41 protein-coding genes and 2 pseudogenes (2 of these 43 running past the window's edge) are annotated in these 57,671 nt (G+C 66.5%); 24 read left to right on the top strand and 19 right to left on the bottom strand.

The annotated features are described in order from the left end of the window. From CWT10_RS18065 to CWT10_RS13750, 4 genes and pseudogenes are all read left to right on the top strand, one after another. Window positions 1–113, top strand: partial view of a transposase gene (locus CWT10_RS18065; RefSeq protein WP_128683509.1) — the 3' portion only. The gene continues 58 nt to the left of window position 1, outside the view; 113 of the gene's 171 nt are visible here — the last part of the coding sequence; the start codon falls outside the window, past its left edge; it ends in the stop codon at window positions 111–113. Window positions 114–118: 5 nt separating this feature from the next. Continuing rightward, the gene (locus CWT10_RS18060) at window positions 119–424 is read left to right on the top strand and encodes a transposase (protein WP_128683672.1); all 306 of its coding nucleotides are present in this window, start codon (window positions 119–121) and stop codon (window positions 422–424) included. Between the two features lie 777 nt (window positions 425–1,201). Continuing rightward, complete coding sequence (locus CWT10_RS13755) at window positions 1,202–1,588, top strand: hypothetical protein (protein ID WP_128683507.1); 387 nt, start codon at window positions 1,202–1,204, stop codon at window positions 1,586–1,588. 288 nt (window positions 1,589–1,876) lie between these two features. Next, window positions 1,877–2,506 (top strand): annotated as a pseudogene (locus CWT10_RS13750) (transposase family protein); the annotation flags it as partial. Between the two features lie 62 nt (window positions 2,507–2,568). On the opposite strand, the gene CWT10_RS13745 reads toward CWT10_RS13750, so the two are convergent. After that, a complete protein-coding gene (locus CWT10_RS13745; protein ID WP_233188298.1) occupies window positions 2,569–4,974 on the bottom strand; it encodes a prolyl oligopeptidase family serine peptidase in 2,406 nt (801 codons plus the stop codon). 1,021 nt (window positions 4,975–5,995) lie between these two features. Between CWT10_RS13745 and CWT10_RS13740 the strand changes: the two genes are divergently transcribed. Continuing rightward, the gene (locus CWT10_RS13740; RefSeq protein ID WP_103063955.1) at window positions 5,996–7,555 is read left to right on the top strand and encodes a DUF1593 domain-containing protein; all 1,560 of its coding nucleotides are present in this window, start codon (window positions 5,996–5,998) and stop codon (window positions 7,553–7,555) included. Between the two features lie 55 nt (window positions 7,556–7,610). Here CWT10_RS13740 and CWT10_RS13735 read toward each other — a convergent pair whose 3' ends face one another. The 4 genes from CWT10_RS13735 to CWT10_RS13720 all read right to left on the bottom strand — a co-directional run bounded on the left by CWT10_RS13735 (window position 7,611) and on the right by CWT10_RS13720 (window position 14,504). Next, window positions 7,611–10,160 (bottom strand): glycoside hydrolase family 2 TIM barrel-domain containing protein, encoded by a 2,550-nt coding sequence (locus CWT10_RS13735; protein WP_103063954.1) that lies wholly within the window; start codon window positions 10,158–10,160, stop codon window positions 7,611–7,613. 57 nt (window positions 10,161–10,217) lie between these two features. Further along, entirely contained in the window at window positions 10,218–11,441 is a 1,224-nt protein-coding gene (locus tag CWT10_RS13730; protein ID WP_103063953.1) for a glycoside hydrolase family 1 protein, read from the bottom strand. A 64-nt stretch (window positions 11,442–11,505) separates the two neighbouring features. Next, the gene (locus CWT10_RS13725) at window positions 11,506–13,761 is read right to left on the bottom strand and encodes a hypothetical protein (protein ID WP_103063952.1); all 2,256 of its coding nucleotides are present in this window, start codon (window positions 13,759–13,761) and stop codon (window positions 11,506–11,508) included. 65 nt (window positions 13,762–13,826) lie between these two features. Then, on the bottom strand, window positions 13,827–14,504 hold the full coding sequence (locus tag CWT10_RS13720) for a TetR family transcriptional regulator (protein ID WP_103063951.1): 678 nt from the start codon (window positions 14,502–14,504) through the stop codon (window positions 13,827–13,829). Window positions 14,505–14,648: 144 nt separating this feature from the next. Here CWT10_RS13720 and CWT10_RS13715 point away from each other — a divergent pair, with 144 nt between their 5' ends. From CWT10_RS13715 to CWT10_RS13695, 5 genes are all read left to right on the top strand, one after another. Then, window positions 14,649–16,142, top strand: coding sequence for an MFS transporter (locus tag CWT10_RS13715; RefSeq protein ID WP_103063950.1), 1,494 nt, complete (start codon window positions 14,649–14,651; stop codon window positions 16,140–16,142). 13 nt (window positions 16,143–16,155) lie between these two features. After that, window positions 16,156–18,492 (top strand): glycoside hydrolase family 3 N-terminal domain-containing protein, encoded by a 2,337-nt coding sequence (locus tag CWT10_RS13710; protein WP_103063949.1) that lies wholly within the window; start codon window positions 16,156–16,158, stop codon window positions 18,490–18,492. Between the two features lie 617 nt (window positions 18,493–19,109). Further along, the gene (locus tag CWT10_RS13705; RefSeq protein WP_103063948.1) at window positions 19,110–19,613 is read left to right on the top strand and encodes an ATP-binding cassette domain-containing protein; all 504 of its coding nucleotides are present in this window, start codon (window positions 19,110–19,112) and stop codon (window positions 19,611–19,613) included. Next, a complete protein-coding gene (locus CWT10_RS13700; RefSeq protein ID WP_103063947.1) occupies window positions 19,610–19,897 on the top strand; it encodes a hypothetical protein in 288 nt (95 codons plus the stop codon). The genes CWT10_RS13705 and CWT10_RS13700 overlap by 4 nt, the downstream gene beginning before the upstream one ends. Window positions 19,898–19,905: 8 nt before the next feature. Beyond that, window positions 19,906–20,130, top strand: coding sequence for a hypothetical protein (locus tag CWT10_RS13695; RefSeq protein WP_128683505.1), 225 nt, complete (start codon window positions 19,906–19,908; stop codon window positions 20,128–20,130). 59 nt (window positions 20,131–20,189) lie between these two features. On the opposite strand, the gene CWT10_RS13690 is transcribed toward CWT10_RS13695, so the two are convergent. Beyond that, window positions 20,190–20,987 (bottom strand): hypothetical protein, encoded by a 798-nt coding sequence (locus tag CWT10_RS13690; protein WP_128683503.1) that lies wholly within the window; start codon window positions 20,985–20,987, stop codon window positions 20,190–20,192. Window positions 20,988–21,628: 641 nt separating this feature from the next. Here CWT10_RS13690 and CWT10_RS13685 point away from each other — a divergent pair. The 5 genes from CWT10_RS13685 to CWT10_RS13670 are packed head-to-tail and all read left to right on the top strand — an operon-like array spanning window position 21,629 to window position 26,549. Then, entirely contained in the window at window positions 21,629–22,270 is a 642-nt protein-coding gene (locus tag CWT10_RS13685) for an ATP-binding cassette domain-containing protein (RefSeq protein ID WP_158247599.1), read from the top strand. Window positions 22,271–22,309: 39 nt separating this feature from the next. Then, window positions 22,310–23,206, top strand: coding sequence for an ATP-binding cassette domain-containing protein (locus CWT10_RS13680; protein WP_103062345.1), 897 nt, complete (start codon window positions 22,310–22,312; stop codon window positions 23,204–23,206). Beyond that, entirely contained in the window at window positions 23,203–23,964 is a 762-nt protein-coding gene (locus CWT10_RS13675) for a hypothetical protein (RefSeq protein ID WP_103062346.1), read from the top strand. Before CWT10_RS13680 ends, CWT10_RS13675 begins: the two co-directional genes overlap by 4 nt. After that, entirely contained in the window at window positions 23,965–24,135 is a 171-nt protein-coding gene (locus CWT10_RS16860; RefSeq protein ID WP_168190772.1) for a hypothetical protein, read from the top strand. Beyond that, a complete protein-coding gene (locus CWT10_RS13670; RefSeq protein WP_128683501.1) occupies window positions 24,135–26,549 on the top strand; it encodes a family 78 glycoside hydrolase catalytic domain in 2,415 nt (804 codons plus the stop codon). Before CWT10_RS16860 ends, CWT10_RS13670 begins: the two co-directional genes overlap by 1 nt. Window positions 26,550–27,489: 940 nt before the next feature. Here the strand turns inward: CWT10_RS13670 and CWT10_RS18055 are convergent. The 12 genes and pseudogenes from CWT10_RS18055 to CWT10_RS13610 all read right to left on the bottom strand — a co-directional run. Further along, window positions 27,490–27,746, bottom strand: a pseudogene (locus tag CWT10_RS18055) (IS1634 family transposase); the annotation flags it as partial. Window positions 27,747–27,790: 44 nt separating this feature from the next. Next, window positions 27,791–28,177, bottom strand: a complete 387-nt coding sequence (locus CWT10_RS18050; RefSeq protein ID WP_158247645.1) for a thiol-disulfide oxidoreductase DCC family protein — start codon at window positions 28,175–28,177, stop codon at window positions 27,791–27,793. Next, the gene (locus CWT10_RS13655) at window positions 28,174–28,524 is read right to left on the bottom strand and encodes an SdpI family protein (protein ID WP_103063042.1); all 351 of its coding nucleotides are present in this window, start codon (window positions 28,522–28,524) and stop codon (window positions 28,174–28,176) included. The genes CWT10_RS18050 and CWT10_RS13655 overlap by 4 nt, the downstream gene beginning before the upstream one ends. Continuing rightward, entirely contained in the window at window positions 28,500–29,303 is an 804-nt protein-coding gene (locus CWT10_RS13650) for a hypothetical protein (protein WP_128683499.1), read from the bottom strand. Before CWT10_RS13650 ends, CWT10_RS13655 begins: the two co-directional genes overlap by 25 nt. Before the next feature lie 208 nt (window positions 29,304–29,511). After that, a complete protein-coding gene (locus CWT10_RS18045; protein WP_103063043.1) occupies window positions 29,512–30,087 on the bottom strand; it encodes an SdpA family antimicrobial peptide system protein in 576 nt (191 codons plus the stop codon). A 1-nt stretch (window position 30,088) separates the two neighbouring features. Beyond that, the gene (locus CWT10_RS13640) at window positions 30,089–30,718 is read right to left on the bottom strand and encodes a sporulation delaying protein family toxin (RefSeq protein ID WP_103063044.1); all 630 of its coding nucleotides are present in this window, start codon (window positions 30,716–30,718) and stop codon (window positions 30,089–30,091) included. Window positions 30,719–31,028: 310 nt separating this feature from the next. Continuing rightward, entirely contained in the window at window positions 31,029–32,996 is a 1,968-nt protein-coding gene (locus tag CWT10_RS13635; protein WP_103063045.1) for a CocE/NonD family hydrolase, read from the bottom strand. A 41-nt stretch (window positions 32,997–33,037) separates the two neighbouring features. After that, window positions 33,038–34,753, bottom strand: coding sequence for a carboxylesterase/lipase family protein (locus CWT10_RS13630; protein ID WP_103063046.1), 1,716 nt, complete (start codon window positions 34,751–34,753; stop codon window positions 33,038–33,040). 1 nt (window position 34,754) lies between these two features. Next, a complete protein-coding gene (locus CWT10_RS13625) occupies window positions 34,755–36,188 on the bottom strand; it encodes an MFS transporter (RefSeq protein WP_103063047.1) in 1,434 nt (477 codons plus the stop codon). A 112-nt stretch (window positions 36,189–36,300) separates the two neighbouring features. Continuing rightward, complete coding sequence (locus CWT10_RS13620; RefSeq protein ID WP_269843771.1) at window positions 36,301–39,288, bottom strand: alpha-L-rhamnosidase; 2,988 nt, start codon at window positions 39,286–39,288, stop codon at window positions 36,301–36,303. A 233-nt stretch (window positions 39,289–39,521) separates the two neighbouring features. Then, on the bottom strand, window positions 39,522–39,917 hold the full coding sequence (locus CWT10_RS13615; RefSeq protein WP_103063048.1) for a hypothetical protein: 396 nt from the start codon (window positions 39,915–39,917) through the stop codon (window positions 39,522–39,524). Between the two features lie 101 nt (window positions 39,918–40,018). Continuing rightward, complete coding sequence (locus CWT10_RS13610; protein ID WP_103063049.1) at window positions 40,019–40,441, bottom strand: hypothetical protein; 423 nt, start codon at window positions 40,439–40,441, stop codon at window positions 40,019–40,021. 536 nt (window positions 40,442–40,977) lie between these two features. Here CWT10_RS13610 and CWT10_RS13605 point away from each other — a divergent pair. After that, on the top strand, window positions 40,978–43,221 hold the full coding sequence (locus CWT10_RS13605; RefSeq protein WP_103063050.1) for a PKD domain-containing protein: 2,244 nt from the start codon (window positions 40,978–40,980) through the stop codon (window positions 43,219–43,221). A gap of 135 nt (window positions 43,222–43,356) precedes the next feature. Here the strand turns inward: CWT10_RS13605 and CWT10_RS13600 are convergent, their stop codons facing one another. Beyond that, window positions 43,357–44,415, bottom strand: coding sequence for a LacI family DNA-binding transcriptional regulator (locus tag CWT10_RS13600; RefSeq protein ID WP_103063051.1), 1,059 nt, complete (start codon window positions 44,413–44,415; stop codon window positions 43,357–43,359). 278 nt (window positions 44,416–44,693) lie between these two features. On the opposite strand from CWT10_RS13600, the gene CWT10_RS13595 reads away from it, so the two are divergent. The 8 genes from CWT10_RS13595 to CWT10_RS13560 all read left to right on the top strand — a co-directional run. Then, on the top strand, window positions 44,694–46,229 hold the full coding sequence (locus CWT10_RS13595) for an ABC transporter substrate-binding protein (RefSeq protein WP_103063052.1): 1,536 nt from the start codon (window positions 44,694–44,696) through the stop codon (window positions 46,227–46,229). A 40-nt stretch (window positions 46,230–46,269) separates the two neighbouring features. Continuing rightward, entirely contained in the window at window positions 46,270–47,217 is a 948-nt protein-coding gene (locus CWT10_RS13590) for an ABC transporter permease (protein ID WP_103063053.1), read from the top strand. Continuing rightward, complete coding sequence (locus CWT10_RS13585; RefSeq protein ID WP_103063054.1) at window positions 47,214–49,016, top strand: dipeptide/oligopeptide/nickel ABC transporter permease/ATP-binding protein; 1,803 nt, start codon at window positions 47,214–47,216, stop codon at window positions 49,014–49,016. The genes CWT10_RS13590 and CWT10_RS13585 overlap by 4 nt, the downstream gene beginning before the upstream one ends. Further along, window positions 49,013–49,864, top strand: coding sequence for an ABC transporter ATP-binding protein (locus CWT10_RS13580; protein ID WP_103063055.1), 852 nt, complete (start codon window positions 49,013–49,015; stop codon window positions 49,862–49,864). Before CWT10_RS13585 ends, CWT10_RS13580 begins: the two co-directional genes overlap by 4 nt. 100 nt (window positions 49,865–49,964) lie before the next feature. Then, a complete protein-coding gene (locus CWT10_RS13575; protein ID WP_103063056.1) occupies window positions 49,965–52,913 on the top strand; it encodes an alpha-L-rhamnosidase in 2,949 nt (982 codons plus the stop codon). Between the two features lie 2 nt (window positions 52,914–52,915). Next, window positions 52,916–54,118 carry a family 43 glycosylhydrolase gene (locus tag CWT10_RS13570; RefSeq protein ID WP_103063098.1) on the top strand — a complete coding sequence of 401 codons (1,203 nt, stop codon included), beginning with the start codon at window positions 52,916–52,918 and terminating at the stop codon, window positions 54,116–54,118. 61 nt (window positions 54,119–54,179) lie between these two features. Next, a complete protein-coding gene (locus CWT10_RS13565) occupies window positions 54,180–56,624 on the top strand; it encodes a glycoside hydrolase family 3 N-terminal domain-containing protein (RefSeq protein ID WP_103063057.1) in 2,445 nt (814 codons plus the stop codon). A gap of 45 nt (window positions 56,625–56,669) precedes the next feature. Continuing rightward, window positions 56,670–57,671: the 5' portion of a DUF5605 domain-containing protein gene (locus CWT10_RS13560; RefSeq protein WP_103063058.1), read on the top strand. Its footprint extends 804 nt past the window's final position; only the first 1,002 of its 1,806 coding nucleotides appear in the window; its start codon is at window positions 56,670–56,672; the stop codon falls past the right edge of the window.

Below are 57,671 nucleotides of genomic sequence, written 5' to 3'. Positions count from 1 at the left end.
CCTGGCGCAGCCGGATCGAGGTGGTCGCTATGGACGGTTTCACCGGTTCCCAGGACCGCCGCCACCCAGGCCCTACCCGGCGCGACGGAGGTGATGGACCCCTACCCGCGTAGTAGCACTGGCCCCAGACAAGCTGGACCAGTGCCGTCGCCGCACCCAGCGCGAGACCACCGGGCGGCCGGGGTGCGTAAGGACGATCCCCTGCACCAAGGCCAGGCGCCTGCTACGCACCGGGGCGGGGCTAGTGAACGACAAGGGCTGGGAGCGTCTCGAGCAACTGTTCGCCGACCCCCACAACACACCGGAACAGACCACCTGGGCGGTGTACCAGAAGATTATGTCCGCCTACCGCGCCAAGACCCCCTTCCGAAGGCAAGACCCGGATGGACAAGGTGATGCAGACCCTCACCACCGGCGTGCCTGACGCCCTCGAAGAGCTGAAGTCTTTGGGCAAGACCCTCAACCGAGCGGCGCGACGACATCCTGGCCCACTACCGATCACCGCGGCACATCCAACAGACCCACCCAAGCAGTCAACACCCCGCCCGGAACACCTACACGGCATCGCCCTGGGCTACAGGAATCTAACCAACAACCACCATCCGCAGCCTCATCCACGCCGGCGACTCCCGCAACCAACTACTACACCCCTAAACACGAAGAGCCGCGTTTCTCATAGTCCGCCCTGGGAATTCGCATATGCCCATCCTCTTGAACCTCTGGAGGGCTGATCGTATCCATCAGCAGTGTCGTTGCACCCCCAAGGGTTGTACAGTGCTACCGATAGCGACTACCGTGCAGGCATGAGCCACCCGCGTGTCTGGCCTCCGATAACTTTCTGCCGACGATGCGGTATTGACCTTCTTCGTCCGGCTCACTGCCCCGCTCCTTGTCCGGGGCAAAGTCGTACCCTCAACCCTGCAGCCCTCGCCGCTCGAAAGGGAATCTGTCAGCGACGGCCGTAGCAGTCTTTGCGCATATGCCGCCAGAAAGACAGACGTCGCAGAAGGCAACAGACGTGCTATCATCGCATCGTAAGATTTAGCGTAACCCTATTAGCCGGAGGTCCTCGATGGGGAGAAGGCTCACGATCTCCAAGTCCAAGAAACGCCTTCTTGTAAGCATGACGGCGATACTGGTACTGACCGCCGCCGCGCTGTCAGGTGGATGGATCTGGTGGACCAGACCCACGGAACGCTGGGTGCCCATTCCTGATGGACTCGAGAAGGACGAGCACATGACAGTTGGGTCCTCCCTGTCACGAAAATTCACAACTGCCGGGGCAATCGCACCGGCTGGAATACGTTCCGAAAATCACGAATGGATCGCAGGCCTGCGCTGGACGGATTTGGAACGCAAAGAACACATTTACGAGCTACGACTCGGAGAATCGGTTAACGTGGAAGGCTTGGGGCGCATGACACTCGTTGGGGTAGACCCAGGACCACTTATTGATCCGAACAAGTTCTCATGGCTGCCAGGCATCGAGGGAAAGGATGGCGGCGGAAGCGCGATCCATTTCGTGCTTGAATTTGAAGACGGAGTCAAAGCATGTCGCCCCCAGGACGGAGACTGCCCGCGTTTCTGAACTACTACTTCGCACGCCGCGACTACTCTCCGTCGTCCTCTATCGTTGTTTTGTCGAAGTATTTCTCATAGTCCGCCCTGGGGATTCGTATATACCCATCCTCTAGGTCATTTTGAGGTCTATCGAGCCTTTCTCACCGGGGTTGAGGGCGGGGGTTGAGGGCGGGGGTTGGGATCGTTGGGGTGGTGCGGGAAGGTGGGTGTGTCGTTGGTGGGTGCACGCGGGGGGGCTCCGGCAGCATGTGTTTCGACAAAGAATAACCAAGCCCGGAAAGAGGCTCCCGCGCGGGTGTCCTATCGTGCCACCCATGGGCGTCCCCGTGGCTACTGCCCGGACTGTGTCCCGGTGGATCGCCGCCCACCACCGCCGTCATGATGTGCGTCCCTGGCGGCGGGCCGCCACCAGCCGGGTACAGGCTGTCATGCTGCTGCGCTGGCTGATCCACGCAGCCGACGTGGACGGCACCTTGATCCGCACCGACCGGGTCGCCGAGCGTGACCCCGACACCGGATACCACCTGTGATACTCCGGCAAGCACAAGGCGCCTCACGCGGGAACATCCAAGTGCTTACCGACTCAACCGGCTATCCGGTGTGGACCTCACCAGTCGAACCCGGCTCGGTCCACGACATCAAGGCCGCCCGTACCCATGTGCTGCCAGCCCTGTACCCTGTAGCCGCCGACGGGACGCCCACACTGGCGGACAAAGGCTACGTAGGCGCAGGCATCGGCATCAAGGTGCCCATCAAGGGCTCCAAACCCGACACCGGGACACGCTCCTACAACCAAGTCAAAGCCCACCTGCAAGCCCCCGCCGAAACAGCCAACGCCCTCCTCAAGGGCTACAAGGCCCTCAAGCGAGTCACCCTCGACCCATCCACCATCACCAAAATCACCGCCACCGCCCAAGTCATCCTCAGAACAACAACCTCCCCTGATGAGAAAGGCTCAATGCGCACTTCCGCCAGTCGGTACGATAATTACTTCGTCTCGCACGAGTTCGGCTGATCCTTAACTCCATGTATCGCGCCCGCGGGCGACAGCCGGAGGCCAGCCGCCGCCTGCCAAGCGAAGGCGTGGATGAGCGCGCTGGTGGCGGCGCGCTGGGCGGATACCGCCGTGTCGGCGTGCCCGCCCTCGGTCTGCTCCACATAGCCGACCGTGAGCCCCAGTTCGCGCATCCGGTAGGCCATGGTGCGGGCGTGCGCCGGGTGCACGCGGTCGTCGGCGGTGGAGGTGAGCAACAGCAGCGGCGGATACTCCCGGCCCGGCACCAGGGAGTGGAAGGGCGACAGGGACCGCATGGTCTCCCATTCGTCGGGATCCTCCGGGTTCCCGAACTCAGAGCGCCACATGGCGCCGGTCAGCAGACGTGTGTACCGCTCCAGGTCCAGCAGTGGCGCCTCCGCGATTGCCCCGCCGATCAGCTCGGGGTGGCAGGTGAGCAGCTCACCGGCAAGCAGCCCGCCCGCGCTGGAACCGTGCACCACCAGCTGCTTCGCGGTGGTCACCCCGCGGTCGATCAGGGAGCGCGCCACCGCCGCGAAGTCCTCCACCACCAGCCTCCGGCCCCGGCCGGTGCCCGCCAGGTGCCAGCCGGGACCGTACTCGCCGCCGCCACGGGTGCAGGCCACCACGTAGGTGCCGCCCCGTTCCAGCCACGCCTTCCCGGTCAGTGGCTGGTAGCAGGGGGTCTGACTGGTGCCGAAGGCGCCATAGCCGTACAGCAGGGTCGGGCCGGATACGGGACCTTCCCGGCTCGAGCCGCTGCACGGCCGTCCGATCTGGAAGTAGGGCACACGAGTACCGTCCGCGCTGACCGCCACATGCTGGCTGACTCGCACTCCGCGGGCGTCGAAGCGGGCAGGTGCCTGCCGCAGCACCGACATGCCGGTCACCTCGCCCGCCTCGGTCAGGCGGGCGAGTGCGAGCGTGGGCGGGGTGGTCCACCCCGAGGCAGAGATGAACAGGTAGTCGGTGTCCCGCTGCCGCACCGCCTGGGTGCTGACCTCCAACAGGGGCCGGCCCGGCCGCAGCTCGGTGGGATCGCTGGCCGCGGCCGCGTCGGCTTCACTCGAGCGGTAGGCGGCGCCGGTCAGATCGATCCAGTGATGGCGCCACTGCCCCCGTTCGACGGCGTGCTCGCCCGCCTCCGACTCCCACCGCGACGGCGGGGTGCACACCTCCAGCCGGCCGGCGACGTCGTCCAGCACCGTGAGCACCAGGTGATTCGCAGTCCAGGTGGCGGCGGAGATGAAGGAGGACGGCGTCGGGGCGAACAGCACCTCCAGCCCGTCGCGCTCCCCGCGCAGCCACTGCGTCAATGGCGCGGCCAGCAGCATGCCCGCCTCATAGCGTTCCCCGGAAACCTCCCAGGGTTCACGCAGCTGGATCGTCACCCAGTCGCGTCCCACCCCCACGGAGGCCGACGGCGGTGCCTCGATCCGGATCGCACCCGCTGGCACCGTCTCATCCCCGGCCGCGAGCGCCTGCCGCGCCTCCGCCTCGCCGACGGGCACGACGGCGTCGTCGGGCAGCCACCACACGCGGGTGTCACCCATGCCGTCCATGCTCATGAGCCAGGTGCGGCCCCAAACATCGCAGCTGGCCCGAGTGACGACGGCGTCCGCGGCGCCGGTGATCAGCACCTCGGCGTCCCGGGGTGCCTGCCCGCGGCGCAGGCGGAGCGCCTGGCGCGGCATGCCCGCCGGCGACAGGGACCCGGGTCCGAAGTCTGCGGCTAGCAGGCAGGTGTCTCCGCCGGCGCCCCACGTCAGTGTGCCCTTGGACAGGGGCTTGTTGAACCCGCCCTCGGCCGCATCCAGGAAGCGCCGCTCCTCCAGGTCGAACTCCTGGGTGGTGGTGGCGTCCGTCCCGCCGTCGGACAGGCTCACCAGGGCGCGGCGCCCTGCCAGCGGGCCGGTGTCAAGCACCTGCGCCCCCGCCCAGGCCAGGTCGCGGCCGCGCCGACGGCGCTCGGCGTCCAGGTCGAGCAGCACCTCCCACTCGGTGGCGGAGGCGTCGTCGGGGCGCGGCGGGCGGGAGGGTGCGCCGGCCGCGTATGACGCCCAGGTCGTGCGCCGCCACACTCCGCGCGGGTGCTCCGGGGAGGTCCAGAAGTTGTAGACCATGCCGACCGCCTCGGTGACGGCGGGAATGCGGTCCGGGGAGTCGAGTATCTCCTGAAGGTCCTGGGTCAGGCGCAGGTAGTCGACGTCGTCGGTGAAGGTGGAGACCGTCTCATCCGTCCGTGCTGCCGCCCAGGCCAGGGCGCGCTCGCCGGTGGGCTCGTCCAACCAGGCGGGCACCGGCGGCAGCTCGGGCGCCTCGGTGGGCTCCGGCGGCGCGGAGTCGTCTGCACGGGGCGGGGCGTCGTTGCGATCCACCGGCCCATTGCAGCACATTCCGGGCTGGTGGCGTAGCCTGCCCGCTGCCCGGGTGGGGCCATCGACGACGCGGGGCGAACCTCCAGGGCACCGGTCAACTGTTAAGGACGCCCTGCCGGGCAGCGCTCTGGAGGGCCGGGCCGCCTCGTCATGGGCTAACCCGCGTCTTCGAACTGAGATGAGTCTCGTCGTTTGCTTGTTAGGCGAGCCCGCGAGCGGGCACATTAACAACAGAGGGGAGCCACTCGGAGGCAACCGGATGACTCCCCGATGCGGGCGGTTCAGTTGAGCCACCTGCTGAGGGCATCCACAAGGACACCAATGGCCCGGACCAGACGAGCGATGTCGTTAATTGTCTCGCTCACCTGCCGGGCCATTCCCCTGCCCTTGCGGACTTTGGCATGTCGACCTTTCGGGTTGTCGGCGTGAACGTGGTGTTTTTGACCGGCGTGGTGTGGGGTGTTGCGGGTGTCCGCCGGTGGCGTGCCCTGCTCGGCCCGTTAGCCTCCAATTGGGCCGCTTTGCTCTGTTTGGACCGTCACTCTCCGTTTGGACCGTCACTCTCCGTTTGGACCGTCACTCTCCGTTTGGACCGTCACTCTCCGTTTGGACCGCTTCGCTCTGTTTGGACCGCCGTAGTGTGCTACTGGGGCGGTCCAAACAGACTTATGGGGTCCAAACCGACGTATGGGGTCCAAACAGAGGTGTGCGGTCCAGACTCGGGGCGTGCCTGGCATAAGGGTGAGGTGGCGGCGAAGCGCCTTGATCTTAAGCACCACGCCCAAGCCGACAACTCGAACTTTCGGACTTTGGCACCTTTCGGCTTGGACATGGCCCTCACCTCCTTCCTGGCTCCTAACCTTCTCGGCCAAGGACATTGAGTGATCCGAGAGGAGGTGCCGGAGAAGGCGGGTTCCGTGTAACTGCGGGCACAGACGCATATCGGTGCCGACAACGGTCGGGCGCGGCCGTTCAGACGCCGTCGCGCACCACGCCCGCCCGCATGTGGCACGCTGGGGCTATGCGCAAGGAAGCCTTCCCACGGACCGACTGGCCCCGCGTCGTGGTCACCACCGACCCCGAGCTGGACGACCTGAACTCCATGATCCGCCTGCTCACCCACGCCGCCGAGATCGACCTGTGCGGCCTGGTGTACGCGGGCAGCAAGTTCCACTACACCGGCGACCCCGCCCGCGGTATCGCGCCCCACCGCTGGCCCGCCCCCGGCACCAGGCTCCACATCGACGAGGCCATCGACGCCTACGCCCAGGTGGAGGACACCCTGCGCGTGCACGACCCCCGCTTCCCCACCGCCGCCCACCTGCGCTCCCTGGTGTGCCTGGGCAACATCACCGCTGAAGGGGAGATGGACGAGGTCACCCCCGGATCAACCCTCATCGCCGACCTGCTGCGAGACATTGCGCTGACCCCGGACGGCGCCACCGGCGAGGGCGGCGCCCTGCTGGACGCCGCCCGCCCCCTGTTCATCCAGGCCTGGGGCGGCATCTCCACCTTCGCCCGCGCCCTGCGCACCGTTGAGGAGGAACTCGGCGGCCGGGAGGACTGGCCCGTGCTCAAACAGCGGGTACTGGACCGGGTGGTGCTGTCCTCCTTCGGGGAGCAGGACTCCACCCTGAGTGAATACATCCGCCCCCACTGGCCGGGCCTGGAGCACCGCGAGGTCGCCACCCGCGCCTGGGGATACACCACCCGGGACGTGCTGCTACCGGCCGACCTGGAACTTGTCGGCCCGCAGTGGACGCGTGAGAATGTCAGCGCCCGCGGGCCCCTGGGGGCCGCCTACCGGGTGTGGGGCGACGGGCGGCGCATGGCCGCCGACTTCGACCCCGAGGACTACTTTGGCGAGGTCGGCAAGACCGAGGCGCAGCTGCGCGAGGAGGGCTACCAGGTGTGGTGCCCGGTGCAGGAGGCGGGGTCCTTCATCTCCGAGGGCGACACCTCCAACTTCACCCTGCTGATCCCGAGCGGCCTGCACTCCTGGGAGGACGCCACCTTCGGCGGCTGGGGCGGCCGTCAGGTCCCCCACCCGCAGCTGCCCGACACGCTCACCTCCGACATGCGCTTCGACCTGCCCGGCCTGCCGCAGCCCGACTACCCCCAGCAGGTGGTTGACCACGCCGCCGACGGCTCCGCCCCGCCCGAGTACCACATGACCCGCTGGTGGCGGGCCCTGCAGCATGAGTTCGCCGCCCGCCTGGCCTGGTCCGTCACGCCCCGTTATGAGGACGCCAACCACCCGCCGGCCGTCGTCGTCGAGCACCCCGACGGCGGCAGCGGACTCGTGCGGCGCGTGCGTCCCGGTGAGGTGGTCACCCTGACCGCCACGGCCACCGATCCCGACGGCGACCTGGTGCTGCTGCGCTGGTGGGCCTACCCGGAGGCCGGGCCTAACCCGTGCCCGACGCCGCCGCGTATCCAGGACGACGGCGCCGGCACGGCCGTGGTCACCGTCCCCACCCAGGCGCGCCCCGGTCAGGCCATCCACCTGATCGTGGAGGGCACCGACACCGGCACCCCGCCGCTGACCCGCTACCAGCGCGTGGTGCTGGAGGTCGCCTGAGACCGGTGCGCGCCTCGACGCCCCAACCCGGCCGACGGCGCGGGCGTCCCGGCGCTCAGCGCCCGGCCGGCTCGACCGCGAGCGTCAGGTGCTGCTCACCCAGCTGCCCGGCGCGGACACTGACCTGCACGATCCCCGGCTCGGCGCCTGCGCGCACAACCGCCAGGGCCCGGCCGCGGTACAGCGGGGTGGTGGTCTCGTTATAGGAGGAGGCGGGTCGGGGGTTGGCTGAGCCCAGGGCCGCCAGTGTTCCGGCGCCCGAAACCTCTACGCTCACCGGCGTGCCGCCGACCATGGCGAGGTTCCCGCGCTCATCCACTGCCTCCAGTTCCAGGAAGGCCAGGTCCTGCCCGCCGGCGTGGAGCCGACGGCGGTCGGCCCTCACCCGCAGGCGCGGCGCGCCGTGCTGGGCGGGCAGTGTGGTGCGGCCGACCTCGCGTTCCCCGACCCTGGCGACTGCGGTCAGGTCACCGGTCCCGTAGGGGACGGTGAAGCGGGCCACGCAGCCGTGGGCGAGGCCCGCCGGCCGCGTGCCCAGGGAGCGGTCGCCCACTATCAGCTCCACCTGCGGCGCGTAGGAGTACACCTCCACCTGCGCCCGCGTTCCGGCGGGAACCTCGGGCCACACCCACGACGGCACGGCGTCGGTTCCACGCCAGGCCGCCTTGTGCACGCGTCGGCCCGCCTTATCCGGGGGCCGCACGGCGATCTGCGGGTTCTTGGCCCGGGTCCATACGGTGCGTGCCAGTGCCATCGACCCGTCCGGGTGTCCGGTGATGTCGATGGCGCCGACGCCGGCCGTCACATACGGGTAGGGCTTGTCGAATCCGCCGGGTTCCTCGCCGTAGGTCCACAGCCCGATGCCGACCTCACCCAGATAGTCCCAGCCGGTCCACATGAAGTCGCCGATCACATGGTCCAGCTCCTCCACCAGGCGCCAGTTGCGTACGATCTCATGCGGCATGGTCTCGCTGCCCACGATCACCCGCCCCGGATGCAGGACGGCGTCCTTGCGGTAGCGGGAGGCGGCGTAGTTGTAGCCGGCAACGTCCAGGGCGTCGAGCACGCCCGCGCTGGCACGGTCGGCCGCGCGGGTGGCCGCCGCCCGGGACATCAGCCAGCCCATCTTGGACACCAGCAGGTTGTAGGCGGTGGAGCCGAAGGCGGACTGCCGCTTCGGGCCGCCGGACTCGCCGCGCGCCCGGTCCTGGTGCTGCTTGCGGTGCTGCCCGGCCGCGTTGTTGTCCGCGACCAGATCCCGTCCCCGGGCGGTCATCATGTTGATCATGAGGTTGATGCCCGCCGTCGTCGGCCGGGTGGGATCCAGGCGGTGCAGCCGGGAGACGATGCTGCGGGCCGTGCGGATGCCGCGCGGGGTGGCGGACTCGCCCACCTCGTTGCCGATCGAGTACATGATCACGCACGGGTGCAGGCGGTCCTTGCGCACCAGCGCCTCGGTGTCGCCCGCCCAGGACTGCTCGAAGTGGGAGGCGTCGTCATGGGGATTCTTGGCCTGGAACCACATGTCCCACAGCTCGTCCATCACGTACACCCCCAGCTCGTCGCAGGCGGCCAGCAGGTCGCGTGAGGCGGGGTTGTGGGCGGAGCGGATGGCGTTGAAGCCCTGCTCCTTGAGGATGCGCACCCGCCGGCGCTCGGCGTCGGCGAAGGTCGCCGCCCCCAGAATGCCGGAGTCGTGGTGGATGCAGGCGCCCCGCAGCAGCGTCGGCCGGCCATTGATGAGCAGCCCGCGGTCGGCGTCGACCCTGATGGTGCGCAGGCCGGTGCGAGTGGTGGCCGCATCGAGTACGACGTCGTCACCGGCCTCATTCGTCTCGGCCAGGGTGACCGTCAGCTCGTAAAGGTGCGGGTCCTCAGCGGACCAGGGGCGGGCCCCGGCCACATGCAGCGGCAACTCGACGACGCCGCCGTTGGTGGACACCGAACCGCGGGCGGCCTCACCGGAATCGTCGGTGAGGATTGCGGTGACGGTGACGGCGGCGGCGTGGGGGTTGTCGATCTCTATGCGGGCGGTGGCTGTAGCGCTCGTGCCGGTGGGGGAGTGCTCCAGGTGGACTTCCGGCAACCAGGTGCCGCCACGGGTCAGGCGGACCGGGCCGGTGCGCCGCAGCCACACGTGCCGGTAGATGCCGGAGCCGGAGTACCAGCGGGTGGACGGCTGCCGCGAATTGTCCACTACGACTTCGATGACGGCCTGCGCGCCCGGGGTCGGCGACCCCAGGTCGACCTCGAACTCGGTGTAGCCGCCGCGGCATCCGCCGACGCGCCTACCGTTGAGGCGCACCGTGGAGTTCTTGTACACGCCCTCGAAGACCAGAGACAGGCGGTCATCACCCAGGTCCTCGGGCACGTGCAGTAACTTGCGGTAGCGGTAGGTGCCGCCGGGGAACCAGCCGGCACCGGAGGTGGTGGCCGTGGCGGCGCTGCGGGGCTCATGGATCATGGCGTCGTGCGGCAGATCGACGGCGACCCAGGGGCCGGGGGCATCCGGGGTGTCGGGGGCGGCGTCGGGCCGGCGGGACGTGGCATCGCCGTCGGATTCGCGGCGCCACTGCCAGCCGGCGTCGAAGAGACTGAGAGACATGATGGGGCTCCTTGAAAAGGCGGACGGGGTGGGCGAGTGGGCGCGAGGCCGACGGGTTCAGGCGCCGGGCTCCAGCGAGGCGGCGTTCTCGGCGGCGATGCGCCCCAGCCAGGCCAGGGAGGGCTTGGGTGTGCGGGCGAAGTCGCGCTGGCGGTCCACGGCGATCAGCCCGAAGGTGGGCTCCCAGCGGCCCCACTCGTAGTTGTCCAGCAGCGACCAGTGGCAGTAGCCGCGCACATCCGCGCCGTCGGCAACGGCCGCGATCAGGCCGCGCAGCGCCTCGGTGGTGTAGGCGATGCGGCGGGCGTCGTCGGCGGTGGCGATGCCGTTCTCCGTGACCAGCAGGGGCTTGCCGTAGCGCTCCCAGTAGCGGCGCAGGTTGAGGCCCAGCGCGTCGGGACGGTAGGCCCAGCCGGTCAGCGTGTTGTCGGGCGAGTCGGGGTGCGGGACGGGGCCGGAGGCCTCCACGGGCTGGGAGGTGTAGGCCTGCACGCCGATGAAGTCGTCCTCGCCGGTGGCGTCCAGGTAGACGCCCTCCCACTGGTGGAAGACCCGCTCGAAGACCTCCTCATTGCCGGGGGTGGGGGTGAAGGCCTGGGCGGCGATCGCCCAGCCCACCCGCGCCTGCGGGGTGACCTCGCGCAGCACGGTGCGGGCGGCGGCGTGCATGGCGATCAGCTTCGGTGCCACCTCCAGGGACGGGGCAGGCAGGGCGGCCATCTGCTCGGTGGGGGCGAAACCGGCCGCGCGCAGCTCCTCGGCGGACTTGCCGACCACGGCGGTCAGGCCGCTCATCAGGTTCAGGATATTGGGCTCGTTGATGGTGATGATCCAGTGCACGTCATGCAGGATTTCCGCCACGTAGCGCACATAGGCGGCGAAGCGGTCGGCGGCGTCCGTACGCTGGATGCCGCCGCCGAGCGTGAACCACAGTGGGCAGGTGAAGTGGTGCAGGGTGATGATCGGCTCCAGACCGTACTCGTGGCAGGCGTCGATCATGTCCCGGTAGTGCAGCAGGGCGGCGCGGGAGAACTCGCCGTCGGCCGGCTCGATGCGCGCCCACTCGATGGAGAAGCGGTAGGCCCGCAGTCCGCCCGCGGCGGCCAGGCGGATGTCCTCGCGGTAGCGGTGGAAGGAGTCGCAGGCGGAACCGGACTTCTCCGGCAGCAATCCGGCGGGGGAGTGCTCCGCAGCCCAGAAGTCGGAGGCGACGTTGTCCCCCTCCACCTGGTGGGCGGCGGTGGAGGCACCCCAGATGAAGTCTTCGCGCAGGATGGTCATGATCTTCCTTTCGTCATTGAAATCGGGATGAATGCGGTGGAGTTGAGTCTTGGCGCGCCGGCCCTCATACCGAGGGCCAGGGTGTGAAGCCCTCGGCACGGATGCGCCAGGAGCCGTCGTCGGGGAAGCCGGGATGCTGCGGCGCACCCTCCCATCCGCCGACCATGAGGGCGACGGCGGCGAGCAGACCGCCGTTCCCGGGCAGGTACAGGGGGATCATAGAACCCATGCCCGGGTTGTTGCCCACGGCGTCGTAGCGGTTCTTCGTACCCTCCTGTAGCAGTAGATCCACGGCATCCCCGGGGCGCCCCAGGCGTGTGGCCGTCATCGCCATCACCGGGTAGTCCCAGCCCCAGGCCGAGTCCCACTGCCAGCTGCGCCGAACCCAGTCCAAGGTGGCCGACATGGCGGTCGCGTCGATGAGCGGCGTGGGCGGCAGGAACCCGAGGGCCTGCAGGAATGAGGGGTGGTCGTCGGTGCGCACCTCGGATTCACCTGCCACCGCGGTGTAGCGTCCCCCCACCCGCTCCGGGGCGGGCAGGGCCGCCTGGACGGCGTCCCAGGACGGTTCACGCCCCAGGCCGCGTCGGAGCCGGAAGCGTTGGGCGATCTCCAGGCCGAACCACCAGTAGGCGAGTTCGAAGGTGGGGTCCCGGGTGGTGGCGGCGTCGTAGAACTCCTGGGCGGGCATCACCGGCGGGCCCAGGTGGGCGACTCCGCCGCTGACGTTGGGGAAGGAGGCCATAAACTCGGCGGTCTCATCAAGCAGTTCGGCGACGGCGCCCAGCAGACGGGCGCGCCCGGCGGCTGCCTGCGCCTCGGGCCGGGTGCCGTAGGCGTTCCAGCACAACTCGGCCAAATACAGCAGATGGGGCTGCTGCCAGATAAGAAAGGGCCCAATATCGCCCGGAGCCTCGCGCGCATCCGGTCCCACCTCCTTGGGCCAGCGGGCGCCGCGGCAGCCCTGAGTGGCGGCGGTGGCCCGCGCCGCTGGCAATGCGCGCCGGTACCAGTCGAAGGATCGCTCCAAGAGTTCGGGGCGGCCCCAGGCGGCGAAGTGCGCGGCATGCCACCAGTGCATCTCCAGGTGGAATTTGCCGCGCCAGGTGTTGGTCACCAGGCCGGACTCCTGCGGTGGGGCGGCCCCGCCTCCACTTGTTCGCAGCAGGTACTGGGACAGTACGATGCGGCGTTCCAGTTCGGCGGCACGCGAGTCCGTGGAACCGGCCAGCTCCACGGCGGCGCCGGAGCGCCAATACTCCTCCCAGAAGGCGGCGGAGGAGGCGAGAACGGCGTCGACGTCGTCGGGCGGGGTGACGGGTGCCGCATACAACTCACTGCCCGGGCCGGAGGTGGGCTCGAAGGCGGCGACGACGCCGAGCGCCGCAGTCCCGGGCGCGGGGGCGAGTACCAGGGTGCGGGCGTCGGTCAGGGCCGCTGTGGCAGGGGCGTCCCAGGTGAGCGTGATTCGGTAGGCGGTGGTGTCGATACGGCGCTCGACGACGGCGCCCCACTGCCCGGCCTCGCACAGGACCACTTCGCCTTCGGGCTCCTGCCCCCACAGGGCCGCCGGGGAGAAGCCCGGATTCGGATCCGGAAACGTCAGACGCAGGACGAGATCGCCTTCGGCCAGCAGCGGGGAGGACACCCGGGTGCCGAGGATCGCGCCCTGGCCCGCGACCGCGGTGGTCACCTGCACGGGGGCGTCCCGAAAGCGGAAGGTGGAACTTAGGTGCCCGCGCCACAGGTCCAGGTGCGCAGTCAGTCCCGTCAGAGCGTCGTGCTCCAGCTCGGTTATGGCGGTTCCCGTTCCCGACGACCGTGTGCCGTCGGCGGCGTTGTCGGTGGAGTTGCCGGGGGAGCCGTCTAAGGGGTCGGGCGCGGCCAGCCCCAGGCGTCCCAGGTCCAGCCGGTGCGGGTTGGAACAGAGCCACATGCCGGCCAGGTCCGGCGGCTCGGGCGTTACCTTCCCGGAGGCGATCTCCATCATCCGCTGCAGGGAGGGACGGTCCGGGTAGCGCACCGGGCCGCGGGCGGTGCTGTAGGCGGTCATGGCGTCGGTAAGGGCGTGACCGGAGGGGTTGGGCTGCTCGTGCCAGCCCCAGGTGGACTGGGTAGTGCCCTCGAGGATCCTGGCGCTCAGGGATGCGGGCGTGTGTGGGTCCAGGCCGGAAGGGTCATGGCGGGAGGTGAAGGTCTGCAGGCCGGTGGCGTCGGCGCTGAAGGCGAAGTCGCCGTTGCCCAGCGTGAGCACAAGTTCGGGGGAGTCGGCGTGCAGGTGGATATCGTGGCGGGATACCAGGGCTTGGCGGTCGATCATCTTTGATCCGGGTCCTGTCCTGTGGGTTGTATGGTCTCGATCTGGGTGGCGGTGTGGGCGAGGCGTCAGATGCTGCGAATCACCTCTGCCACGGCTTTACGGGTGCGCAGCAGGTCCCGACCGGTTATGTCGGCGAATGCGTGTAGGGTCTCCGCCTCCAGATCGAAGTCGGGGGCTACCACCCAGAGTTGCTGCAGCCCGTCCCAGGCAGCCAGGAAGCGGCGCGCCATGGCTCGGGCTGAGCGGTCGGCGCGCGCCAGGCCCTGCTGCTGCAGGGAACCTATGAGAATGCCGATGCCGGTGATGGCCTGTGCGTAGTGAGCAGTGAAGTGCTCATGCGCCGCAGAACCAGGAATCTGTGCCTGACCGGCCAGGTAGCAGTACAGGCGGAGCCGAGCGTCGTCGCCGGCGGCGCCCCGGACCAGCCGAGCGATGACCGCCTCCGCCTCCTGAGCGGTGGGCGCCCGTTCACCAGCGGATTCGCCTTCCCGGAAGTCGACGAGTGCGCCCTGTCCCTGGACCACCTGGTCGAAGTACTCCAGGGCCGCAACTAGCAGGTGGTCGCGGCTGGGGAAGTGGTAGAGCATGGTGCGTTCGGCCATGTCGGCCTTCTGCGCCACGGCTGCGGTGGTGAGGCGCTCGTGACCGACCTCCTGCACCACATCGTAGGCCGCATGGGCGATCGTCTCCCGCTTGGCGGCCGTCTTGGCGTACGGGCCGCGGGAGCGTTGCGCGGTTGGCATGCTCCTCCTCCAAAATCGATGCAGCCACTAGTTTGCAGGGCTCAGTGCCGGGCGTCAACCTCTTGACATCGTTTCAATTTCATACTTTACTTCGGTTTCATTCATCCATCTTCGTCAACGACGACCGAAGTCAGAAGGAATCCCATGACCGCATCCGCAACCGGAGGGGCCGTGCCCTCCACCGCCGTCGAACCGGGCCGTGAGGGGCGCCCAGTGGCGGAAACCGGCCGGAGGGCCGATCCCGACTACGTCTCCTGGCCCGTCAGGCTCGGCTGGTCCGCACGTGCGCTGTCCCTGGCCGCCAACATCATCATCCTGGGGTACTTCAGCCTCTATGCCACCGACACTCTCGGTATGAATCCGGCCCTGCTGGGCACGCTCATGCTCGCCTCCAAGCTCTTCGACGGCTTGACCGACCTGGTCGCCGGCTGGATGATCGACCGCACCCACACGCGCTGGGGGAGGGCCCGCCCCTACGAGTTCGCCATGCTCGGCCTGTGGATCTCCATCTGGGCGCTGTTCTCCATCCCCGCCGGGCTCCCCCTGGGCGCCAAGGCCGCACTGCTGTTCGTTTTGTACACGCTCGTCAACTCCGTCTTCGCCACCCTCGCCCACGCGAATCAGACCCTGTACACCGCGCTCGCCTTCCCCACTCGCGTGGCCATCGGCAGGGTGTCGGCCTTCTCCGGCATGTTCATCTCCGTGGGCGTCGTCGTCATCTCCGTGATCATCCCGCAGGGACTGGCCTGGGCTGGCAAGGACCCCGGCCGTTGGTCCACGTTCATCCTTGCCCTGGCGGTGCCGATGGCCGTCCTGGGGATGATGCGCTTCGTCTTCGTCAAGGAGAGCGTCGTCCAGTCGGCCGACACTGCGGAGAAGGTTACTTTTCGGGAGATCTTCGCCGCCCTGCGCGACAACAAGTGGATCTGGATCATCTTCGTGCTGGGCGTGTTGCAGAATCTGCTTCTGAACGTCGGTGCCGCCGCCTACTACTTCCGCTACATCGTGGGAGACATCGGCCTGCAGTCCTGGATCTCGCTCGCATCCCTGCTGGTGATCCCGGCGGTGATGGCCATACCGCCCCTGATGAAACGCTTCAAGCTCAGTTCGATCATAATCGCCGGCCAACTGGTGTGCGTCCTGGGCAACTGTGTGCTGTTCCTGGCGGGCACCAACATCGTCCTGCTCCTGATCGGTAGCCTCATCATCGGAGTGGGCACGCTGCCGCTGTCCTACATGATCGGAATACTCATCATCGACTGCGCTACCTACAACGAATGGAGGGGCCACCGGCGCCTGGAGTCCGTCATGGGCGCGGTCCAATCCTTCTCCGCCAAGATCGGCACCGGTCTGGGCCTGGCCGCCGCCGGAGCCTTCCTCGGCGCCTTCGGCTATGACGGCGGTCTTGATGCGCAACCGGACTCCGCCGTCTTCGCCATACGCGCGCTGTTCACCTGGATTCCGGCGCTGATAGCCCTCCTAATGGTGGTCACCCTGCGCTTCTACAAGCTGGAGGATCTGCTGCCACAGATCAATCAGGACCTGGCCGAGCGCCGCGCCGCCCAGGGCATTGCCGCCGGGCCGGCCGCTGACGGCGGCCCCGCCAACTCCGCCGACACCCCCACCGACAAGCCGTGAAAGGTACGACGCCATGTCCGCCAATGAATACCCATACCAGGACCCAGCTCTGCCCGTCTCCCAACGCGTCCAGGACCTGCTGGGACGCATGTCCACATCCGAGAAGATCGGCCAGCTGCAGCAGTACTTTTACCTGGCCCCGACCGATGAGGAGGTGTCCGAGGAACTGATAGCCTCCCTGCCGCTCGAGCAACAGGTACACGCCCGCCAGCCCGCGCGCATCCGCGCCGCCCTAGAGCGAGGCGAAGTGGGCTCCCTGCTGTTCGTCACCGATCCCGCACTCATCCGACGGTTGCAGGAACGCGCCATCGCCGGAAGCCGCTGGGGCATACCGCTGCTGTTCGGCTTCGACGTGATCCACGGCCTGCGCACCATCTTCCCGGTGCCCATAGCCGCGGCGGCCTCCTGGAACCCGGCGGGCGTTGAGGCCGCACAGCGCATCGCCGCCCGGGAGGCGGCCGCCGTCGGCATCCGCTGGACTTTCGCCCCCATGGTCGATATCGCCCGCGACCCCCGCTGGGGCCGCATCGTCGAGGGCGCCGGGGAGGACCCCTGCCTGGGGGCCGCCATGGCCGCCGCCCAGGTGCGCGGTTTCCAAGGCGGAGCCGAGGGAACCGCGGATGCGGTCCAGCCGACCTCCGGCCCCGCCGCCTTCCCCGCCGACGCCATCCTGTCCGGCCCCAAGCATTTCGCCGGCTACGGCGCGGCCGACGGCGGGCGCGACTATGAGGACGTCGACCTGTCCGACGACGCCCTGCACAACGTCTACTACCCGCCCTTCCACGCGGCCATCGAGGCCGGTGCGGGCAACATCATGGCCGCCTACATGGACCTCAACGGTGTTCCCGCCGCCGCCAACCGCCACCTGTTGACCGATGTGCTGCGCGGCGAGCTCGGCTTTAAAGGCTTCGTCGTCTCCGACGCCAACGGCGTCAACAACCTCACCGCCCAGCGGCTCGTCGCCGACACTGCGGAGGGCGCCGCTCGGGCGCTCGCCGCCGGATTGGACATGGAGATGGCCAACGGTCCGGCCGCCTACGAGCACCTTCCGGCCGCCCTCAAGGCTGGGCGCGTTGACGAGGCCACGCTGAACACGGCGGCGGGCCGGGTGCTGGCAGCCAAATTCCGTCTCGGCCTGTTCGAACACCCCTACGCCGAGGCCGACGTCTCCGCCGTCCTGAATGACCCCGCGCACCGGGAGGCCGCCCGGCGGGCGGCGGAGGAGACCCTGGTGCTGCTGGAAAATGACGGTACTCTGCCGCTGCGCCACGACGGGGAGCGTGCCGTGCACCGGATCGCCGTACTCGGGGACCTGGCCGACTCCAGGCGCGATGTGCTCGGCCCGTGGGTTTTCGACAAGGACGTGGAGGAGACCGTCTCCATCCTTGAAGGAATCCGCCGGCGCGCCGGCCAGGGCGTATCCGTCGACTACGCCCGCGGTCTGGCCACCGCCGAGCGCACCCAGGCCTCAGCATTCGACTTTCTGGACGCAGGTCTCCTGCCTTCCACTCCTGAAGACTTCGACGCCGATGCGGAACTCGACCACGCCGTGGCCCTGGCCGCAGCCAGTGAGGTGGCGATCGTCGTGGTCGGCCAGAACCAGAACATGATCGGTGAGAAGTCCTCCGCCTCCACCCTTGACCTGCCCGGGCGGCAACCGGAACTGCTGCGGCGCGTCATCGCGACCGGGACCCCCACCGTGGTGCTGGTGATGAGCGGTCGTCCTCTGGATCTGCGTCCCGCCGACGGCGCCGCCGCCGTTGTGCAGGTCTGGTACCCGGGAACCCGGGGAGGGGAGGCCGTCGCCGCTGTCCTTTTCGGGGATATCTCCCCGGCGGGACGTCTGCCATTTACGTGGCCGCAGCACGTCGGTCAAGTGCCGCAGTACTACGCGCATCGCACCACCTTCGCCCCCGAAGGCGCGGACACCCGATACTGGAACGACGCCTCGACCGCGCCCCGTTACGTCTTTGGACACGGCATGAGCTATGCGGCTTTCGCCTACGGGCCGGTGCGCGCGCCCGAGCGTATTGCGGTGGGGCAGACCGCCGTGGTGAGTGTGGATGTCACCAACACCTCCCGTATCGACGCCGATGAGGTGGTACAGCTGTACATCCACCAGCGCTACGGCACAGCCACCCGTCCGGTGTGCGAACTCAAGGGATTCCGACGCGTGCATGTGCCCGCCGGGGAGACGGCGACGGTGAAGTTCCCTCTCGGACCGGATCAGCTGCGCTACTGGTCCACGGCCACGCGCGAATGGGTGCAAGATGAGACCATCCTTGATGTCGCCGTCGGGGGCAGCTCCGCGGCGCCCTTCAGTGCTCGAATAAAGGTAACCGCCCAATGATCAGTAACAGGTTCTTCCGGTTTGAACCGCGTTCGCCGAGTTCGGTCGAAATAACCATCGAGTTCGGTCGAAATGACGATCGAGTTCGGTTGGTGGGGGCTGGCAGGGTGGGGAAGTGTCCAGATTCGGCACGAACGATGTTCCCCTGCCCGACGCCGCTCACCAGATCCGTATGATTCCAACGATTCTGAGGGCGCCTGTTGGGAGGTGCGGGGCGTTTGTGCAGATTCTGGACGTTTTGGCTCCCAGGCACCGGCCTACCGCGCTGGTGTGCTGGGCAGGCCAGGGCGTCTGGTTGCCGACCGGGCCCCTTGTCCGATCCGCTGGGACGTCTTTCGCGATGAGCCTGGTCTGCGGCCCGGCCGGTCTCACAGCTCAGCCGGGCCCGCAGGCCGGAAGAGCCGTTGAAGGCACGGAGCCAGGAGCGTCGCCCAACCCGCTCGGGTGCCTGGGGCTGGTTCTGGGAGCAGCGCACTGGGTCGGTTCCCGAACGGGGTTCCAGTGCCTCATGGGACTCGCCCGCACCAGCGGCATTCCACATGCCCGCGTGCGCCGATGCCTGGAGGAGACAGGCATCGCTGAAGTCGGGCACCGCAAGGTGCGCACTTACTCTCGGAATGCGTCAGCGCCTTTCTCTGGCAGCGGCCATGCTGGGGAGGTCGCAGAACATGGTCCTGGATGAGCCTTTCAACGGTCTTGATCCGGAGGGGGTGCGGTGGCTGCGCTCGCTCCTGCGCAGGCTCGCCGGCGAAGGCAGGGCCGTGCTGGTCTCCTCCCACCTGCTCGGGGAGGTAGAGGACATCATGGACTACGTCGTCGTCCTCAAGAAGGGCAGGGTGCAGGCGAAGGCTTCTGCTGACCAGATGCGGCACCCCGGCGGGGTCATAGTCCGTGTGGAGGACCCGGCCCAGTTGGCCGCCCTGGCGTACTCGCGCCACTGGCAGGTGAAGGCTGCGGAACTACCCGGAGCCGGCGAGGGTGCGGTGCTCATAGACGCCGACATCAAAGAGTTGCAGAGGACATTCTTTGAGGAGGGGATCGTCTTCACTGAGATGCGCGAGGCGAGACAACCGCTTGAAGACTGGTTCTTCAGTGCGGAGGAAGGAGGGCGAGACTCATGACCGTTGATGGCGCCGCTCAGGAGGCGGTGACTTGGCAGTGGGTCTGGGCAAGTGAACTCGGCAAGGCTGCGAGGGCTCGCTCGGTTCAGGTACTGGTCGCCCTGGAGCTCTGCGTCGTCGTCTTCTTCTCGTCCGTTCCGGGAGTCCCCGGGGTTCAGGCGGCGTCACTGCCGGTCGGACTGGCGGGAGTGGTGATCGCCGGTGCCGAGTACCCCTCAGGCGCCATCATGCTAACGGTGGTGGCCGTTGGCAGACGTACCAGGCTGTTCTGGGCGCAGTTCTGATGCTGGGCGTGCTGGTCCAGTCGCTGCTGGCTATGGCCGGAGGGACGGTTCGGAACCTCGAGTGGGTTGACACAGTGATGCCCAATGCGGTCATTGCCAGGTTGCAGGGTGTGGCCGCCATACCAGCCTCCGCATGGCAGGAGGAGCCGATCGCCACGGTGCTGCTGGCGGCGGCCTGGTGCCTGCCCCTGTTCCTGTGGGGCCACTACCGACTGACCAGAGACGACTTCTAGTTGTCGCGTGAACTGCGCGGGGCTGGACAGGTGTTGCCACTGGACCTGAATCAGTTGCGCTATTTGGCCACGCACGAACGCGAATGGGTGCAAGATGAGACCATCCTTGATGTCGCCGTCGGAGGCAGCTCCGCGGCGCTCTTCAGCGCTCGAATAAAGGTAACCACCTGATGATCAGTAACCCTGCACCACTTATCGATCCCGTACTGGCCGATCTGGACGATGCCACCTGGCTGGCCACGCCCACTCCGACACCTGTGGCCGGAAACCGGCCCGCCTACGAGTTGCGCACCCACCTGGACGCGTCTGCCGCGGAGGCCGGCTCGCAGCAGGTACTGGGACAGGACGATGCGGCGTTCCAGTTCGGCGGCACGTGAGTCCGTGGAACCGGCCAGCTCCACGGCGGCGCCGGAGCGCCAGTACTCCTCCCAGAAGGCGGCGGAGGAGGCGAGGACGGCGTCGACGTCGTCGGGCGGGGTGGCGGGTGCCGCATACAACTCACTGCCCGGGCCGGATACGGGCGCGAAGGCGGCGACGACGCCGAGCGTCGCGGTCCCGTGGGCGGGAGCGAGTACCAGGGTGCGGGCGTCGGTGAGGTCGGCCGTGGCCGGGGCGTCCCAGCACAGGGTCACTCGGTAGGTGGTGGCGTCCAGGCGACGCTCGACGACGGCGCCCCACTGCCCGGCCTCGCGCAGGACCACCTCGCCGTCGGGCTCCTCCCCCCAGAGAGCCGCCGGGGAGAAGCCCGGGTTCGGATCGGGCAGGGACAGGCGCACAACCAGGCCGCCGTCGGCGAGCAGCGGGGAGGTCACGCGGGTGGCGACGATCGCGTCCTGGCCTGCGACCGCGGTGGTCACCAAAACACCGTCCGCAGGCACTCCTACTGCGACAACCTGCCCCCGAACACCTACGAGAATCACCAAACACCCGCGAGGCCAGCCACTATGCGTGGAACACACCCCAAGAACCAAACCCCCGTGTCCACACAGCAAGGGCAAGCCTCGTACGCCGCGCCGCAAACATCTCCTCCTGGGAACCGACAAAGTGAGACTCCTCACATCAATGCGATTTTCGCCGCATCGGTGTAGCATGGCAGCAACCTGAGGGACGAATCGTCCCGACCAGACCCTGCCTGGAGGAAGATGATGAGCCGCAAGTTGGAGCCCCAACAGCCCGTTGAGGCCGCACCTCCCCGTACCAGGTTGACCGTCGCTCGGTTCCTCTTTCTTGCTGGTGCCCTAGGCTGCGGCACTTACGCAGCCACCCTGGTAGTTTCGCGCGAGCAGCCGCCTGATGGACCAGCGCCGATAGGGGCAACGGCCGCGTCTCTTGCCTTAATGCTGGAGCACGTCCTACGGCCCACCAAATTCTCGCTTCGGGGGCGGCGGTTGAGCGTGTTAAGGACCTGCTTCAAGCTCCGCAGGAGGCAGTAAACGATACTGGGGAAGAAGTGACTCGGGTTGCGACGTTTTCTAAGAGTCTCACCTTATCTCACGTAGTGAAACAGTACGGAGGTTCTTCTTATCCAGTTCTGCGGGATGTCTCACTGACAGTACGTCCAGGGGATTATATTGGAATTAAGGGAAGGACTGGAGCTGGCAAGACGACGCTTCTTCGGGCGATTGTATGTCTCGAGGAGATTGACGAAGGGCGCATTGAGTTTGACGGGGTGGGCAAGGAGGAATTAACGTTGGCGTCCGTAAGAGCTCTTTTCGGAGTCGTGTCTCAAGATTCTCAAGTGATCGCGGGTTCGCTGGGGTTCAATTTGACGCTTGGTGTTGAGGATGCTTATTCTGATGAGGCTCTGTTTGAGGTTCTCGATCTTGTTGAGTTATCCGGGGAAGTGAGAATGATGCCGATGGGGTTAGACACCGTAGTAGGTGATTCTGGCGCCGGTTTGTCAGGTGGACAAAGGCAGCGACTGGCTATCGGAAGGGCTGTGCTAAGGGACTGTTCGGTGTTGGTTCTCGATGAGGCCACTAGTGCTTTAGATGTTTCGATGGAGATGAAAGTGATTAGTAGCTTGAGAAGTAGAGGAATTGCGGTCATCTGCGCGACGCATCGTGATTCTACGTTGAGATCTGCTGATGCCGTTTACGAGCTTGACGGTGGTGTGTTGAAGAGGGTGTCTGTGCCTTGAGTGCTCGGCTGTCGATCTTACGGGGAGGGAGGGTCTGCGATGATCTCACTGACGGAGGTGAGTAAAGACTATGGGGGTGGACGTGGGTTGGTTCATTCCTCTTTCGAGGTGCCGGACGGGGTGATCGTATGCCTGGTTGGTGCGAACGGCGCCGGCAAGACAACGGCCCTGAAGGTGATCGGAGGACTCGTGCGACCCGACGGAGGCGAGGTACGGGTCGAAGGCACGGAGCCAGGAGCGTCGCCCAACCCGCTCGGGTGCCTGGGGCTGGTTCTGGGAGCAGAGCACTGGGTCGGTTCCCGAACGGGGTTCCAGTGCCTAATGGGACTGGCCCGCACCAGCGGCATTCCGCATACCCGCGTGCGCCAATGCCTGGAGGAGACAGGTATCGCTGAAGCCGGGCACCGCAAGGTGCGCACATACTCGCTCGGGATGCGCCAGCGCCTGTCGCTGGCAGCGGCCATGTTGGGGAAGTCGCAGAACATCGTCCTGGATGAACCGTTCAACGGTCTGGACCCGGAGGGGGTGCGGTGGCTGCGCTCGCTCCTACGCAGACTCGCCGATGAAGGCAGGGCCGTGCTGGTCTCCTCCCACCTGCTCGGGGAGGTAGAGGACATCATGGACCACGTCGTCGTCCTCAAGAAGGGCCGGGTTAAGGCCAAAGCCTCTGCTGACCAGATGCGGCACCCCGGCGGGGTCATAGTCCGTGTGGAGGACCCGGCCCAGTTGGCCGCCCTGGCCCATTCGCGCCACTGGCAGGTGAAGGCTGCGGAACTACCCGGAGCCGGCGAGGATGCGATGCTCATAGACGCCGACATCAAAGAGGTGCAGAGGGCCTTCCTCGAAGAGGGCGTCATTTTCGCTGAGATGCGCGAGGCGAGGCAATCGCTTGAAAGCTGGTTCTTCAGTGCGCAGGAAGGATGGGAAGAGCCATGACTGTTGATAGCGCTGCTCAGGAGGCGGTGACTTGGCGGCGGGTCCTGGCAAGTGAACTCGGCAAGGCTGCGAGGGCTCGCTCGGTTCAGGTACTGGTCGCCCTGGAACTATGCCTCGTCGGCTTCTTCTCAGCCGTTGTCGGAGTCCCCGGAGTTCAGGCGGCGGCACTGCCGGTCGGACTGGCGGGAGTGGTGATCGCCGGTGCAGAGTACCCCTCCGGGGCCATCATGCTCACGGTGGTGGCCGTTGGCAGACGTACCAGGCTGTTCTGGGCGCAGCTGGTCAGCGCAGCGGTGGTAACGGCCCTACCCGCGTTTGTGCTCATGATGGGGCTTGCTTTGACGGCCAGGCCTTACCTGGACTACCGCGGTGTTCCATTCGACATGACCGCTTCTGTGGAGACCGTGGTTCGTGCGGCGCTGGTTCTGGCGCTGGTCGCCGTTGCAGGCGCCCTGTTGGCGATGGGAGCGCGATCGGTGGCGGTCGCGTCGATGGTCCTGGCACTAATAATGGGCGCAGCCCAGATGCTGGGCGTGCTGGTCCAGTCGCTGCTGGCTATGGCCGGAGGGACGGTTCGGACCCTCGAGTGGGTTGACACAGTGATGCCCAATGCGGTCATCGCCAGGCTACAGGGTGTGGCCGCCATACCAGCCTCCTCATGGCAGGAGGAGCCGATCGCCACGGTGCTGCTGGCCGCAGCGTGGTGCCTGCCCCTGTTCCTGTGGGGCCACTACCGACTGACCAGAGACGACTTCTAGTTGTCGCGTGAACTGCGCGGGGCTGGACAGGTGTTGCCACTGGACCTGAATCAGTTGCGCTATTTGGCCACGCACGAACGCGAATGGGTGCAAGATGAGACCATCCTTGATGTCGCCGTCGGAGGCAGCTCCGCGGCGCTCTTCAGCGCTCGAATAAAGGTAACCACCTGATGATCAGTAACCCTGCACCACTTATCGATCCCGTACTGGCCGATCTGGACGATGCCACCTGGCTGGCCACGCCCACTCCGACACCTGTGGCCGGAAACCGGCCCGCCTACGAGTTGCGCACCCACCTGGACGCGTCTGCCGCGGAGGCCGCCGGTTCGGCCCGGCTCACTGCCACCGCACACGGCATATATGAGGCCTTCCTCAACGGTGAGCGTGTCGGTGACGTCGAACTCGCGCCCGGGGCCACCAGCTACCGCAAGACCCTGTATGTGCAGACCTGGGACGTCACCGGGATGCTACGTGAGGGGGAGAACGAGTTGCGGCTGGTGGTCTCTGACGGCTGGTTCCGGGGCCGCTGCGGTGCCAGTCGTATCCCCGACAACTACGGTGAGGTCACTGCCGTGATCGCCGCGCTCACCCTCGGTGCTTCGTCGCCGGATGCCGGCACCGGGGATGAAGCCGGGGGTCCGGCTGTGCGCAGGGTGGTTACGGGGCCGGGTTGGGAGGTCACCGTCGGCGCCATTACGGCCGCGGACCTCATGGATGGTCAGACCACCGACCTGCTTCAACTCGGTAGGGAGAAGTGGCAGCCGGCTACAGCTGCGGACACCCCGTTGACACGTGACCGTACTCGCCTGGCCGTCTCACCCGGCCCGCCCACGCGGCCCGGAGAGCTCCTGCCAGCGTTACAGATCTTCCAGCTGCCCTCTGGGCGACAGATCGTCGACTTTGGGCGAATGCTCAACGGGCGAGTGCGTATGGCTGATCTCGGCCCGTGGGGGACGCGCCTGACACTCACTCATTTCGAGGTGCGCAACGCCGACGGCGACATGACCACGGACCACCTCCGCTACGCCCCGCCGTTCCGGAAGGAGCCCTACCCGATAGGTCAGGTGGACACGATAATCTCCCGGGGAGTCGAGGGGGACGTGGTTGAGCCCAGGCACACCACTCACGGTTTCCGTTATGTCGCCGTCGACGGTGCCAATTGGCCCCTGGATCCGGATCTGATAACCGCGGTAGAGGTCCGCAGCGACCTGACGCAGCGCGGTGGCTTCACCTGTTCCAACCTGGACGTCAATCGACTGCATGCCCGCGCGATGTGGGCCTGGCGTTCCAACTCCTGTGAGGTGCCGACCGACTGCCCGCAGCGGGAGCGTTGGGGGTACACCGGTGATTTCCAGGTATTCGCCCGCACCGCCGCCTTCTTCGACGATATCGCTGGCTTTGCCCGCAAATGGCTGCGTTCTCTTGCCGATGAGCAGCGCGAGGATGGCACCATTACCAACGTGGCCCCGAACGTGGGTGTCGATGACGACAGTCCGCTGCCGGACCTGGACGGTGCTGCGGGTTGGGGCGATGCAGCCACCATCGTCCCCTGGGAGATGTACCGCGCATACGGCGATGTTGAGGCGCTAGCCGAGGCCTATCCGATGATGCGCCGTTGGGTGGAGCGCGTGGAGCGGGTGGCGGCTGCCGGTCGTCACCCGACCCGGGCGGAGAACCACCCCGAGTGGCGTGAGCATGACCGTTTCCTGTGGGATACGGGGTTCCAATGGGGGGAGTGGGCCGAGCCTGGAGTCGAGTGGGATCCGCAGAAGGACTACGGCATTGTGGCCACCGCGTACTTCGCCCGCTCGGCGCGTATAGTCGCCGATACCGCCGAGATCCTGGGGGAACGCGATGACGCCGTCCGTTTCGGTGAGCTGGCGGACCGGGTCGCGGCTGCGTGGCGCGCCGAATTCGTCGTCAGGACCAAGAAGTCGAAGAAGTCGGGCAAGCCGCTCATCCGATTGACCGAGTCTACCCAGGCGAATTATGTGCGGGCATTGGCCTTCGACCTGCTCACTCCTGCACAGCGGGCGGACGCCGCCGCGGGGCTGGCCAGCCTGATCCGTCGGAACCACTACCGGTTGTCGACCGGATTCTTGGCTACCGGTTTGCTGCTGCCCACGCTGGCCGATGCCGGTTACCTGGAGCTGGCCTACGAGGTTTTGTTGCAGCGCGAGGAACCGGGCTGGATGGTCATGGTCGAGCGTGGCGCAACCTCCATCTGGGAGGAGTGGAACGGTATCGACGCCGAGGGGCGTCCGCACGGATCCCAGAATCACTACGCCAAGGGGGCGGTAAGCACCTTCCTGCACGAGTACGTCGCTGGTATCCGTCCCGCCGCGCCCGGATACACGGCAGTGGAGATCGCTCCCAGGCCCGGTGGTGGCATCACCAGCAACCGGTCGTTCTTGGAGACGGCGGGAGGGCCGATAGAACTCGGCTGGAGAATAACTGACGAAGGATTCCGGATGTGGGGAGAGACCCCTCCCGGAGTACCAACAACCTTGCGCCTGCCCGACGGGCGCGTGGTTGAGACCACCGGAGGGAAGTACTCCGAGTCCTGCCCGTTGCCCGCCGCCTGATTCGGGTGCGGTCGATGATGTCCACCTGGCGGAGTTCCAATTACCAGAACTGGGGCCCTGCTTCACCTCTGAATGAACTGCCCCGGGTTTGATGGGGGCGGTGAATGTACGGAAGGATGACTGCCGGGAGTGCTACCCGTGGGAGTATCCCGGAGAGGGTTGCGGGAGTGGGCTACTAGGATGGGGTGTGCAGGGGCCCGTCGGGACCCTGAGAGGTCTAAGGGGGCGGACCTGGGGGATTGCCGAGGAGTTGGGTGCCGAGCCCTGGGGAGTTGCGTACTTGGGTGATAGAGGGGCCGAGGTCGATGCGGGCGCCCGGCCGGGGACCACCAGTCAGGACGCTGAGCGGATCCGGCGGCTGGAGGCCGACAAGCCGCGAGCCGGGGGCGGGCGGACGCGATCCCAAAGGAGCGCGTCAGTTGTTTTTCGCGGCCGACACCAGGCCGCCCGTCCCGCTGATCCGCGAGATGAATCGACTCCCACAGGCAGGAGATGCGGGGCCTGTGCCGGTTCTGTCAGGTGCTTGTCAGCGCCGATGTCAAGATCGCCCCGAGCACCTACTTGCGCAGCCATGTCCCGTCCCCCATCGGCAAGGGCTGTGCGTGACCAGGCTCTAAAGGCTGAGATCGGGCGGGTTCATGAGGACAACTACTGCGCGGGTGGGGGCCCGCAACATGGCATGCGATGCGGGGCCGGCCCGAGGCCTCGGCCCGGCATGGGCATGGGGCATGCGGCGCCTGCTGCACCGCGGGTGCGGTTGATGCGGGCCATGGGGTTGCACGGCCACCGGCCGCGCCAAATCACCGCGTACCACGCGCAGCGCTGCTAAGGGAGCAGTGCCCGGCGGATCTGGTCAAAAGACACTTCAGCGCGTTCAGGCCCAACGAGTTGTGGGCGTGTGGACACTTCCCCCACTACGTGGGAGGTACCCCCACCTACGTACGCACGGGACCTGCTCCTTACTGGTGGGCTCCACGAGTCGGGCCAGCACCATCTGCCTGAAGGCCTCATCCCCACTAGTAGCCTCACCCAACCCCAGCGTCTCATACGCGCCGCTCAGCACGTCCCACAACAGAGCCGAACGCTTAGCCTCCACCACCGCCGGAGCCACGGCTTGGCGGGCAGCCCGAGGTGTCAAGCCGGCCAGGTCCAAAACCCCCCGGCCGCCCGAATCCTCTCCCGCCCAGCCTGAAACAGGTCACGCCAGGTGCTTTGACGCACCAATCTTCCAGCGCACTGAACTACTTTGATCGCAATGCACACGTACCCGAAGAACTATCGCAGCCAGGTCGAAACCAGTGTCGGTGATCAGCGATCCAACGGTAAGCTAGAGCACTGATCGTCGAGAGCACAGGCGTGAGAATCAAGTTGCCGGCGAGCCGAAAGCCCGCGGAATCGGTGAGCGTGAGAAGTTCACCGATTCCCGCAGATCCAACGTATACACGTTCTGGCTGCCGGAAGACGAGTATGGATGAACTAATTGTCTGTTCGGAACCCACACCCTCGTAGTCACGTGATCCGATGAAACTGACCCTATCCGAGCAATGTCGTTCCACTGTCCGAACGAACCGCTGACAGAACGCACAGTCCTGATCATAGACGAATTGCGGTTTATCATCAGTGGTCATGAAATACTCCGGTGAGCCTTGGTGGATGCGTATAGCATTGATGTGAGAAAGACGAGCGTACTGCCGAGACCGATGGCGGCAAGGAGTGGGTACGCTTCGTTGTTCACGATCCCGACGATGAGAGTTGCGATCCCAGCAGTGATAGAAACGCATCCCTGAAACACGTAGATACGCCAGATGGCTCGGTTGGCCTTGGCGAACGTCTCCTCGTCGACCATAGTCTTCTTTGTGCGCAAACCCCACCACTGGTTCAGCGCCAACCCCGTGCGGGAGCGTAGCCCCAAGACAAACAGAGCTAGTCCCGCTACGAGGAAGTTGAACGCTAGGACACCGAACGGCCAGAACATTGCAGATCACCTCTCAGACTGTAGAAGGTTGGGACGTATGTATACATAATTAGCAAGGAGGACATTGAGCAGAGGAAGCTCCACAATCCGAAGACCATTGCAAATACGACATGTAACACCAAACCTGGGACGAGGAGCGAACGCCTGGCACTGGTTCGGAAGAAGATGGCTACGCCGAGGATAAACTCAAATGCAAGAATACCATAGGTGACGAGAAGCGCCGTGGGAGCGTACGACAGCAACGCGTTTATAGGAACATATAACCAGTGGGGCGGCGCGAAGGTCGGATCTTGCATCCAGTACCAAATCGCGGTACCATTCGGCCACTCTGGAACGCCAAATTTCGCTATTGAGGCGTGAAGGTATACCACGCTCCCCTGTATCATAAATAGAAGTACCGCCGCCGCCCGCACTGGTGCAAATAATCGATCAACATGTGCGAACATCGAGTTAGTATGCCAATGGGTTAGCCGCATATCGCCAAAATGAAAGACGACGAACAACAAAGTCAACGCCTGAGCGATCTGGTCGCCACCGTCGATTATGGGAACACTGTGCACGAACGACCAGGCAAGCCAAGCATGAAGCCAACTAAGTATACCTGGGAATACACCGAGTACAACCGCCAACAGAATAGCGAAGGAAATAATGTAGGTTATTGAATGCGTTCGATCAAATATGCAATAGAGTCCAAAACGATTGGCAAGTTCTCCGCAGGCAACGCCTTCAGGATGCTGGTCGGAACGAAAGAAGAGTTGGTCTCGCGGGGTCGCTAACATAGTCAGCAGTGTCCCCAGTGCAAGCAAACTCCGAGCCAAACCAGCTGCCGGTTCTCGCGGATCAACGCTGAGAATCGTTCCGCCAATGTTAAGGAATCGATCGCGAAGAAGGTGGCATTGCATTTGGTGGGCGCCTGATATCTGGCGGAAGTGTGTCAGCCCGCCGTCCCTTTTAGGCTCAGGGATAACGCTTCCAGTTCTTTCGCGTTCAACAGTTGACGACACCGATGATCACCGCCTCTCCTGGCATGCTACTCCTGAGATTTCTATACGACCAAGGCAGGGGTTCTGCCCTCGTAATTAGGTGGCGCCCGCAGAGCTCGAAACTTCCTGCCGGATGCTTCATTGAGCTCACGTGAACCATCTCGGCGCAACTGGCAAGGTCGCGAACATCGTGACAATGTAGCCAGTCAGAAGGCTCCAGGTCCTTAGTGAGAACCGATACGTCGAATTTTTGGAGGCGCGACGTTCTGTCGAGGCCGAACCAATTCCGGAGCTGATTGTTTGGAGCTCGTGATGCCGATATCCATGACGTCGACTGATCGTCGTGTTGTTCCTCCTTATATATGCGATATGTAGATTCGCGGGGTGATTTAGTGAAGAATCCACAACCTTGGATGGTCACGTTGCGGATGTTGTACGCGGCAATACGACCGCTCGGGCCGAGAATTTCATTTGCAGGCAGCCAAGAAATTGCCTGTGGCAACGCTATAGCAAGGGTGATGATCGTAGCTATGACGACTGCCCGTGCGCGTCCTCTCTGAGAGGCAGTACGACCGTTCATGTTAATCGATCGCGATCAGGTCTGCGACGAGCTCTTCACGGACCGCCGAAGAAGTTGACGAGTTACTCCCTGCCCATAGCCATTTGCCTGCCACAACAGCTCCGCCAACCACGACTACGGCCAAACCCGTGACAGCAACTGTGTTGTGGACTGCTAGCGCGGCATAGCCGATGCATATCACCGCGACACCGCAGGGGGCGGGTTCGGCACGATGATCATCGGCGCCTCCGGAAAGCTTGTACTCCTCGTAATTCAGGGCAATGGAACTCAGTGCCTCAAGACCATCTTCAACCACAACAGGATCGTCATCTCGCAGTTTTGCCAAGGTCTCATCGAGCTCATCCGGATATTTGGTCTTCAATTCTTGAATAGAGTAGTTGACCGCTTCGGTGTACTTTGCCTCGGGGAGATCGGAGGGCAGCATGACTCGGAGGCCGAGTTTGTCTGCAACCGGACCGCGTCCGTAGAGCAGGCCCTCAAGCAGATCATCATCTGAGATGGACGTGGTAGGCTGCGCTGCTGTCGTCGGTTCATTCGCCGTCGCCGGTACGGGGCTCGTACCTAGCGCCACTGCGACCAGGATGCCAACGATCAGCGACGTGATTGTACGGAGGCTGGTGGTGTGGGCCATCCGAGTCTCGCTTCAGGTTCGGTTGAAACAGGGTGCTGTGGCAAGATACCATGAGTTCTCGGGGCGCGTCAACAGTCCGACGATACTCATCTCGGGTGCCCGCGAAAGTGGTTCGGTGCCTCATCTAGGTGTCAAGCCCCGGGTTTTGTGGAGGGTGTTTTATCTGGCGTCGGTGGTTGCCGGCTGGGGTTGGTTGGTGGTGGTTTGCTCACTGACGGCACCACCGCCGGCCGAACCGACACCATCGGCAGTTCCGATAGTCGGAAAGCCCGCCCGCCAGCCAGCCGGCGGCAAACGCGAAGACCGTGGGTCAGTTGCCGTAACGGCCCACCTTGGGGTGGGCCTCCAAGTTGACGCTGGGCAGTATCACCGCGCTGGGGTGGTCCGCGTCGTGCAGCACTCGCATACTCACGGGGGTGCCGTCAGCCGGGTCCGCCACGCGGTAGCGCGGCCAGTTCGAGCCGGCCAGGTTAACGCGCAGGCGGTGCCCGGCCGGCAGGTGCACGCCGGTGGACCACATGTCCACCTCCGCCTCCACGGGCGCGCCCGGCGTAAGTGGGTCGCGCCGATCCAGACCGGCGTGGGCGCTGAGCCGCAGCACACCGTCGGTCAGCAGGGTGGAGGTGCCATCCGTGGCCACGTCGGTCAGGGTGGCGTGCAGGTGGGCGTCCACGGCATCGGCCGCCACCCAGGCCTCAAGGCGCACCTGCCCGAGGATCGTCACCGGCTCCGCCAGCGGCGCGCTGGTGAACACGGCGACGTCCGCGCGCGCCTCAACAGCGCGCTGATCGTGCGGGCCGGCGTTCTCCGGCGGCCCCATGAGCATTTGCCCGCCTGCGGTGGGCACCGGGTCTGCCGGGTCGTGCACCCAGGCGGTCCAACCCGCCGTAGAACTCGCGGTCCCGTGTGTATCCGGCGCTTCGAGTCCGGCTTTGCCCGGCACATCGGCTGCGTCCGTGGTGGCCTCGAGCACTGAAGCAGCATTCCGTTCCGCCTGGCCGCTGGGAGCCTGCAACGCCCCGTCCGCGCCCAGGCGCCAGGCCTGCTCGACGGCGTCGGGGGCGGGCCAGGCGGGCAGGTCGATCCAGCGGTCCGCACCCATGATGTACACGCGCACCGGCTCCCGGGGCAGCCGCTCCTCCGCCCGCTCATCCCCGAGGGCGGCCCGCCAGAAGTCCAGGGTCAACTCGCCCAGGCCGACGTCGTCAACGCCGCCGCCGGGGAAGTCACGTCCGGCCAGGTGCCCGTCGAAGGTCAGATGCGTCCACGGGCCGACCACCAGACGCACATTCTCGGGCCGTCCCCGCGCCGCCGCACCGGCGGCCATGGCCGTGAAATTGCGCAGGGTGCCGCCCTGAAACAGGTCGTACCAGCCCGACACGTGCAGCGTGGGCACGTCCAGGCCAGCCAGTGCGTCCACCGGGTAGGCGACCGAATCCCAGTAGGCGTCGCGCAGCGGGTGGGCCACCCAATCCACCACGTGCCCGCCGGCCCGGTGCGCCGCTGCCAGGTCCTGGGCCGCCTGCCCGATCCCGACACGTTTCAGATAGGGGGTGAAGGCCTCCACCGGTTCGGGCAGCTCCTCCTGTGGGGCATCTGTGCGCCCATCGCGCCACAGGCCGGTGCGCACCTGCTGACGCGCCCACTCATAGGACGGCCCCTCCAACAGCACGCCGCCGCGCATGGCCAGGTCGTCGTCATAGGTGGAGGGGGACACCCAGGCGGTCATAGCGGTCAGGTGCTCGGTGCTCGCCAGCGCGGCGGTGAACTGGGTGGTGGTCAGGTAGGAGTTGCCGAAGGTGATTACGCGCCCGTCGCACCAGGGCAGGGCGGCCAGCGCCGCCCGCGTGGCCACGCCGTCGGCGGCCTCGTCGAAGTAGAAGCGGAAGTCGCCGTCGGAGATGTCAGTGCCACGACAGGCCTGCGCGACCACGGCGAAGCCCTCGGAGATGGCCAGATCCAGACTCATGGCCGCCTGCATGCCCAGCACGCCCGCCATGAGCCCCGGAGTGTTGGGGGCGGCTCCGGTGACTTCGCAGATCATTGGGCGCCAGGCCCCGAAGTAGGGGCAGCGGGTCAGCAGTACCGGGTGGGCGGCGTCGTCGTCGGGGCGCACGACGTCGGCGCGCAGCACGGTCCCATCTGCCATGGGCGTGTGGAGCACCTCATGGACGGCGCGGGCGGCGGGCCCGTCGGCAGCGGGCAGTCTCAGGGCGGCGCGCACGGAGTCCGGGATGGACACGGTGACGTCCGGGTCGGTTTCGGGTGTGGCGGTCATGGGTGTGGCTCCTGTTCGGGCTCGGTTGTCGGCTGCGTCGGTCAGGCCCGCAAGGCGTCAGCCAGCATGGCTAGTTCCAGGGGGTAGATGGCTTCGTCGACGGCGCCCTCCGGACGGTCCGGACCGCCGTAGCGCCGGCCGCTCCCGGAGTGGTCCCAGGGGGCCCAGCCCGGGTCGCCGTCGCGAATGAACCGCACCCAGTCGGCGTGCATGACATCGGCCAGCGACTGCGGCCGCGGGGAGCCTTGGACGCCGTCGGCATGCGGGTGGGCCAGGCAGTCGAAGACGAAGGGCACTTCCATGCAGTGGGTGGACAGCCCGCCCGCCGGCGGGCGCAGGGCCGAACACCAGGAGAAGTCGTACACCCATGTGCGTTCGGCCGCGACCGGGTCGGCGGCGCGCCGCCGCGCCCAGGCCAGCAGCGGCAGGCGGAACAGGCCGTTGGAGATCACCTGCCCCACCAGCAGCTCCTCATCCCCGGCGAGCTCCGGGTAGGTGGCGGCCAGCTGCGTGATCCGCTCCGGGTTCATGCCGGCCTCGGCCAGCAGATCCGCGGCGGGCCGCCCGGCCATCTCCCGGCTCAGGGACCGGCCGATCGGAGTGAGCTCGTGCCGCACCCCGCCGCATAGGACGGGGATGTCGGCGCCAACCGCGGTTCGGGCCGCATCCAGGGTGGAGGCGGGGATGACCTCCCCGTCCACCACCGGCATGAAGGTGCGGGAGATCGCCTCAGGCGGGCGGATGAAGCGCGACAGGTCGGCGGAGACATCGAACAGCGGGAACTCCCGGCCCAACTGCTCTGACACGTCGAGAATCCGCTCCTGCGTCAGGGAACGCCAACTGGCCAGGTCCGCGGTAATGCCAGCGATCCGGGCGGCACGTTCCCCGATTACGCGGGCGTCGGCGACGGTGGCCGCCGTGGTGCCACCCGACTCGCAGATCACGCCCCGCAGCAGGCCGCGGGCGAGAGGGGAGTTCAGCAGGACCAGTGCGGAGGCGCCGCCGGCGCTCTGGCCACCGACGGTGACGCGTTCGGGATCCCCGCCGAAGGCGGTGATATTCTCCTGCACCCATTCCAGGGCGAGGATCTGATCCAGGATGCCGCGGTTGACGGGCGCATTGGAGCCGGGTATCCAGCCGAAGCCGTCAAGGCCCAGCCGGTAGGACACGGACACGGTGACCACGCCGTCGCGGTTGAAGGCGGCACCATCGTAGAAAGGACTGGAAGGGCTGCCCGCGTAGAAGCCGCCGCCGTGAATCCACACCAGCACCGGCAGGCGAGCATCCGCATCCCCCGGAGCGGGCGTGAAGACATTAACGGTGAGTATGTCCTCGCCAGGAATAGAGGGCTCGGGGATGGCTGTGGTCTGCGCGAAGGGACGCCGTTGCGGGGTAGGACCGGGGCGGTCCGCCTCTCGCACACCCTCCCAGCCTCCGCGCCGCACCGGCGCCGCAAGTCGGCGCGGGCCGGTGGGCGGTTCGGCGAAGGGGATGGCGTAGAAGGCCGCTGAGCGGTTGTAGCGGCCGGGGACGGCGTCCGCCTGGGCGGTGGCGGTCCGGCCGGGCCTGGCGGCACCTGCCGTACCGTTGCCGGCCCCGGCGGCCACGGGTTCGGCCCGGGATACGGGCGCAACGCCGGATGCGGAGATGATGTGCCGCCACACCCCGCGCACCGCGCCGCAGGGGGCGTCAACCACGGGCGCCGGTCCGGCCGCAGGCATTGCGATCGGGGTGGAGGCGGGGTGAGAGGCGGGCACGTTACTTGACCTTCTTCACCGGGTAGATCGCCAGAGCAGCCAGCAGCAACATGGCCATGGCGAAGATGTAGATCATGCGGTAGCCGGCGGCGCCCGCGATATGGGCGACCAGCTGGCCAGCGATTACGGGAGCCAGCATCTGTCCGATGTTCGTGGCCACGTTCGCCACGCCCAGGTCGCGGCCGGCGGCCTCCGGATCGGGCAGCACGTCGATGAACAGGGCCTGGTCCACCGTCATGAAGGCGCCGAAAGCGAAGCCTGAAAGCGCTGACATGATCAGCAGACTCACCACCGAGGGCCAGATGGCGGGCAGCAAGTACAAGGCCGCCAGGGCGAAGGAGGAGTAGATGACGAAAGGCTTGCGCCGCCCCAGCTTGTCAGACATCCGCCCGGAGACCAGCATCATGATGACCATTCCAGGCATGGCCACTAGACCCAGGATGGGAGCCATAGCATTGGCCTCTGCCTGGGTCAGTGCCGGCCGCACATAGGACTGGAGGACGTACAGGTTGAAGGTGGTGGAGGCGGTATAGCCCAGGAACATGAGCAGACGGGCGATCCAAACCCACCGGAAGTCGCGATCGCGCAGGGCGATCGTGAAGCCGATTATGAAGGCCTTGACGTCAAAGTGCGGCAGTTCAAGATCCTTGGAGGAACGGTCCTTGGCGAGCAGCACGAAGCAGGCGGCACCGAAGGTCACCAGAATCGCGAAGATGTAGTATGCGTCCAGGCCGATGGCGTTAAATGCGTTGCCGGCAACCAGTGAACCGGTCAGACCGCCGATCATGGTGCCGAGACCGGCGAAGGCGGAAACCGTGGCCAACCGGTGCTCTGGAGTGCGGTCGGCGATCGTCGTAGTCAGCGGCGCCTGCATGAAGTTCAGGGCCACCTGGGCCACCACCCAGAAGACGGTGATCAGCAGGATGGTGGTGGAGTAGCGAAGCCCGATCATGAGCAGGGCTCCCACGAATCCTCCCGCGCAGATCCAGAAGGAGCGGCGCCCCCAGCGTGAGCGCCACCGGTCGGAGATGACGCCGACGATCGGCTGAGCGAACATGGTGAACAAGGAGCCGACGGCGGTGACTACCGACATGGCGCTGGCCCGCGCGCCGTCGTACCGGTCGTAGATGTCCAACAGCTCGGCGGCGTCGGCGCCCGCGTAGGTGCCGGAGGCGAGCTGTTGGAGCACCTCCGCGGTCACGTGCGGATAGTCGCCGAAGAACGCCTGGAACTCCACCATCTGCACCTGGTTGGGCAGCAGAATGCCGGGGATCGCGGAGTAGCAGGAGAACAGGAACATTCCCGCGATGGTGTAGGCGAACAGGTACTGGTAGAAGGGCCTGCCGCCCAGGTACTTCATAGAGGTGCCCGGCCGGGTGGGTTCCTGAATATTGGGATCCTTGCCCACCTGGGGGACGGCCTGTGGCTGGGACATGGGAACTCCTTTACTCGCGTGTGCGGTTATTGAAGATGCCAATGGTGAACCGATGCGGTTCCGACAGTTGTTAGTTGATTCGGTAAGACGCCGTCGAGCGACGGATGCGGTCTCAGGCCACCAGGTGGTGGCGGCCGTGGGACAGCTCAACAGGCGCCTGGCCCTCCCGGCCGGGCAGGGTTACGCGCGCCTGGGCCCCGACGGGGACGACGACGTCGACCTCCAGGCGCCCCTGCCCGGCAGTGGCCGCCTGCGAGGTGATCTCGTTTCCGGCCTCGTCCACCAGCCGCCAGCTCACGGCGGCCCAGCCGTAGGGGGTGTGGTGCACAGACTCCGCGCGGGTCAGGCCCCCGCCCGGAACCGGTGCCACCTCAATCACCCGGTAGCCGGGTTCTGCCGGCGCCAGGCCTCCGACGCTGCGCTGCATCCAGGCCGCCACCGCGCCCAGGGCGTAATGGTTGAAGCTGGTCATGTCGCCGGGGTTGATACTCCCGTCGGGCAGCATGGAATCCCAGCGCTCCCAAGTGGTGGTGGCACCCATGGCGACCGTGTACAGCCAGCTCGGGCACGTCGTCGTCAGCAGTAGCCGGTAGGCGGCGTCCACATGCCCGGTGGCGCTCAGCGCGCCGGTGAGCACGGGAGTGCCCGCGAAACCGGTGGACACATGCCCGCCGGAGGCCTCCACCAGCTCTGCCAGGCGGTTGCCCGCAACCTCCCGATTCTCCTCCGAACCGGTCAGGTCGAAGGTGATAGCCAGGGCGTAGGCGGTCTGGGTGTCTGAGGTCATGCGCCCGGCGCCGTCGGTGAAGCGGGCGCGGAATCCCTCCCCGATCGCCTCCGCCAGGGCGGCGTAGTGGGCGGCGTCCTCCTCCCGGCCCAGAACCCGCGCCCAACCGGCCACTATCCGGGCCGACTGGGCGAAGAAGGCCGTAGCCACCAGGTGGGGATCGGTCATCGCCTGCATGGGGTTGTCCGGCGGGGCGGAGGGGTCCAGCCAGTCGCCCAGCTGCATGCCGGAGTCCCACACATGATCGGCGGCGGCCAGGGAATCCACCAGATCCACCCAGGCCTTGGCTGAGTCATACTGCTGCACCAGCAGACCCCGGTCGCCGGTGGCCCGGAACAGCTCCCACGGCACCACGGTGGCGGCATCGCCCCATACGGCGGCAGGTCGTGGCGGGGTCCAGAATCCGCCCGGGATCACCGGCACGTACCAGGGCACCGTGCCATGCACGGACTGCTCGATCGCCAGATCCGCCAGCCAGGAGGACAACAACCCGCTGCAGCCGTAGTGGAAGGCGGCGGTGGGAGCGAAGGCCTGGATGTCACCGGTCCAGCCCAGGCGCTCATCGCGCTGCGGGCAGTCGGTGGGCAGTGCCACGAAGTTGTCCCGCATGGACCAGCGCGAGTTCTCGTGCAAGCGGTTCACGCGTTCGTCCGAGCAGTTGAAGGCGCCTAGCCGTTCCATTTCAGAGTGCACGACGACGGCGGTGATCGCCCCGGCCTCAATCTCCCGTTTAGCCGCTGCCGCCCCGCCCGGCCAACCGGTGACGTCGGCGTAGCGGAAGCCGTGAATGGTGAAGGCCGGCTCCCACTCCTCCACGCCGTCGCCGGCCAGGGTGTAACGGTCGGTGGCGGCGGCGCCACGCAACGGACGCGTGCCCAACCGGCCGTCCTCGAGGACCTCGGCGTGACGCAGCGTGATGGTGGTGCCGGCCGGACCGGACACGCGTATGCGCAGGCGGCCGGAGATGTTTTGGCCGAAGTCGATCAGTGCCCGCTCCGGGACGATCTCGATCTGCGCGTCACCCATGGTCATCATTCGCCGTTCCTGCACCGTTACGGCGACAGGCAGCAGGGTCTCCTGGGTGCGCACCGGAGCGTCTACCGGCATGATCAGCCGCTCGGCGTCCGAGGCGCCGACCGCCACCGGCGACCAGTCGGCGTCGTCGAAGCCGGGGGCGGACCAACCAGGAGTGAGCAGACGGGCATCGACCGTCTCGCCGTCGTAAAGGCCGGTAAACAGGATCTCGCCGGCACCGGCCCGCCAGTCGGGGCCGGTGGTGATCGTAGTGCGCGTGCCATCTGCATGGGTGAGCTCGAGTTGGATGATGGCGGCGACGTCGTCGCCATAAAGGTTGCGGTAGCCGCCGTCGAAGCCGATGTGTCCGCGGTACCAGCCGTCCGCCAACTGGGCGCCGAGCGCGTGCGCCCCGACGCCGTCCCCGGCGGCGGATTGGTTCAGCAACTGTGCGGTGACGTCGTAGGTGCGGGCGACCAGTCGCTGCCCATACACGGTCCAGCCCGGGACCAACTCATCGGCACCGATGCGGGCGGAGTCGAGCTCGGCACGGATCAGCCCGTGGGCGCTGATATAGGCGCGGGCGGCCACAACCGGGCGGTCAACCGTGAACTCGTGACGAACCCGCGGCGGACGACGGTCGCTTTCGGGGTTTTCCGGCCATGCGGGGCCCACCGGAAGAGCCTGCCAGTCGGATGTGCTGAGCAGGCCGGCCTCGTAGACGGCGGGGTCCGACCAGTCGGTGGTGGCGGGCACCGCGGTGGCCGGGGTGGTGGCGGAGGCGGCGACGGCCACGGAGCCGGTGGCGCGCACACGTACCACCACGCGCTCGCGGGAGGTCAAGGGAGCGGTGGGCCAGTCGGCCAGGACGCCATCGGCGGTGGCCAGCGTAAGCGTTTGAGGAAGGCCGAGTGGGTTGCCAGCGGAGTCGGTGCGGGTGAGTTCGAGCTCGGCGTCGGTGGGGGACCAGCCGGCGGGGGCGGTGGGGATCTCCCAGGACAGGCGGGGCGTGGGGGAGGCGCCGCCCAGGACGTCGCCGGGCGGGTACTGCTCGAACTTGAGGTGGGTGGGGGCGGCCAGTTCGTCGACGGGGTCGGGCAGGTCGGCGGCGGTGATGGCGGGCTCGGGGACAATGGGCCGGGCGGAGGGAAGGGGGCCGGTGCTGTCTGTGTCAACGGCTGGGGCGACTGGCGTCGGGGGAAGTGGGCGCTGCGCCGCGGTGGTGGGCTGCTGCGGGGCTGCGGGCGCGGCGGTGGGCGGCTGCGGCGAGGGGGATGTCTGCGTTGTCTGCGTCGACACGTGTGGCTCCGTCTGCGGTGACGAGGGGCGGACGTTGAAACGACTCAAAGGCTAGTTGGCAGAGCGGGCCGAGTCAATGGGGAGGCGGCGCCCGCCGAAGACGTCCTCCCACACCCGAAGACGTCCTTGTCAGCCCGAGGACGACCTTGGGCGGGCGAAGACGTCCTCATCCGCCCGAGAACGACCTGCACGTCGTTTGCGCATCTTTGCCCACGGGTGCGAATCGAGCCGCACTACTCCCACAGGCCGGGAATGCGGCGGGCATGCAGCGTCACGCTTGACGGCATGTGCTGCATGACTCGCGATGCCAGCCGCTCCTCGTTATTGAGGTCCGCATACGGCACCCGTATGAACGACCAGCCCATTGCGCCGATGGCGTCTTGCCGGAGCTTCTCCTCCCAGACGTCGTCGTTGACGCTGCACTTGCTGCGGCCGTCGAACTCGATCGCCAATCGCAGGTTCGGCCAGGCCAGATCGAGGAAGCGTTGGAAGCCGTCGGCGTCGAGCAGGATTTCGTACTGCAACTCTGGCGGCGGCAATCCGAGGGCAACTATCAGCCGCCGCGTCAGGCTTTCGCCGGGCGACTCCGAGAAGGGGCTCGCCATGGCGGCGACGGCGCGAGCGCGCACCGCCGAATCAACGATGGTGATCGACTCGCGCGCGGGCAGGTCGAAGGCACAGTCGATCGCCGTTCTGAGCAGGGACGTGACCGGGAGCCCGTTGACCAGTTCTACATCATCGGCTGCAACCGGGACCGACGCCGTCGCAGGCTGACGGTACGACCCGTCCCGGATGGGAGCGGGAGCTCTCCGTCCGTAAAGGCGATGGGGGCCAGGGACTGTCGGGGGCGCTTGGGTTTCGTGGGCACCGCAATGCGAATGTCGGTCTCACCGCGGCGCAGCCACAGGCCGTGTGCGAGCGCCGCCGCCTCGTGGGTGAGTACGACTGTGGGTCTGGCTGAGTGAACGGCGGCCATGCACCGGGCCAGGCCGACCTCGCGCTGCTGCGCCCACACCGTCTGCCCGGGAGTCGGAAGCAAGGCGACTCCGGGGGAGATCTGCACGCGGGCATCAGCGGTCCGAGCTCTGCTGGGGCGCCTGGCATAGGCGAAGTCGATCGTCGGCAGCGGAGGCGGCGCGGGGATGGTGTCCATGAACTGATACTCGGGCTGTTGTGGCGTCTGCGCACGCCCGGACGGCGGGTTTTCCACAGGCGGCGGAGCCGGCCCTGCGGCGAAGACGAGTTGTGGGAAACGGGCTGTGCCGCGCAGCGTGTGGGATTCATGGGGGCGTGCCGCCGTCTGATCTGCGCAAGAGGTGTGCAGGGTGTTGACGTCGTGCCTAGAGAAGTCTATCGTCAGTCGTAGAACGGTCTACGGGTGAAGGGTTTGTGTGCGAGGCGACGTTGCCGCGCGCTCCGCACCCGTGAGCCGTCGACTATTCCCATTGCCGGCACCTTCCCAAGGCGTACCCGAGGTGTCGATCTAAGGAGGAAAACATGTCTCATGGTCCAACGCAGCTCCGTGAGTGTTGGCGGTCATCGCCTCCGTGCCCGCATCCGCCGGGCAGGCGATCCGTTGTAGCGGAGCGTCTCGTAGGCGTGCTCCCGCGCCGTTTGTCTGAGTTGGGTGTGCTGATTCTGTGCGTGCTGGCTCTGGCTCTCGGAGTCGGTGCGCCTGCAGGTGGCGCGATGGCGGCGAGCCCGGGAGACGGCGAACCGTGTGCTACTTCGGCGGCCGGCGCCGTCATCGTCACCGCCGAATGCGTTGACGCCACCTACGCCGTGGCCGTCATCGAATCGGAGGAGGACGTCACCGCGCCGACAACGTTACACATTGTGCGAGGCTATTTCGAGGGGACGTCGTCGCGATTCGCTGTCTACCTGCCGCCCGCCGAGCGGTGGCAGGGGCGCTTCTTCCAGTACACCTATCCGCTCACCGATGAGAACGCCACGGATGAGGCCATCCTGTTTGGTGTGGAGTCCGGCGGCTACACCGTTCAGGCCTCCGGTTCAAGCGGCTACAGACACGCGGCCGCCGCAGCCCGACTGGGCCGTGAGATCGCCGCCTCCTACTACGGCGACGACGCGCGCCATATATACGGCTACCTGTACGGGCCCTCCGGCGGGTCCTTCCAGACCGTAGGCGCCGCCGAGAACACGACCGGTGTCTGGGACGGGTTCGTCCCCACCGTCATGGGCACGCCCGTGTCCATTCCCAATAACTTCTTCATCCGCGCGATGGGAAGGTTGGTTCTCGGCGACGTGCGCCAGCAGATCTCCGACGCCGTACTCAACAGCTCCAATCCGTACGCCGGTCTGAACGAGGCACAGACCATGATGCTGGAGGAGATGACCGGCCTCGGAGTCCAACTCGAGGGATGGGAGGACCCCGAATACCTCCTCGGCTACAGCTTCGACGACGGCCTGCTTGGCTACGTATCCATGGTCAAGAGTATGGACCCCGCCTATACTGACGATTTCTGGAGTGAGCCCGGCTACCTCGGCACGGAGGAGTCCCCACTGGGCGAGGTCGTCCGGGCCGCACTGGTGGATACCACTCTCACCGTGACCACCGTGGAGTACGACGACGCCGAGTCCCCAGCCGTGCTCATGACGCAGGGATTTCCCGCTGGCGCCTTGGATGAAGGCCTCGAGATGCGGGTCCTGGACGACGACGGCGCCCCCGTGGGCGTGCTCACCGGAATGCTCGATGCGGCAACCGGGCGACTGACTCTGACGGAGGAAAGCGACGCGACAGCGCTGGCGGCGCTGAAGGATGGTGCGTTGATCACAGTAGACAACCGCTGGTCGATAGCGGCGCGCTCCTATTACCGCCACCAACTCCCACCCCAGGAGGAGGGCTTCACGGTCTACGACCGCTTCTATGACGACGCCGGCGAGCCGCTCTATCCACAGCGTCAACCGCTGATTGCGGGCATGATGGCAAGTTCGATCTCGGGTGGTGCCACCTACTCGGGCATGTTCCAGGGGAAGGTCATTCTGGTGTCAAATTTGCAGGATGTTGACGCCTACACCTGGCACGCTCCTTGGTACGTTGAGCGTGTGCGCGCGGCCCAGGGCGATGCCGGGGCGGACGAGCGGTTGCGAATCTACGTCAACGAGAACGCCGACCACCTCGAAGGCCCGGTAACCGGTGAGAAGTCGACCCGAGTCGTCTCCTACGATCCCATGGTGCAACGAGCCCTGCGTGACCTGGCGGCGTGGGTGGAGGACGGTGTTACACCCCCGGCATCCACTTCGTACAGCTTCAATGATGGCCAGGTGGTGTTGCCCTCGACGGCGGCGGAGCGAGCGGGTGTGCAACCGGTTCTGACTCTGAGCGCGGACTCGGTCACGGCAGAGGTCGGGCAGATGGTTCGCTTTGTGGCGAGCGCCGATATGCCGGCGTCGGCTGGAGAGGTGGTCAGCATCGACTGGGAGTTCACCGGGAGCGGCGAATACGTCGAGGCCACCCAGACATCTGGAGAAAAGGTGAGTGTGACTATGGAGCACGCATTCGCCGAGCCGGGTACCTACTGGGTCACCGCGCGGGCTACATCGGCCATCGCTGGGAGCCCTGATACCTTCGCCCAGGTCCAGAATCTGGTGCGTGTCCGCGTGGTTGTACGGGCGAACGCCGGGCCTGCGGACCCGGCTCCATCGCCGATCGCGTCGGAGAGCGCCGAGGCACCGCAACCGACCACTCCCACATCCGCGGCATCTCCTCCGTCTGGCACGGTTACATCGAATGCGTCGCAGACCTCGAAGCCATCGACGTCCGAGAACGTTGCACAAACGGAGGCGACACCCTCCGGGAAGAGTAACTCGGCGACCGGCTTGGCCCGGACCGGCATACCGGCAGTGGTGCTGACGGCGGGAGCCGTAGCCGCTTGCGCATTCGGGGCACTACTGGCCGCGCGACGACGTGTTTGAGTGATCGACGCATGGTTCGAAGGCATGTGCAGGTGTGTCACGACCACGTCGGTGACGACCTGTCACATGTCTTCGAACCGCGACGTGCCCTTGCCCGCAACTCATACTGCTGTTTCGCAGAGCCTTGTTCACCGCTCAGTGTTGCGGAGTGTCCGGTGGAGCCGTAGTGCTGCGCACCACGAGAGTCGGTTCAATGACTCGCTGAGCAGATTCGGTGCGTCCCTCGATCCTCTCCAGCAACAGCTTTATCGCGGCTTGCCCGGTCTGCTGCCCCGATTGATCGACGGTCGTCAGCGCGACCCTACGTAAAGACGTGGTGTGAACGTTGTCGTAGCCGCTGACGCTCATGTCTGCTGGCACGCTCAGCCCGTGTTCCTCGACGTAGTCGAGCACACCGAAGGCCACGGTGTCGGTGCCCGCGAAGATGGCTGTGGGCCGATGCCTGCGCGCGAGTGCACGCTCCGCGGCATTACGGCCACCGGACTCCGAGTAGTAGGTCTCGATGACATCCGGAGCGAGGCCACGGGTCTCCATCGCTCGGATGAAGCCCTTCCGTCTCATTGTCTGCGATAACAGGTATCCATTCTCAACGCTGGACAGCGGCATCGCGGTATGCGCGATCCACTCGTGGCCCAGCGACACCAAGTGGTCGACCATGAGCTCCGCACCGCGACGCTCATCGGTGACGACGGTGTCGAAACGCTCCGGCTCCCCATGAAGCGCCACCGTAGTCAAGGGCACGGACCTGGCCAGTTGGTTCAACGATGCCATGTCGAGTCTCGGGGAGATGAGGATGATGCCGTCAACCTGCATGTCAACGAGTGAGTCGATGCGTTTGCGGTACCCCTCAGGGGAAGTGCCAGCGATCGTGAGGATGTCCTGGTATCGCGTCTGGGCAAGCCGGGAGGCGATGGCCTCGGCCACCTCGAACTGGAAGGACGAGGCAAAGTCCGTCAGCACCAGGCCGATCGTCTGCGAGCTGCCACGCATGGTGCGTGCACCGGTGCGGGGGCGGTAGTTCAGTTTCTCAATGGCGGTTTCGACCCGCTGACGCATCTGGTCGGAGACCCCGTAGGCGTTCCGAAGCACCTTGGAGACGGCGGCTACGGAGACGCCGGCCTCGGCCGCCACGTCCTTGATGGTGGCGCGCCTGGGGGGAGCGGGTGGGCCTGGCGCTTTAGGAGATGCGGACACGTCGTCATCCTAGCTAGACGTAGTGCATCGTTACACATCCGGCGAGTCAGGGGGCGTCGGCATCGCCGCCGCCACTCAATGACAGCGGGTGCTCGGCTGAGCCAACGATCGGCGGTCTTGTGAATGTTTCATTGGGAGACCATTTTCTTGACAAGCCGCCCGGTGGGCCGCTACCGTGGTTGTAGAACGTTTCACAGTCCGGCTGTGCGAGGTTCCGGCCGAGGTCGCCGCCGACCCGGCCCCGGAGTTCGTATCCATTTAGTCCAAGGGAGGACACCATGCGACTCGTCACCCGTCGCTCCATGCTCACCGGCTCCGCTGCTGTAACCGCCGGTGCGATACTCGCCGCCTGCACCGGAGGAGCTAACAACACCGGTGGCGGTTCCGCCGCTGGCGGCGCCAAGGACACCCTGACCCTCGGCATGACCGCCGATATCGAGGGCTGGGATCCCAACAATCAGCCCGGCTATCAGGGGTGGCCGGGAGAAGCGATCTGGGGTGTTTTGTGCCGGGCGAACGAGTTCGGCGAGCTCGAGCCGAGCCTCGCCGAATCCTGGGAGATCAGCGACGACCGCAGGAGTTTCACTGCGCACCTGCGCCAGGGTGTCACGTTCTCCGACGGTGCGATCGCGGACGCCGAGGCCGTGAAAGCGAACTTCGAGTTCGCCACCACCAATGAGGCCACGCGCAGCCTCTACGAGGGAGTTACCTTTGATGTTCCTGATGCTCAGACGATCACGCTCACCTGGCCCGAGCCGCAACCCCTGATGAGTGACCGAGTGTTCCGGATCAAACTCACTTCACCCGATCTGATCGACTCAGGCAACCTGAATGACAAGCCCGTAGGATTCGGCCCCTATCTGCTTGATGAGGCAGGAACCACCCGCGGCTCGGTGTACTCGTTCACCAAGAACCAGGAACACTGGGAGGCCGATGTCTATCCCTACTCAAAGCTCGTCTGCAAGGTCTATGACTCGGAGACTGCCGCCCTGAATGCCCTCAAGACCGGGCAGATCGACGGCACCCTCGTCAACGCCCAGTCTTACGACGAGGTCACCGGATCCGGTTTCGAGGTCAAGGAGATGAACGGCCAGACCACCCGGCTGCTGCTAACCGATCACAAGGGTGAGATCATCCCTGCCCTTGGCGACGTTCGCGTGCGCCAGGCCATCAACATGGTCTTCGACAAGCAGGCCATGGTCGACAACCTCTACGCCGGCCACGGCGAGGTCTCCCACCAGATCTTCCGTCCCGGCTCGGCGGCATACATTGACGACCTGGCCGACCCCTACCCGTTCGACGTCGACAAGGCCAAGTCCCTCATGGCCGAGGCCGGCTACGCGGACGGCTTCGAGATCGAACTGCCTACGATGGACGGACAGAACCACGACGTGCTCATGCCCTACATCACCCAGCAGCTCGCCGAACTCAACATCACCGTCAAACAGGTCCCACTGACCGGAGCCAATGCCATCGGCGACCTGCTCTCGGGTACTTACCCGGTGGTGCTGTGGCAGCTGGGCAATATCGGCGACTCCGCCCAGGACATCGACATCGTGGTGCGCGACACCGGCTACTGGAATCTTGAGCACCAGAAGGACGACTACGTCGACGAACAGTGGGACATCATCTGCACCGGCACCGATGAGGAGGCCGAGGCCGCGCAGAAGGCCATCAACCGGTACATCATCGACCAGGCCTGGTTCGCCCCCATGGTCAACCCCACCTCCTTCTACGCCCACACCGCCGACGTCGTCATTGACAACGTCTCCGATATTGAAGGTCTGGCCCCCAAGCTCCGCGACTTCCAGTAAATCTCCGGACAGGCTGGAAACCAGACAGGAAGTATTGATCATGCTCACCTCGGTTTTGAGGAACCTGCTGCGATCGGTGGTGGTCCTCGTGGTTGTCACCTTTGTCGTCTTCTTCCTCATGTACGGCAACGGCCCCGGCATTGCGCGGGCCGTCATGGGGATGCAGGCCGAAGTCACCGAAGAGAATGTGGCCGCCAAGATGGTCGAGCTGGGGCTCGACCAGCCCCTCTTGGTTCAGTACGGGCACTGGGTGCAGGGGCTGTTCACCGGAGACCTCGGCCGCTCCTTCTACACCGGCCAGTCCGTGACCGAGGCTCTGGCCACGCGCGTGCCCGTCACCCTGGCTATCACCGCTGTCGCACTTGTCCTCACGGCGCTGCTCAGCGTGCTGCTGGGCGTCACCGCGGCGGTCAAGGGCGGTCGGATCGACCGGATACTCCAGTTCCTTTCAGTCCTTGGAACCGCGGTGCCCTCATTCATCACCTCGATCGTCCTGGTGTTCCTCTTTGCGATCTTCTGGCGGGTGCTGCCGGCCACCGGCTATGTATCCCCGGACGTGTCTACAGAAGGGTGGGCCGCATCCATCACCCTGCCCGTGCTCGCCCTGCTCATCGGCGCCGTCTCCAGCGCTGCCCAGCAATTCCGCACCGCCACCCTCGACCAGCTCGGTAAGGACTACGTACGCACGCTGCGCGCCCGCGGCGTGAGCGAGCGAGCTGTCATCTTCCGCCACGTGCTGCGCAACGCAGCCGCACCGGGACTGACTGTCCTGAGCCTCACCGTCTTCTCCCTCCTGGGCGGGGCGGTATTCATCGAGCAGGTCTTCGCGCTCCCGGGCCTGGGACAGCTCGCCAACTCCTCGGCGCAGATATTCGACGTACCCATGGTCATGGGAACCGTCCTGGTTACCGCCGTCATCGTACTGATCGTCAACTTCCTGGGCGACCTTGCGATCACCCTCCTCAACCCGAAGGCGAGAACACGATGAGCACGCCAACCACTCCCACAACCGAAACAAACGTCTCAGATCCTGTTACAGACACCTCCGCCGGCGATGGCAGACAGACCACGGATGGCAGCGTATTACTCCGACTCCTGCGCAACCCCCTCGCAGACATGTGCCTGCTCATTGTGACAGTGGTCGTCCTTACCGCCGTCTTCGCCCCGCTGCTGGCTCGGTACGGCCCGAATGTCACCGACCTCGCCGCCACCAATGCGCCTCCGGGTACGCCCGGGCACCCGCTCGGCGGCGACGGCTCGGGGCGGGATATCCTCTCCCGCCTCATCTGGGGCTCCCGGCAGACCGTCGTCTCCTGTCTGCTCATGCTCGGCGTCTCCCTTGCGGTGGGCGTGAGCAGCGGACTCGTGGCCGGCTTCTACCGCGGCCGCTTCGAAACCGTGGCCGGCTTTGTCACCGACGTGGTCATGTCATTGCCCTCCATCATCCTGCTCATCGCCCTGTACGCGGTCACGGGCCCGAACATCCCGGTCATGATGGCCGTCTTCGGCCTACTGACAGCGCCGACCTACTACCGCCTGGTGCGCTCTGTCGTCGTGTCGGTGCGAAATGAGCTCTACGTCGACGCCGCACGCGTCGTCGGGCTGTCCGATGCCCGCATCATCGGCCGCCACATCCTGTGGGCCGTACGCGCCCCCATCGTCATCCAGGGCGCCTTCATCCTCGCCTCCGGCATCGGCACCGAAGCCGGTATGTCATTCCTCGGGCTCGGCGATCCGGCCGGCGTCTCCTGGGGCGTCATGCTCCAGGTCTCCTTCAACGGCATCTACAACAACCCCGTTGCCGTGGTGTGGCCCGCGTTGGTCATCTCGGTGACTATCCTCGCGCTCATTCTTCTGGGCAACGCCCTGTCCGATGCGCTCCAGGCCTCCGCCCGGGCGCGCGTCGTCACCCGCCGCCAGCGCCGCGATGCGCTGGAGGCCACCACTGCCGCTCACCGAGACGACGTCGTCGCCGCCCCGGACCCGCAGGCCGCCGTTTCCATCCGCGGCCTTAGAGTCGGCTACACCACGGACACCGGCTTCCGGGAGGTCGTCCACGGCGTCGATTTGGACGTCCACAAGGGCGAGATCCACGGGATCGTCGGGGAATCCGGCTCCGGCAAGTCGCAGATCGCCTTCTCGGTGCTGGGCATCCTCCCCAAGGAAGCGCTCAAACTGGGCGGCACGATCATGATCGACGGCGTCGACGTGCTCGCCGACGAGGGGGCCATGCAGGCCACCCGCGGACACAAGGTCGCCTACGTGCCGCAGGAGCCCATGAGCAACCTCGACCCGTCCTTCACCATCGGTAAACAGCTGGCATACGGCATGCGTGCCGTCACTGACCTGTCGAAGGAACAGATACGGGAGCGGACCATCTCCCTGCTGCACTCCGTCGGCATCGACGACGCCGAACGCGTCATGGGCCTGTATCCGCACGAGATCTCCGGTGGTATGGCACAGCGGGTGCTCATCTGTGGGGCACTCGCGTGCGAGCCGGATGTCATCGTCGCCGACGAGCCGACCACCGCCCTGGACGTCACCGTACAGGCCGAGGTCCTGGATCTGCTGCGCGAGCTTGCCCGCGAGCGCGGCCTCGCCCTCATTTTCGTCACCCACAACCTCGGCGTCGTCGCCGACCTGTGCGACACCGTCTCGGTCATGAAGGACGGGGAGATCATCGAGACTCAGGACGTCGAATCCCTGTTCGCCCACCCCCGCGAGGAGTACACGCGCGACCTGCTGTCCTCCTCCCTCAGCGTCGAGCTCATGGAGGTCGAGTCATGACCAGCACGAAGGTCCAAGCCAAGTCCACCGGCACTCCACTCCTGGAAGTCGATGAACTCGTCGTCACCTTCCCGGGTGCCAAGCGGGGTGCGGGCACCACCGTCATTCACGGTGTCAGCCTCGATCTGTACGCAGGCGAGACCCTTTCCGTGGTCGGTGAGTCCGGTTCCGGTAAGACCACGATCGGCCGTGCCATTCTGGGCCTGGCCCCCGTCTCCGGCGGGGAAATCCGCTTCCGCGGCAGACGCATCTCCAATGTCTCCCGTGGTGAGCGCCGCGCCATCGCCAGAGACATTCAGGTCGTCTTCCAGGACCCGTACACCTCGCTGAACCCCGCCATGCGAATCGGCGACATTCTCACCGAGCCCCTGCAGGCCGCCGGCATTGAGAACTCCCGGAAACGAGTCCTGGAGCTGCTCGACGCCGTCAACATGCCTGCGGACACCGCGGGGCGTTACCCCCGCGAGTTCTCCGGCGGCCAGCGCCAACGCATCGCCATCGCGCGGGCGCTCGCGCTGGACCCCGCCGTGATCATTTGTGACGAGCCCACCTCCGCGCTGGACGTCACTACCCAGGCCCGCGTGCTCACGCTGTTCGAGGACATCCAGCAGGCCACCGGCGTCGCCTACCTGTTCATCAGCCACGACCTCGGTGTGGTCAACCGCGTGAGCGACCGCATCGCCGTCCTGTACCAGGGGCGGATAGTCGAACTCGGCGACGCGCACCAGGTAGCCACGGCACCGGCGCACGAGTACACGCGTCGGCTGCAGATGGCGGCGCCCGTCGCCGACCCGGTCAAACAGCGGTCCCGCCGTCGGGCGCGCCTCGCCCTGGCACACACCGCCTGACCCCGACGTCCTACCCGGTGGTCGTTCCTCCTCGCGTCCACCGGGTGGGACGTTGCCGCCAACCGTCCGTTCATTCGCCAAACCCTCCGGAGACTCCGCAATGTCCGCTCACACCGCCCCGTCCGTCGTCGACCTGCGCTTGGAGCATCATCGCGCCGCCGCACGACTGCTGGCCGTCGAAACCGCCAGGCCACGCCTGTCATGGCGGATCAGCGGTGCTCCCGACGGGTGGCGTCAGGAGGGCTACGAGGTGGAGGTCACCCGCGCAGGAGAGGAGGGACACGAAACCGAAGTGGTGACGATCAAGTCCGCGGAGCAGATCCTTGTGCCCTGGCCGACGACGCCGCTGGCCTCCCGCCAATCCGCTACCGTCCGCATCCGCGTGCGCGGGAGAACGGACGACGTCGATCGCGCCGCTGTTCCCAGCGGCGCAGAAGCCGCGCGACCCGGGACGGGCGCGCCGCCCGCGAGCGCCGAAGACTCGGCGTGGTCGCCGTGGTCCGCCCGGGTCGAGGTCGAGGCGGCCCTCCTCGATGCCGAGGAGTGGGAGGCCGCCTTCATCTCCCCGGTCGACATCGGCGGCGTCGGCGAGCGAGCGCCCGTCATCTCCCGGACGATCGAGGTGCCAGACGGTCTACTCACAGCCCGTCTACGGGCCACCGCCTACGGCGTGTGTGAGCCCCGCATCAATGGCGTGCGCGTGGACGACTCCGTCCTCAACCCCGGCTGGACCTCCTACACCCACAGGCTCCAAGTGGTCACCTGGGACGTCACCGAACTGCTGCACCCCGGCACCAACCGGATCGATGTGCTCCTCGGCAACGGCTGGTGGCGCGGGCACCTCGGCTACCTGGGCGACGCGGCGGTATACGGCGACCGGCTCGCCCTGGCCGCCCAGCTCGAACTCACCGCGGCCGACGGCACCCGCACGATCATCGCCACCGACGAGTCCTGGACCGCCGCCGAGTCCGCCGTCGTCGCCGACGACCTATACGACGGGCAGACCACGGACCTGCGTCTGGCCGACTCCGGCGCACCCGCCCACCGGGTTGAGATCGTGTCCGCCGCCCCGTCCGGCGCCGCCCGTGGCGCCGCATCCCCAAAGCTCGTTCCCCAGGCCGCGCCCCGCATCCGTCCCACCGGCGCTCTGCCCGCCCAGCGGGTCTGGAACTCGCCGAGCGGCAAGACTCTGGTCGACTTCGGACAGAACGCCGTCGGCGTCGTCCGCCTGACCGTCCGCGGGCTGGAAGTCGGCACCGAGATCACCATCCGCCATGCCGAGGTCCTTGAGGACGGCGAACTCGGCACTCGCCCCCTGCGCGGGGCGCGCGCCACCGACACCTGGGTCCTGCCCGACGCCGAAGAACACGTCCTCCAGCCCACGCTCACCCTCCACGGGCTGCGCTACGCCGAGGTCTCCGGTGTTCCGGACTTGGCCGCCCAGGACATCGAACTGGTAGCCATCGGCTCCGACCTGGAACTGGCCGGCACCTTCGCCTGCTCCCACCCGCTCCTGAACCGGCTGCATGACAACGTCGTGTGGTCAACACGCGGAAACTTCGTCTCCATCCCCACCGACTGCCCCCAACGCGACGAGCGGTTGGGCTGGACCGGCGACATTCAGGCCTTCGCTCCCACCGCCGCCTACCTGTTCGACACCACCTCGTTCCTGCAATCCTGGCTGACCGACCTCGCAGCCGAGCAGTACGCGGACGGAGGCGTGCGGCACTTCACCCCCACCTTCGAACCGGCCGTGAGGCATGCTCCCGCCGCCGCCTGGGGAGACGCCGCCACCCTGGTCCCCTGGGCCGTCTACGAGGCCACGGGCGACCCGGAGGTGCTGCGTGCCCAACTGACCTCAATGCGTGCCTGGGTGGACCGCGTTGCCGCGTTGGCCGGGGAAGACCGCATCTGGTCTGGTGGATTCCAGTTCGGCGACTGGCTGGATCCCACTGCCCCGCCGGACCGTCCGGCCGATGCCAAGGCCGACCCCGACGTCGTCGCCACCGCCTATTTCGCCCGCTCCGCGCGCGTCGTCGCCGACTCCGCAGAAAGGCTCGACGAGGCCGCGATCGCCGCACATTACCGGCGTCTGGCGGATGAAGCGCGTGCCGCCTTCAACCGCGCCTTCGTCACCCCTGCCGGCCGGATTCACTCCGACGCCCAGACCGTCTACGCGCTGGCCATTTGCTGGGACCTGCTTCCAACCGCGCAGCAGCGGGCATTCGCTGGGGAGCGCCTGGCTGATCTGGTGCGCCTTTCGGGATTCCATATCGCCACCGGCTTCGTCGGCACCCCACTGGTCATCCCGGCCCTGGTCACCACCGGGCACGTCGACGTAGCCCGCCGCCTGCTGCTTCAGACCGAGTGCCCCAGTTGGCTGTACCCGGTGACCATGGGGGCCACCACCATCTGGGAACGCTGGGACTCCATGCTCCCCGACGGAACCATCAACCCCGGGGAGATGACCAGCTTCAACCACTATGCCCTCGGTGCCATCGCCGACTGGCTGCACCGAGGCCTAGCCGGATTGGCCCCCGCCGCACCGGGATGGCGGCAAGTGGAGATCGCCCCCACACCCATAGACGGCGTCACTTCCGCCGCCACCACGCATTTGAGCCCCTACGGCCGGATCGCCGTGACCTGGGAGGCTAACAACGGCGTCCTGGAGCTCACGGCGGACCTGCCCGTCGGCGTGATCGGTACGGTACGCCTGCCCGACGGCTCTCCGGACCCTGCGACCGTGAGCATCGGCCCCGGCCATCACGTCTTCGTGGCACAGCTGCCCGCTCGTGGACGGCAACGCCCACGCAGCGTGCGCGAACTCATGGACGACCCCGCCGCCTGGGAGGCGCTCGTCACCGTCATGGCTGACGCTGGAGACCTCACCGTCGATTCCGCCGGTCTGGCTCGCCGCATGCGACCGCTGCTCGACCACCCGCCGTCGACCATCGCCCCCGAGTTGACGCCGGACCCGCGTTTCGCCCCACCCGGCCTGCGGGAACGGATCGAGACCGCGATAGGCGGCGCTAACGAGGAGCGGCGATGAACATGAACGTTTCGAACCACCCATCAGTTGCCGGCACGAATGATGCGGATACCTCGCCCGCCCACGTCGCAGCATTCCCGCCCATTCACCCGGAGTCCCTACCGGATGCGGGGCGTGTGCGTCGCCGCACCTGCTTCACTCCCGGACGCCCCTGGTATGACACCGAGGGCAAACGCATCCAGGCCCACGGCGGATCGATCATCGTCGTCGACGGCGTCTACTACTGGTACGGCGAGAACAAGGAGCGCACCACCCCCGACGGATCCACCTGGCACTGGGGCGTACGCGCCTACCGCTCCACCGACCTGTACAACTGGGAGGACTGTGGCCTGATCATCCCACCGGAGCCGGATGACCCCGGCTCTCCACTCCACCCGGCTGCGAAGCTGGACCGTCCTCACATCGTCTTCAATGCGCAGACGGGGCTGTTCGTATGCTGGATCAAGGTAATGAGCCGGCGCGGACAGCGCTCCAGCGTGCTGGTCGCCGACAATCTGCTCGGCCCCTACCGGATGGCCCACCGCGACTTCAAGCCGTTGGGTATGAACGCCGGCGACTTCGACCTGGTCGTGGACCCCACCGACGCCAAGGGCTACTACTATTTCGAACGGGTTCACTCGGAACTGATCTGCGCCGACCTCACCACCGACTACACCGACGTCGCCGGCTACTACTCCACCCACTTCCCACGGCTGCAACCTCCATACGTGCGTGAGGCCCCCGCATACTTCGAGCGGAAAGGGCGCCACTATTTGATCACCTCTGGGACCACCGGCTACCTGCCCAACCCCTCCATGGTCGCAACCGCTCCCAGCTATCACGGACCGTGGCGTGAGCAGGGCGATCCGCACTCCGGTGATGTCACCGGAACCTCCTACCATTCGCAGATCTCGTCGGTCTTCCGGCATCCGGGCAAACAGGACCTGTACATCGCGTTGGCCGACCGTTGGCTGCCCGCCTGGGACGGCGACGCCCGCCTGGTACAGCAGGGCTTCGCCGCGCGGTTCAGGCCCATGGGCGGGCAGAACACCGACGTTGAGGCAATTCTTAGCGGCGCGCCCAGCCCCGCCGTCGAGGCCTCCCTATATGAACTGAACGGTGCCGACACCGCCGTGGCCGACTATGTCTGGCTCCCGATCCGCTTTGACGGCGACCGCGTCCAGATTCACTGGCACGACGAGTGGCGCGTCGAGGACTTCGACTGACCACCGACTTCGACTGCAATTAATTGTCTGCAAAACACCCGACCCGATTAGGAGCACCCGAATGCACAGCGCACCCTGGCTGAATACCAGCCTCAGTCCGTCACAGCGCGCCGACTGTCTACTCGCCGACATGTCCACGGCCGAAAAGCTCAGCCAACTGCAATGCGTGTTTCCCGGCACCTGCGACACCGACACGGATATCCAGGACATCGTCGCGGGGACACCGCTCGGAGTAGGTCACGTCACCACCTTGGAGATGCGGCGAGTCACCGATCTTGCCCAGGTGGCCTCGTTCCAGCGCCGTCTCCAGGCCGAGATCATTGCCCGTCAGCCCCATGGCATCCCGGCAGTTTTCCACATGGAGGCCGTTTGCGGTGCGTATCTTCCCGGTGCCGTCTCCTTTCCCAATGGAATCGGTCGCGGTGCCTCCTTCGACCCGGAGCTGGAGGAGGAACTCGGAAGGATCGTCGGCGCTCAAGAACGGGCTGTCGGCATCACCTACTCCCTTGCCCCAGTGCTTGACATCGCCCGTGACCCCCGCATGGGACGCTTCGGGGAGGCCTACGGCGAGGACCCCACTCTGGCCGGTGCTCTGGGCGCCGCGTTCACCCGTGGCCTTCAAGCCGACGACGGCACTGGCCGGCGCACCGAGGCGGTTGCGAAGCACTTCGTCGGCTTCCACGGCTCCGAGGGGGGTATTCACGGTGCTCACGCCCCCGTGACCACCCGCCTCCTGCGTGAGGTCTACGCCAAACCCTTCCAGGCTGCCATTAATGCCGGGCTGAGGGGTGTCATGCCCTGCTACGACTCGATCAATGGTGAAGTCGCATCCGGCTCCCGCAGTCTACTCACCGGCCTGCTCCGAGACGAGATGGGCTTCGCCGGTGTGGTCGTCTCCGACTATGGCGCCATCAGCAATATGCACACATTCCAGAAGGTCGCCGCGACCCTCACCGATGCGGGACAACAGGCCCTCACCGCCGGCATGGATGTGGAGTGGCCTGTAATCCAGGGGTTTAACGATGAGCTTGCCGCCCGCTTCGACTCCGGCCGGGCGGACATGGCCGTGCTGGATCGTGCGGTACTTCGGGTGTTGGAGGCCAAGTTCCGCATGGGCCTGTTCGAGGATCCCTATGCCCGTGAGGGGGACGCACTGACCGTGCCCTTCACCGGAGTCAATCGCGAATGTGCCCGTGAGGCTGCCCTGCGCAGTGCCCGCGAGTCCATCGTGCTACTGCGCAACAACGGCATCCTGCCGCTGCCCACAACGGGCGACGGTGCGCCCGGACGTGTGCTCGTCGTCGGCCCCCAGGCCGTGAACGCCCGCTTCCACTTCGCCGGTTACACTCACGAGTCCATGGCCGAGGGCGTGCTCGCCGCGCGTGCCTCCATGGCCGGCACCATCGATGCCGAGGCCGATACAGCCACCGGATACGACACGATCCCCGGCACAGTGGTCCAGTCCGACCAGCGGGAGGAATTCGACGCCATCCTGGGCGCCTTCCACCCCGACGCCCGCTGCATCCTCGATGAGCTGCGTGAACGCCTGCCCGACAGCGAGATCGACTGGGTACGTGGATACGAGGTCGCCGGAGACTCCGACGCCGGGTATGAAGAGGCGCTCACGGCGGCAACGAACGCCGACCTTGTCATTCTCATGCTCGGCGGTAAGAACGGGACGGGTTCCATCGCCACGATGGGTGAGGGAATCGATTCGACGGAGGTCGGTCTGCCCGTCTCGCAGGAGGGGCTGCTGCGGCGTATCAGTGCGCTCGGCGTTCCCACCATAGGTATTCACATGGATGGTCGGCCCGTCTCATCCGATGCCGCCGACGGGCTCAGCGCCCTACTCGAGGCGTGGAACCCGGCCGAGACCGGGGGAGAGGCCATCGTTGACGTCCTTACCGGCGCCGTCGACGCCACCGGGCGCCTGCCCGTGTCCGTCGCCCGCAGCGCCGGACAAGTGCCGGTCTACTACAACCACCCCAACGGTTCGCAGTGGCATCAGGGCTACTCGGTGGGTTTTCCCGAGTATGTCGACATGCCCCACACTCCGCGCTATGCGTTCGGACACGGCCTTTCTTACACGTCTTTCGCATACTCCGAACTCGAGTTGGATGCCGAGTCCATCGCCCCCGACGGTGCTGTGCGGGCGCGTGTCACGGTGACGAATACTGGGGAGCGGACCGGCACCGAGATAGTCCAGCTCTACGCCACCGACCGCTACGCCACGACGACTCGGCCCGTGCAGGAATTAATCGGCTTCCAGCGCATCGAACTGGCGGCAGGCGAATCCGCCATCGTCTGTTTCGAGGTGGCTCCGAGCCTGCTGGCCCTGCTGGACGGGGACATGCACTGGGTGGTCGAGGCGGGAGATATGGATCTGCGGGTGGGCTCCTCCAGTGAGGACGTGCGTGCGGAGGCGTCCTTCCGAATCACCGGATCCGACGCCGTCGTCGGGCGCCATCGCGCTCTGTGCGCACCCGCCCGCATCGAACAGCCGTGACGGACTCGACTGCCGCCCTCATCCACATCGCCGGAGGAGATTGATATGAACCACTTCAGCCCGCAATCCACTCTGGGGGCCGTCCTCAGCGTGCCGCAGGCACGCGCACTCCTTCAAGACGGCATCCCGTGGCTGACCGACCTGCAGATCGCCGTCGAACACCCTGAGTTTCCTATCGGCGGGCTGCTGGGGATCACGCTCGGCTGGGACAGTTCCACGCGCGCCAAGCTCCTCGCTGAGCTCGCCGAACTGGAGGATCCCACTGTGCTGCCCGAGCGCCGACCGGCCCGCCCGCTCGCCGCGCCGACGCTCGAGCAGCAGGCGCGGGCACGACTCAGCACCCCGGCGTCGGCCCACTGCTACCAGCCCGTGGAAGTGACCGTAACCGTACCCGGCGCGGGAGCCGTGTTGCGCGACGTCGAGACCGCCGGAAGTGTCACCCTCACCGCCACACTCGCCGACGCGGCCGATGAGAAATCCTCCGGCCCGAGCGCCGAGGCTGCAGGAGCGAACGGGGAGAGCCGTACTCGGAGAGTCATGAGAGCTTTTTATCGCCGCGGCGACGAGCTGGTCACCCGCTTTCTGCCCGAGGCGCCCGGCCACTGGCACCTTCGCATCGACGGGATCACCGCGGCAGTCCCGCTCGAGGCGGAACTCGCCGTCACTCCGCCAGCCGCGGGCGAACATGGACCTGTGCGCGTCGCTGACGGGCACTTCACCCATGCCGATGGCACGCCCTTCACACCCCTGGGCACCACCGCCTACGCCTGGATTCATCAGAGCGCCGGAATGCGCTGCCGCACCTTGGAAACGCTGGCGTCCACCGGTTTCAACAAGCTCCGCATGTGCATCTTTCCTAAGCACTATGACTACAACTACGCCAACCCGGAGACCGTCCCCTTCCGCTCGGCCGGCCCGGGGGAGCGTGAGTGGGACTGGGACGTGTTCGATGCAGACTTCTTCGACAAGCTTGAGGACTGCGTGCGGGAATTGGGGCACCTCGGGATTGTCGCCGACCTCATCCTTTTCCACCCGTACGACCGTTGG

It is taken from the genome of Actinomyces qiguomingii, assembly GCF_004102025.1.
Lineage (GTDB): Bacteria > Actinomycetota > Actinomycetes > Actinomycetales > Actinomycetaceae > Actinomyces > Actinomyces qiguomingii.
Note: the sequence above shows the minus strand (reverse complement) of the source record. Positions and strands in the feature narration are given on the sequence as shown.

Coding starts and splice junctions, on each gene's coding strand:
- CWT10_RS13595 (WP_103063052.1), top strand. CDS start 44,694: ATGCGACTCGTCACCCGTCGCTCCATGCTCACCGGCTCCGCTGCTGTA.
- CWT10_RS13655 (WP_103063042.1), bottom strand. CDS start 28,524: ATGTTCTGGCCGTTCGGTGTCCTAGCGTTCAACTTCCTCGTAGCGGGA.
- CWT10_RS13715 (WP_103063950.1), top strand. CDS start 14,649: ATGACCGCATCCGCAACCGGAGGGGCCGTGCCCTCCACCGCCGTCGAA.
- CWT10_RS13675 (WP_103062346.1), top strand. CDS start 23,203: ATGACTGTTGATAGCGCTGCTCAGGAGGCGGTGACTTGGCGGCGGGTC.
- CWT10_RS13605 (WP_103063050.1), top strand. CDS start 40,978: ATGGCGGCGAGCCCGGGAGACGGCGAACCGTGTGCTACTTCGGCGGCC.
- CWT10_RS13735 (WP_103063954.1), bottom strand. CDS start 10,160: ATGTCTCTCAGTCTCTTCGACGCCGGCTGGCAGTGGCGCCGCGAATCC.
- CWT10_RS13720 (WP_103063951.1), bottom strand. CDS start 14,504: ATGCCAACCGCGCAACGCTCCCGCGGCCCGTACGCCAAGACGGCCGCC.
- CWT10_RS13570 (WP_103063098.1), top strand. CDS start 52,916: ATGAACGTTTCGAACCACCCATCAGTTGCCGGCACGAATGATGCGGAT.
- CWT10_RS13650 (WP_128683499.1), bottom strand. CDS start 29,303: ATGTTAGCGACCCCGCGAGACCAACTCTTCTTTCGTTCCGACCAGCAT.
- CWT10_RS13590 (WP_103063053.1), top strand. CDS start 46,270: ATGCTCACCTCGGTTTTGAGGAACCTGCTGCGATCGGTGGTGGTCCTC.
- CWT10_RS13585 (WP_103063054.1), top strand. CDS start 47,214: ATGAGCACGCCAACCACTCCCACAACCGAAACAAACGTCTCAGATCCT.
- CWT10_RS13725 (WP_103063952.1), bottom strand. CDS start 13,761: ATGATCGACCGCCAAGCCCTGGTATCCCGCCACGATATCCACCTGCAC.
- CWT10_RS13635 (WP_103063045.1), bottom strand. CDS start 32,996: ATGACCGCCACACCCGAAACCGACCCGGACGTCACCGTGTCCATCCCG.
- CWT10_RS13705 (WP_103063948.1), top strand. CDS start 19,110: ATGCGTCAGCGCCTTTCTCTGGCAGCGGCCATGCTGGGGAGGTCGCAG.
- CWT10_RS18050 (WP_158247645.1), bottom strand. CDS start 28,177: ATGACCACTGATGATAAACCGCAATTCGTCTATGATCAGGACTGTGCG.
- CWT10_RS13575 (WP_103063056.1), top strand. CDS start 49,965: ATGTCCGCTCACACCGCCCCGTCCGTCGTCGACCTGCGCTTGGAGCAT.
- CWT10_RS13580 (WP_103063055.1), top strand. CDS start 49,013: ATGACCAGCACGAAGGTCCAAGCCAAGTCCACCGGCACTCCACTCCTG.
- CWT10_RS13730 (WP_103063953.1), bottom strand. CDS start 11,441: ATGACCATCCTGCGCGAAGACTTCATCTGGGGTGCCTCCACCGCCGCC.
- CWT10_RS13710 (WP_103063949.1), top strand. CDS start 16,156: ATGTCCGCCAATGAATACCCATACCAGGACCCAGCTCTGCCCGTCTCC.
- CWT10_RS13640 (WP_103063044.1), bottom strand. CDS start 30,718: ATGGCCCACACCACCAGCCTCCGTACAATCACGTCGCTGATCGTTGGC.
- CWT10_RS13680 (WP_103062345.1), top strand. CDS start 22,310: ATGATCTCACTGACGGAGGTGAGTAAAGACTATGGGGGTGGACGTGGG.
- CWT10_RS13700 (WP_103063947.1), top strand. CDS start 19,610: ATGACCGTTGATGGCGCCGCTCAGGAGGCGGTGACTTGGCAGTGGGTC.
- CWT10_RS13565 (WP_103063057.1), top strand. CDS start 54,180: ATGCACAGCGCACCCTGGCTGAATACCAGCCTCAGTCCGTCACAGCGC.
- CWT10_RS13610 (WP_103063049.1), bottom strand. CDS start 40,441: ATGGACACCATCCCCGCGCCGCCTCCGCTGCCGACGATCGACTTCGCC.
- CWT10_RS13625 (WP_103063047.1), bottom strand. CDS start 36,188: ATGTCCCAGCCACAGGCCGTCCCCCAGGTGGGCAAGGATCCCAATATT.
- CWT10_RS13670 (WP_128683501.1), top strand. CDS start 24,135: ATGATCAGTAACCCTGCACCACTTATCGATCCCGTACTGGCCGATCTG.
- CWT10_RS13740 (WP_103063955.1), top strand. CDS start 5,996: ATGCGCAAGGAAGCCTTCCCACGGACCGACTGGCCCCGCGTCGTGGTC.
- CWT10_RS18045 (WP_103063043.1), bottom strand. CDS start 30,087: ATGAACGGTCGTACTGCCTCTCAGAGAGGACGCGCACGGGCAGTCGTC.